The organism is Prosthecodimorpha staleyi (assembly GCF_018729455.1).
GTDB classification, from domain to species: Bacteria; Pseudomonadota; Alphaproteobacteria; order Rhizobiales; family Ancalomicrobiaceae; genus Prosthecodimorpha; species Prosthecodimorpha staleyi.
This window is the reverse complement of sequence record NZ_JAHHZF010000013.1, coordinates 112005-168271: the sequence shown is the minus strand read 5'-3', so window position 1 is coordinate 168271 and position 56267 is coordinate 112005. Positions and strand designations below refer to the sequence as shown.

49 protein-coding genes and 1 pseudogene (1 of these 50 only partly in view) are annotated in these 56267 nt (G+C 69.4%); 27 read left to right on the top strand and 23 right to left on the bottom strand.

Annotated features, from left to right (window positions below):
* The 10 genes and pseudogenes from KL771_RS23690 to KL771_RS23645 form a co-directional block, all read left to right on the top strand.
* Window positions 1-815: the 3' portion of an ABC transporter permease gene (locus KL771_RS23690; RefSeq protein WP_261970978.1), read on the top strand. The gene continues 163 nt to the left of window position 1, outside the view; the window shows 815 of its 978 coding nt (coding positions 164-978); the start codon falls outside the window, past its left edge; its stop codon occupies window positions 813-815.
* Window positions 812-1804 carry an ABC transporter permease gene (locus KL771_RS23685; RefSeq protein ID WP_261970977.1) on the top strand — a complete coding sequence of 331 codons (993 nt, stop codon included), beginning with the start codon at window positions 812-814 and terminating at the stop codon, window positions 1802-1804. The genes KL771_RS23690 and KL771_RS23685 overlap by 4 nt, the downstream gene beginning before the upstream one ends.
* A gap of 35 nt (window positions 1805-1839) precedes the next feature.
* Window positions 1840-2838, top strand: a complete 999-nt coding sequence (locus KL771_RS23680; protein WP_261970976.1) for an ABC transporter substrate-binding protein — start codon at window positions 1840-1842, stop codon at window positions 2836-2838.
* Between the two features lie 187 nt (window positions 2839-3025).
* Window positions 3026-3325: pseudogene (locus KL771_RS23675) on the top strand (GIY-YIG nuclease family protein).
* Window positions 3326-3527: 202 nt separating this feature from the next.
* The gene (gene hydA, locus KL771_RS23670) at window positions 3528-4982 is read left to right on the top strand and encodes a dihydropyrimidinase (protein ID WP_261970975.1); all 1455 of its coding nucleotides are present in this window, start codon (window positions 3528-3530) and stop codon (window positions 4980-4982) included.
* 80 nt (window positions 4983-5062) lie between these two features.
* Window positions 5063-5329, top strand: coding sequence for a type II toxin-antitoxin system Phd/YefM family antitoxin (locus KL771_RS23665; protein WP_261970974.1), 267 nt, complete (start codon window positions 5063-5065; stop codon window positions 5327-5329).
* A gap of 16 nt (window positions 5330-5345) precedes the next feature.
* Entirely contained in the window at window positions 5346-5795 is a 450-nt protein-coding gene (locus tag KL771_RS23660) for a PIN domain-containing protein (RefSeq protein WP_261970973.1), read from the top strand.
* A gap of 32 nt (window positions 5796-5827) precedes the next feature.
* Window positions 5828-7066, top strand: a complete 1239-nt coding sequence (locus KL771_RS23655) for a M20 family metallo-hydrolase (protein WP_261970972.1) — start codon at window positions 5828-5830, stop codon at window positions 7064-7066.
* A 13-nt stretch (window positions 7067-7079) separates the two neighbouring features.
* Window positions 7080-8183: an S-methyl-5-thioribose-1-phosphate isomerase gene (gene mtnA / locus KL771_RS23650; RefSeq protein WP_261970971.1), complete on the top strand. Its 1104-nt coding sequence runs from the start codon at window positions 7080-7082 to the stop codon at window positions 8181-8183.
* A gap of 156 nt (window positions 8184-8339) precedes the next feature.
* Window positions 8340-10811 carry a putative bifunctional diguanylate cyclase/phosphodiesterase gene (locus KL771_RS23645; protein WP_261970970.1) on the top strand — a complete coding sequence of 824 codons (2472 nt, stop codon included), beginning with the start codon at window positions 8340-8342 and terminating at the stop codon, window positions 10809-10811.
* Window positions 10812-10857: 46 nt separating this feature from the next.
* On the opposite strand, the gene KL771_RS23640 is transcribed toward KL771_RS23645, so the two are convergent.
* From KL771_RS23640 to kynU, 4 genes are all read right to left on the bottom strand, one after another.
* Window positions 10858-11685, bottom strand: a complete 828-nt coding sequence (locus tag KL771_RS23640) for an alpha/beta hydrolase (RefSeq protein ID WP_261970969.1) — start codon at window positions 11683-11685, stop codon at window positions 10858-10860.
* Window positions 11686-11734: 49 nt separating this feature from the next.
* The gene (locus KL771_RS23635) at window positions 11735-12268 is read right to left on the bottom strand and encodes an Lrp/AsnC family transcriptional regulator (RefSeq protein WP_083463565.1); all 534 of its coding nucleotides are present in this window, start codon (window positions 12266-12268) and stop codon (window positions 11735-11737) included.
* A 123-nt stretch (window positions 12269-12391) separates the two neighbouring features.
* Complete coding sequence (gene kynA, locus KL771_RS23630; RefSeq protein ID WP_261970968.1) at window positions 12392-13237, bottom strand: tryptophan 2,3-dioxygenase; 846 nt, start codon at window positions 13235-13237, stop codon at window positions 12392-12394.
* A gap of 58 nt (window positions 13238-13295) precedes the next feature.
* Window positions 13296-14528, bottom strand: a complete 1233-nt coding sequence (gene kynU, locus KL771_RS23625) for a kynureninase (protein WP_261970967.1) — start codon at window positions 14526-14528, stop codon at window positions 13296-13298.
* A 396-nt stretch (window positions 14529-14924) separates the two neighbouring features.
* Here kynU and rpmI point away from each other — a divergent pair, with 396 nt between their 5' ends.
* The 6 genes from rpmI to pheT all read left to right on the top strand — a co-directional run bounded on the left by rpmI (window position 14925) and on the right by pheT (window position 19998).
* Entirely contained in the window at window positions 14925-15122 is a 198-nt protein-coding gene (gene rpmI, locus KL771_RS23620) for a 50S ribosomal protein L35 (RefSeq protein ID WP_054359024.1), read from the top strand.
* Between the two features lie 36 nt (window positions 15123-15158).
* Window positions 15159-15524, top strand: coding sequence for a 50S ribosomal protein L20 (rplT, locus tag KL771_RS23615; RefSeq protein ID WP_261970966.1), 366 nt, complete (start codon window positions 15159-15161; stop codon window positions 15522-15524).
* Between the two features lie 145 nt (window positions 15525-15669).
* Window positions 15670-16770, top strand: a complete 1101-nt coding sequence (pheS, locus tag KL771_RS23610; RefSeq protein WP_261970965.1) for a phenylalanine--tRNA ligase subunit alpha — start codon at window positions 15670-15672, stop codon at window positions 16768-16770.
* 34 nt (window positions 16771-16804) lie between these two features.
* Window positions 16805-17095, top strand: a complete 291-nt coding sequence (locus KL771_RS23605; protein WP_261970964.1) for a hypothetical protein — start codon at window positions 16805-16807, stop codon at window positions 17093-17095.
* Complete coding sequence (locus KL771_RS23600) at window positions 17092-17553, top strand: hypothetical protein (protein WP_261970963.1); 462 nt, start codon at window positions 17092-17094, stop codon at window positions 17551-17553. Before KL771_RS23605 ends, KL771_RS23600 begins: the two co-directional genes overlap by 4 nt.
* A 24-nt stretch (window positions 17554-17577) precedes the next feature.
* Entirely contained in the window at window positions 17578-19998 is a 2421-nt protein-coding gene (pheT, locus tag KL771_RS23595) for a phenylalanine--tRNA ligase subunit beta (RefSeq protein WP_261970962.1), read from the top strand.
* 82 nt (window positions 19999-20080) lie between these two features.
* Here the strand turns inward: pheT and KL771_RS23590 are convergent, their stop codons facing one another.
* The 11 genes from KL771_RS23590 to KL771_RS23540 all read right to left on the bottom strand — a co-directional run bounded on the left by KL771_RS23590 (window position 20081) and on the right by KL771_RS23540 (window position 37512).
* Window positions 20081-20692 carry a LysE family translocator gene (locus tag KL771_RS23590; protein WP_261970961.1) on the bottom strand — a complete coding sequence of 204 codons (612 nt, stop codon included), beginning with the start codon at window positions 20690-20692 and terminating at the stop codon, window positions 20081-20083.
* 42 nt (window positions 20693-20734) lie between these two features.
* Window positions 20735-21619 carry a DUF817 domain-containing protein gene (locus KL771_RS23585; protein WP_261970960.1) on the bottom strand — a complete coding sequence of 295 codons (885 nt, stop codon included), beginning with the start codon at window positions 21617-21619 and terminating at the stop codon, window positions 20735-20737.
* Between the two features lie 30 nt (window positions 21620-21649).
* Entirely contained in the window at window positions 21650-22810 is a 1161-nt protein-coding gene (gene recF, locus KL771_RS23580) for a DNA replication/repair protein RecF (RefSeq protein WP_261971027.1), read from the bottom strand.
* Window positions 22811-23046: 236 nt separating this feature from the next.
* The gene (locus KL771_RS23575) at window positions 23047-23238 is read right to left on the bottom strand and encodes a DUF1192 domain-containing protein (protein WP_054359031.1); all 192 of its coding nucleotides are present in this window, start codon (window positions 23236-23238) and stop codon (window positions 23047-23049) included.
* 95 nt (window positions 23239-23333) lie between these two features.
* A complete protein-coding gene (glgX, locus tag KL771_RS23570) occupies window positions 23334-27599 on the bottom strand; it encodes a glycogen debranching protein GlgX (protein ID WP_261970959.1) in 4266 nt (1421 codons plus the stop codon).
* A 61-nt stretch (window positions 27600-27660) separates the two neighbouring features.
* Entirely contained in the window at window positions 27661-29289 is a 1629-nt protein-coding gene (locus KL771_RS23565; RefSeq protein ID WP_261970958.1) for an alpha-D-glucose phosphate-specific phosphoglucomutase, read from the bottom strand.
* A 58-nt stretch (window positions 29290-29347) separates the two neighbouring features.
* Window positions 29348-30808 carry a glycogen synthase GlgA gene (gene glgA / locus KL771_RS23560; RefSeq protein WP_261970957.1) on the bottom strand — a complete coding sequence of 487 codons (1461 nt, stop codon included), beginning with the start codon at window positions 30806-30808 and terminating at the stop codon, window positions 29348-29350.
* Window positions 30805-32073 (bottom strand): glucose-1-phosphate adenylyltransferase, encoded by a 1269-nt coding sequence (gene glgC, locus KL771_RS23555; protein ID WP_261970956.1) that lies wholly within the window; start codon window positions 32071-32073, stop codon window positions 30805-30807. Before glgC ends, glgA begins: the two co-directional genes overlap by 4 nt.
* A 57-nt stretch (window positions 32074-32130) precedes the next feature.
* Window positions 32131-34329 (bottom strand): 1,4-alpha-glucan branching protein GlgB, encoded by a 2199-nt coding sequence (glgB, locus tag KL771_RS23550; protein ID WP_261970955.1) that lies wholly within the window; start codon window positions 34327-34329, stop codon window positions 32131-32133.
* 136 nt (window positions 34330-34465) lie between these two features.
* Window positions 34466-36967 (bottom strand): glycogen/starch/alpha-glucan phosphorylase, encoded by a 2502-nt coding sequence (locus KL771_RS23545; protein WP_261971026.1) that lies wholly within the window; start codon window positions 36965-36967, stop codon window positions 34466-34468.
* Window positions 36968-37209: 242 nt separating this feature from the next.
* Window positions 37210-37512, bottom strand: a complete 303-nt coding sequence (locus KL771_RS23540; RefSeq protein WP_261970954.1) for a hypothetical protein — start codon at window positions 37510-37512, stop codon at window positions 37210-37212.
* Window positions 37513-37830: 318 nt separating this feature from the next.
* On the opposite strand from KL771_RS23540, the gene KL771_RS23535 reads away from it, so the two are divergent.
* Entirely contained in the window at window positions 37831-38127 is a 297-nt protein-coding gene (locus KL771_RS23535; protein ID WP_261970953.1) for a hypothetical protein, read from the top strand.
* A gap of 332 nt (window positions 38128-38459) precedes the next feature.
* Window positions 38460-39437 (top strand): diacylglycerol/lipid kinase family protein, encoded by a 978-nt coding sequence (locus tag KL771_RS23530; RefSeq protein ID WP_261970952.1) that lies wholly within the window; start codon window positions 38460-38462, stop codon window positions 39435-39437.
* Window positions 39438-39441: 4 nt separating this feature from the next.
* Here KL771_RS23530 and KL771_RS23525 read toward each other — a convergent pair whose 3' ends face one another.
* The 4 genes from KL771_RS23525 to paaG form a co-directional block, all read right to left on the bottom strand.
* Window positions 39442-40038 (bottom strand): TetR/AcrR family transcriptional regulator, encoded by a 597-nt coding sequence (locus tag KL771_RS23525; RefSeq protein ID WP_261970951.1) that lies wholly within the window; start codon window positions 40036-40038, stop codon window positions 39442-39444.
* A 7-nt stretch (window positions 40039-40045) separates the two neighbouring features.
* The gene (gene paaK / locus KL771_RS23520; protein WP_261970950.1) at window positions 40046-41359 is read right to left on the bottom strand and encodes a phenylacetate--CoA ligase PaaK; all 1314 of its coding nucleotides are present in this window, start codon (window positions 41357-41359) and stop codon (window positions 40046-40048) included.
* 122 nt (window positions 41360-41481) lie between these two features.
* The gene (gene paaI / locus KL771_RS23515; protein ID WP_261970949.1) at window positions 41482-41943 is read right to left on the bottom strand and encodes a hydroxyphenylacetyl-CoA thioesterase PaaI; all 462 of its coding nucleotides are present in this window, start codon (window positions 41941-41943) and stop codon (window positions 41482-41484) included.
* A gap of 3 nt (window positions 41944-41946) precedes the next feature.
* Window positions 41947-42753, bottom strand: a complete 807-nt coding sequence (gene paaG, locus KL771_RS23510) for a 2-(1,2-epoxy-1,2-dihydrophenyl)acetyl-CoA isomerase PaaG (RefSeq protein ID WP_261970948.1) — start codon at window positions 42751-42753, stop codon at window positions 41947-41949.
* Window positions 42754-42931: 178 nt separating this feature from the next.
* On the opposite strand from paaG, the gene paaN reads away from it, so the two are divergent.
* From paaN to KL771_RS23470, 8 genes are all read left to right on the top strand, one after another.
* On the top strand, window positions 42932-44593 hold the full coding sequence (gene paaN, locus KL771_RS23505; RefSeq protein WP_261970947.1) for a phenylacetic acid degradation protein PaaN: 1662 nt from the start codon (window positions 42932-42934) through the stop codon (window positions 44591-44593).
* A 149-nt stretch (window positions 44594-44742) separates the two neighbouring features.
* The gene (locus KL771_RS23500) at window positions 44743-45897 is read left to right on the top strand and encodes an ABC transporter substrate-binding protein (RefSeq protein ID WP_261970946.1); all 1155 of its coding nucleotides are present in this window, start codon (window positions 44743-44745) and stop codon (window positions 45895-45897) included.
* A 227-nt stretch (window positions 45898-46124) separates the two neighbouring features.
* Window positions 46125-46997 (top strand): branched-chain amino acid ABC transporter permease, encoded by an 873-nt coding sequence (locus tag KL771_RS23495; protein ID WP_261970945.1) that lies wholly within the window; start codon window positions 46125-46127, stop codon window positions 46995-46997.
* 2 nt (window positions 46998-46999) lie between these two features.
* A complete protein-coding gene (locus KL771_RS23490) occupies window positions 47000-47941 on the top strand; it encodes a branched-chain amino acid ABC transporter permease (protein WP_261970944.1) in 942 nt (313 codons plus the stop codon).
* 5 nt (window positions 47942-47946) lie between these two features.
* Window positions 47947-48723: an ABC transporter ATP-binding protein gene (locus KL771_RS23485; protein WP_390867593.1), complete on the top strand. Its 777-nt coding sequence runs from the start codon at window positions 47947-47949 to the stop codon at window positions 48721-48723.
* Window positions 48716-49429, top strand: a complete 714-nt coding sequence (locus tag KL771_RS23480) for an ABC transporter ATP-binding protein (protein ID WP_261970942.1) — start codon at window positions 48716-48718, stop codon at window positions 49427-49429. The genes KL771_RS23485 and KL771_RS23480 overlap by 8 nt, the downstream gene beginning before the upstream one ends.
* Window positions 49430-49683: 254 nt before the next feature.
* Window positions 49684-49902, top strand: a complete 219-nt coding sequence (locus tag KL771_RS23475) for a cold-shock protein (RefSeq protein ID WP_054359050.1) — start codon at window positions 49684-49686, stop codon at window positions 49900-49902.
* A 559-nt stretch (window positions 49903-50461) separates the two neighbouring features.
* Window positions 50462-52033: a DEAD/DEAH box helicase gene (locus KL771_RS23470; RefSeq protein ID WP_261970941.1), complete on the top strand. Its 1572-nt coding sequence runs from the start codon at window positions 50462-50464 to the stop codon at window positions 52031-52033.
* A 299-nt stretch (window positions 52034-52332) separates the two neighbouring features.
* Here KL771_RS23470 and KL771_RS23465 read toward each other — a convergent pair whose 3' ends face one another.
* Both KL771_RS23465 and KL771_RS23460 read right to left on the bottom strand, forming a co-directional pair.
* On the bottom strand, window positions 52333-52785 hold the full coding sequence (locus KL771_RS23465) for a cyclic nucleotide-binding domain-containing protein (protein WP_261970940.1): 453 nt from the start codon (window positions 52783-52785) through the stop codon (window positions 52333-52335).
* 132 nt (window positions 52786-52917) lie between these two features.
* Window positions 52918-53601, bottom strand: a complete 684-nt coding sequence (locus KL771_RS23460; RefSeq protein ID WP_054359053.1) for a response regulator transcription factor — start codon at window positions 53599-53601, stop codon at window positions 52918-52920.
* Between the two features lie 346 nt (window positions 53602-53947).
* Between KL771_RS23460 and KL771_RS23455 the strand changes: the two genes are divergently transcribed.
* Entirely contained in the window at window positions 53948-54502 is a 555-nt protein-coding gene (locus KL771_RS23455) for a L,D-transpeptidase family protein (protein ID WP_261970939.1), read from the top strand.
* 32 nt (window positions 54503-54534) lie between these two features.
* On the opposite strand, the gene KL771_RS23450 is transcribed toward KL771_RS23455, so the two are convergent.
* Window positions 54535-55071: an RNA 2'-phosphotransferase gene (locus KL771_RS23450; RefSeq protein ID WP_261970938.1), complete on the bottom strand. Its 537-nt coding sequence runs from the start codon at window positions 55069-55071 to the stop codon at window positions 54535-54537.
* Between the two features lie 99 nt (window positions 55072-55170).
* Window positions 55171-55980 carry an exodeoxyribonuclease III gene (locus tag KL771_RS23445; protein WP_261970937.1) on the bottom strand — a complete coding sequence of 270 codons (810 nt, stop codon included), beginning with the start codon at window positions 55978-55980 and terminating at the stop codon, window positions 55171-55173.
* Window positions 55981-56267: the final 287 nt, after the last annotated feature.

Here is a 56267-nt window from a genome sequence, read left to right as displayed (position 1 = left end):
CAGGCCTGCCGTCGATGCCGGCGGAGGGTGATCTCGCCGCCCGCTATCAGGCGGCCTGGTCACTGGAGCGTCCGGTGCTGCCCTCGCCGCATCAGATCGTGATGGAACTGCGCGTCTCGACCTGCGGCCGCCTGCCGTCGGACCAGCCGTTCTGGTCGGCCTTCTTCAGCTGCGAAATCCGCTGGACGCCGCGCAATCTCCTGTTCCACGCCTGGACCACGCTCTCCTCGACGCTCGTCGGCTTCCTGATGGGCGGCCTGCTCGGCGTCGTGCTGGCGGTGCTGATCGTCCACATCAAGACGCTCGAGAAGAGCCTGCTGCCCTGGATCATCGCCTCGCAGACGGTGCCGATCCTGGCGGTGGCGCCGATCGTGATCGTGGTGCTCGGCTCGCTCGGCATCACCGGGCTCATACCGAAATCGATCATCTCGGCCTATCTGTGCTTCTTCCCCGTCACGATCGGCATGGTCAAGGGCCTCACCTCGCCGCATCCGATCGATCTCGACCTGATGCGCACCTACGACGCCTCGGCCTGGGCGACCTTCTGGAAGCTGCGCTGGCCGGCCGCCCTGCCCTTCCTGTTCGCCAGCCTGAAGGTCGCCATCGCGATCAGCTTGGTTGGCGCGATCGTCGGCGAGTTGCCGACCGGCGCGCAGGCCGGGCTCGGCGCGCGGCTTCTGACCGGCTCCTATTACGGCCAGACCGTGCAGATCTGGGCCGCCCTGATCGCCGCCGCCGCGCTCGCCGCCCTGGCGGTTGCCGCCGTCGGGCTCGCCGAGCGGATCACCGTCGCGGCACTGGGAGGCCGCCGATGAGCGCCCCCGCGCAGACCCGCAACCGGACGGACGGCATTCCGGCCGCGTTGGTCGGGCTGGTGGCGGTCGCCGCCGGCTGCCTGTGGGCGCTCGACGCCGTGCACAGGCCCGACTTGGCCGGCCAGGCGCCGGCCTGGTTCTGGGGCGCGATCGTCGCGATCTGGCTCGCCGCCTGGTGGGCGACCGACCGGCTGGCGCGGGCCGTCCCGCCGGCACCGGCGGCACGGCGCATGCTGGATCTTCTCGTCCCGATCCTGTTCGGCGCCTTCCTGCTCTTTCTCTGGGAGATCGTCACGGTCGGCGCCGGCGTGCCGCTGGTGCTGATGCCGCCGCCCTCCGCGATCGGCGCCCGGCTCGTCCAGTCGCTGCCGATCCTCGCGGAGGATTTCGTGCAGACCGTGCTGCGCGCCGTGATCCCCGGCTGGGCGCTCGGCTCCGGGCTCGGCATCGCCATCGCGGTCCTCTGCGACCGCCTGCCGTTCCTGCGCCGCGGCCTGATGCCGATCGGCAATTTCGTCTCGGCCCTGCCGATGATCGGCATCGCCCCGATCATGGTCATGTGGTTCGGCTTCGACTGGCAGTCTAAGGTCGCCGTCGTCGTCGTGATGACCTTCTTCCCGGCGCTGGTCAACACGGTGGCGGGCCTGTCGGCCTCCGGCGCCCTGGAACGCGACCTGATGCGCTCCTATGCGGCCGACTGGGCGACGACGCTCCTGAAGCTGCGCCTGCCCGCCGCCATGCCGTTCGTCTTCAATGCGCTGAAGATCAACTCGACGCTGGCGCTGATCGGGGCCATCGTGGCCGAGTTCTTCGGCACGCCGATCCTCGGCATGGGGTTCCGCATCTCGACCGAGGTCGGGCGCATGAGCCTCGACATGGTCTGGGCCGAGATCGCCGTCGCGGCGGTGACCGGTTCGGTCTTCTACGGCCTTCTGGCGCTCGCCGAGCGCCGTATAACCTTTTGGCATCCGTCCTACCGCCGTCGCTGACCGCGGTCCGGACCTTTGGGAGAGGAGTGCGTCGCATGAACAGGACGTTGCTTGCGGTCGGAATCGCCGCCTTCGGGCTCACCGCCGCCACCGCGGCCGGCGCGCAGGAGAAGGTCACGCTGCAGCTGAAATGGGTCACCCAGGCCCAGTTCGCCGGCTACTACGTCGCCAAGGACAAGGGCTTCTACAAGGAGGCCGGCCTCGACGTGACCGTCAAGCCGGGCGGCCCGGACATCGCCCCGCCGCAGGTTCTGGCCGGCGGCGGCGCCGACGTGATCGTGGAATGGATGCCGGCCGCGCTCGCCGCGCGCGAGAAGGGCGTGCCGCTGGTCAACATCGCCCAGCCGTTCAAGCGCTCCGGCATGATGCTGACCTGCCGCAAGGATTCCGGCATCAAGTCGTCGGCCGACTTCAAGGGCAAGACGCTCGGCGTCTGGTTCTTCGGCAACGAATATCCGTTCATGGCCTGGATGTCCCGCCTCGGCATCAAGACCGACGGCTCGGCCGGCGGCGTCAAGGTGATCAAGCAGGGCTTCAACGTCGATCCGATCCTGCAGAAGCAGGCGGAATGCATCTCGACCATGACCTACAACGAATACTGGCAGGTCATCGACGCCGGCATCAAGGCGGACGATCTCGTCACCTTCAAATATGCCGACCAGGGCGTCGCCACCATGGAGGACGGCCTCTATGCGTCGGAGGAGAAGCTGAAGGACCCGAAATTCGTCGAGCGCATGGGCAAGTTCGTCAAGGCCTCGATGAAGGGCTGGGACTGGGCGCGCGCCAACCCGACCGAAGCCGCCAAGATCGTGCTCGACAACGATACGACCGGCGCCCAGACCGAGAAGCATCAGGTCCGCATGATGGGCGAGATCAACAAGCTGACCGATGGTTCGACCGGCAAGCTCGCCGAGGCCGACTACGCCCAGACGGTCAAGACCCTGCTGACCGCCGGCGGCGAGGCCCCGGTCATCACCAAGGAGCCGAAGGGCGCCTGGACCGCCGCCGTCACCGACGCGGCGGGGATCAAGTAGGCCCGGCAAGGGCGTCCGGGGCCTCGCCCGGTCGGCGCGGAGCGACCCGCCGAACCGGAAGAGCTCCGGAGCCGACCGGCCGGCCCTTCGTGGCGTCAGCCCTATCGGTCTGTCATGGCCGGGCTTGTCCCGGCCATCCAACGCGACGGCGTCGGTTCAGCGACGCGAAGCGGGACCCGATGCTCGGATGCAAAGGCGACAGCACGAATACTGGGTCTACATCCTGGCCAGCCGTCGCAATGGAACACTCTACACGGGCGTGACGAACGACCTTGTTCGTCGCGTCTGGGAACACCGCGAAGGATAGGTTCCCGGCTTCACCTCTCGGTATGGGGTCAAAACCCTCGTCTGGTGCGAGGACTATCGATACATCAACGACGCCGTAGCGAGAGAGAAAGCCATCAAGTCCTGGCCGCGGCAGTGGAAAATCAACCTCATCGAGAAGGACAATCCCAACTGGGACGATCTTTTCGAACGCATCCTCTGACGGAACCTCGGCGGCCGCTGGATGCCCGGGACAAGCCCGGGCACGACAGAGCGGTGGAGGGCACCGTGTTCCAGAGCCGGTGGGTCGCGGATCCAAGATCACGCAGACAGCACAGGCTCAGGCGGTCGAACTTGGCGAACGAGCTTCGCGGGGGCGCCAACGTGCGATCGGGATCTATACCGTCAACGATCGGAGCATTGTCATGACCCTTCTCATTCGCGGCGGAACCGTCGTGAACCACGATCACACCCGGCGCGCCGACGTTCTGATCGAGGACGGCACGATCGTGGCCGTCGGGGCGAAACTCGAGGCGCCGGTGGGTGCTGAGGTGATCGACGCCGGTGGCGCCTTTGTGCTGCCGGGCGGCATCGATCCGCACACTCATCTGGACATGCCCTTCATGGGCACCTATTCGGCCGACGACTTCGAGTCCGGCACCACCGCGGCTGTGGCCGGCGGCACCACCATGGTGGTCGACTTCTGCCTACCCGGTCCCGGCCAGTCGCTGCTCGCCGCCTACCAGGAATGGCGCCACAAGGGCGAGAAGGCGGTCGCCGACTACAGCCTGCACATGGCCATCACCTGGTGGGACAAACAGGTCTTCGACGAGATGGAAACCGTCGTGAAGACCTACGGCATCAACACCTTCAAGCACTTCCTCGCCTACAAGGGCGCCTTGATGGTGAATGACGACGAGCTGTTCCACTCCTTCTCGCGCTGCGCCGGGCTCGGCGCCCTGCCGCTGGTCCATGCAGAGAACGGCGACATCGTCTTCCGCCTGCAGCAACACTATTTCGATCTCGGCGTGACTGGACCGGAGGGGCATTCCTATTCGCGCCCGCCGGAAGTCGAGGGCGAGGCGACCAACCGCGCCATCATGATCGCCGACATGGCCGGCAGCCCGCTCTATGTCGTGCACACCTCCTGCCGCGAGAGCCACGAGGCGATCGCGCGCGCCCGCGCCGCCGGCAAGCGCGTCTTCGGCGAGCCGCTGATCCAGCATCTCGTCCTCGACGACCGCGAATACCAGTCGAAGGACTGGGACTATGCCGCCCGCCGGGTGATGAGCCCGCCCTTCCGCGACCGCTCGCACCAGGCGAGCCTGTGGGCCGGCCTGCAGTCCGGCTCGCTGCAGGTGGTGGCGACCGACCATTGCGCCTTCACGACCGACCAGAAGCGCTTCGGCCTCGGCGACTTCCGCAAGATTCCGAACGGCACCGGCGGCCTGGAGGATCGTATGCCGGTGCTCTGGGATGCCGGCGTCAACACCGGCCGGCTGACGCCGGAGGAATTCGTCGCCGTCACCTCGACCAACATCGCCCGCATCCTCAACATCTATCCGCGCAAGGGCGCCGTCGCGGTCGGCTCGGATGCCGATCTCGTCGTCTGGGATCCGGAGGCGACCAAAACCGTCTCGGCCAAGACCCAGAAGAGCCGCATCGACTACAACGTCTTCGAGGGCTACCGCTGCCGCGGCCTGCCGGCCGTCACCATTTCGCGCGGCCGCGTCGTCTATCGCGACGGCGCCGTCTCGGCGAAGCCCGGCGACGGCCAGTATGTCGAGCGCCCGGCCTTCCCGGCCGTCCACGTCGCCAACGCGACCTGGAAGGACCTGACCCGTCCGCGCGGCGTGGAGCGGCTCGAAGTCACGCCGTGAAGGACGGATGGAAAGGCCGGCATCTTCCGGCCGACGGCCGGCCGTGCTAAAGTAGTGCAATTCACTACATTAGGTGTCTCATGAAGACGATCTCGGCGGCCGACGCCAATCGGCACTTCTCCAAGCTGATCCGCGACGTCGCCGAGGGCGACGCGGTGATCGTCACATCGCATGGGCGGCCGGTCGCCAAGATCGTTCCGCTCTCGGAGGAGGACCGGGAGCGGGACGATCAGGTGGCTGCGGGCCTCCGGCTGCTCGAACGCCTGGAAGCCCGGCCCGTATTGGGGCCGCTGACCTGGACGCGCGGCGAACTCTACGACGACGAGCCGTACCCGGAGTCATTCTGATGCCGGAGTCCTTCCGATGAAGGTGGGGTTCGATACGAATATTCTGATTTATGCCGAAGGCTACGGAGATGCCCGGCGCATCGCGCTCGCCAAGCAGGCTATCGCCGGCCTGCTCGGCCGGATCGTTCTGCCAGGCCAGGTGCTCGGCGAATTCTACAATGTTTTGGCCCGCAAGAGCGGCCTCGACCGCTTCGAGATCATGCGCCGGATCGAGGCCTGGCGTCCGATCGGGACCGTCGTCGGCACGACGCCGTCGAGCATGCTGCGCGCCCTGCAATTGGCGACCGATCACCGACTGCAGGTTTGGGACGCAGTCGTCATGGTCGCCGCGGTCGAAGCCGGCTGCGCGATGCTCCTCTCTGAAGACATGCAAGACGGCTTCCTTTGGAATGGACTGACCATCGTCAATCCCTTCGCGACCCCGACCCATCCCTTTCTTTCCGCGGCTCTCGCGGCCCGCCCTTGAAACGACCTCCTACGAGACGCCAGGAGCCCTCGATGCAGAACCTCAAGATCAACCCGCAGCGGCTGTGGGACAGCCTGATGGAAACCGCCCAGATCGGCGGCACGCCGAAGGGCGGCATCAAGCGGCTGACGCTGACCGACGAGGACCGGCGCGTGCGCGACTGGTTCAAGGCTGAGTGCGAGGCGCTCGGCTGCACGGTCACGGTCGACGAGGTCGGCAACATGTTCGCGGTCCGGCCGGGCCGGCGGGCGGATCTCGCCCCGATCGCCATGGGGTCGCATCTCGACACCCAGCCGACCGGCGGCAAGTTCGACGGCGTGCTCGGCGTGCTCGGCGCGCTCGAGGCCATGCGCACGATGCACGACATGGGCTACGAGACCAACGCCCCGGTCGAGATCGTCAACTGGGCCAACGAGGAGGGCTCGCGCTTCGCCCCGGCGATGCTCGCCTCCGGCGTCTATGCCGGCGTGTTCACGCCCGAATACGCCTATTCCCGCGAGGACCGGCAGGGCCTGAAATATGGCGACGAACTGGAGCGCATCGGCTATCGCGGCCCCGAGAAGGCGGGCGCGCACAAATTCGGCGCGATGTTCGAACTGCATATCGAACAGGGGCCGATCCTGGAGAACGAGGGCCGGATGATCGGCGTCGTCCAGGGCGTGCAGGGCATGCGCTGGTACGAGGTGACGGTCGCCGGCCAGGACGCCCATACCGGCGCCACGCCGATGTATCTGCGCCGCAACGCCCTGCTCGGCGCCGCCCGCGTCATCGACCGGATCGACGCCATCGCCCACGAGCATGCCCCGAACGCGGTCGGCACCGTCGGCCTGATCGAGAACCGCCCGAACAGCCGCAACGTCATCCCGGGCGAGGTCTTCTTCTGCGTCGACCTGCGTCATCCGGACGATGCCGTGCTCGACGTGATGGAGGGCAAGCTGCGCCGGGCGCTCGACGAAATCCTGACGCCGCTGAAGCTCACCTTCGAGGAGAAGCGCATCTGGCACTCGCCGGCCGTCCGCTTCGCCCCCGACCTGATCGACTGCGTCCGCATCGGCACCGAGCGGGCCGGCTTCGAGAGCCGCGACATGGTCTCGGGCGCCGGCCACGATGCCGCCTATGTGGCCCGCGTCGCGCCGACCACCATGATCTTCGTGCCCTGCGCCGGCGGCATCAGCCACAACGAGGCCGAATCGACCACCTTCGAGGAATGCGCCGCCGGCGCGCAGGTTCTCCTGGAGGCCGTGCTGGAATACGATCGCCGTCTCGGCTGAGCGGGAGCGGACCATGAATGTCGACGGCCAGCACTACCGGACCCTCTGGACCGAGGCTCATGCCGGCGATGTGACGGCGATCGACCAGACCCGGCTGCCGCATCGCTTCGAGACGGTGACGCTACGCACGCTGGAGGATGCCGCGCAGGCCATCGAGACCATGGTGGTGCGCGGCGCCCCGCTGATCGGCGCGACCGCCGCCTACGGCATGGCGCTGGCCATGCGCGACCAAGCCGACGACGCGGCCCTGCGCACCGCCTATGACCGCCTGATCCGGACCCGCCCGACCGCCGTCAACCTGCGCTGGGCGCTCGACGAGGTCCGCGGCATCCTCGCCGACCTGCCGCCCTCGGCACGCTGCGATGCGGCCTATGCGGCGGCGGCCGAGATCGCCGACGAGGATGTCGCCATCAATGCCGCGATCGGCCGCCACGGCCTCGCCGTCCTGGAGGACCTGCTCCGCGCCAAGCCGGGCGGCGGGCCGCTCAACATCCTGACCCACTGCAATGCGGGCTGGCTGGCCACCGTCGACTGGGGCACCGCCACGGCGCCGATCTACATGGCGCACGATGCCGGCCTGCCGGTCCATGTCTGGGTCGACGAGACCCGGCCGCGCAATCAGGGCGCCTTCCTGACCGCCTGGGAACTCGGCCATCACGGCGTGCCGCACACGGTCGTGCCGGACAATACCGGCGGCCATCTGATGCAGCACGGACAGGTCGACGCCGTGATCGTCGGAACCGACCGGACCACCGCCACGGGCGATGTCGCCAACAAGATCGGCACCTACCTGAAGGCGCTGGCCGCGCGGGACAACGGCGTTCCATTCTATGTCGCCCTGCCTTCCCCAACCATCGACTTCTCGGTCGGCGACGGTCTCAGGGAAATCCCGATCGAGCAGCGCCATGGTTTCGAGGTTACGCATATATCCGGCCGCGCCGAAGACGGGCGCATCGAGACGGTAAGGATCGTTCCGGACGGTACGCCCGTTGCAAACTATGCATTCGATGTCACACCGGCCCGCCTTGTTACCGGACTGATCACGGAGCGGGGTCTGGTACCTGCCAAACGGGACAGTCTCGCAGCGCTCTTCCCGGATCGACTGGAGAAAAACTGAAGAATATTGCCCTCGCATACTGCAATCCATGGCGGGATAGCCTTGCCGCCACCCTTTTACCAAATCGTCAGGGCTTTCCATCTAGGATCGATCTTCAGGCGGCGGCAGGAGCGGGCAGAGGGCATGTTGGGAAGCGATACCAGGCGAAACCGACTGTTGAAGTCGGCCCTCGCGCTGTCCCTCGGCGGACTGCTGGTCGCTGCCATCACGCTGGCGCTGACGATCAGCCAGTATCGCGACACCAATCGCGATCGAAACGACTTCGCGACGGTCGGCACACTGTCCGAAGCCATGGTCGAAATGTTCAGGTTCCAGCAGGCTCTGGCGAGCCTGCGCCTGGGCGAGGGTTCGGCCCTGGAGGTCGATGTCCGCAACGCCTATCGGTCCGTCAAGCGCGCGTTCGACCGTCTGGCGCACGGCCCGGCGCGCGCCATCTTCGACGACGACTTCGGTCCGATCGGGACGGTCGAGGAACTGGCCGACACGATCGGCCGCCTCGAGCCGCTCTTGGAGCATCTCGACGATCCGGCCGCCATCGCCGCCGCCGGACAGCGCTTCGACGCCCTCACCCCCAGCATCTTCAGTATCGTCGGAACCACCAACCGCCGCGCCGCAACGCTGAACGCGCAATATGCCGACAACCTCAAGCTTCTGCAGCGCAGCTTCGTGGGCGTCGTCGTCTGCATCATGGTGTTGGCCGGATACATGATCGCCCTCCTGTGGCGGCAGAACACTCTCCTGGGCGGGGCCCATGTGGCGCTGAGTCGGCTCGCCGGCAATCTGGCCGAGACCACGACCCAGCTAGAGGAGGCCCATGCGGCGCTAGAGGGCGCCAATGCCGAGTTGACCGACCAGAACCGCCTTTTGCAGCACCGGGAATCCGATGCCCGCATTCAGAGCGCCCGCTTCGCGGCCGCGCTGGAGAACATGCGTGAAGGCCTGACCCTGTTCGACAGCGACGGCCGCCTCGTGGTCTGCAACCGACGCTTCGCGGCCATGTACGGCTTCACCGATCCCGACCCCGTCCCCGGGACGGACGTGAAGGCGATGATCGAACACTATGTCGCGAACGGCATCTGCGACGCCGAGGCCGGGCTGCATCTCAGCGAATTCAGGTTGAAGGGCGGGGCCGAGACCGTCTATCTCCGGCTCGCCGACGGCCGCTTCTTCGAGGTCCACCGGCAGCCCCTGCCGGAGGGCGGCTGGGTTTCGACCCACGAAGACATCACCGAACGCCGCCGGACGCAGGCCCAGCTTGAGTTTCTGGCCCGCCATGACGGATTGACCGGATTGCCCAACCGGTCGAGCCTGACGAGCTATCTGGCCACCGGCCTGGAGACCATCCGGTCGACCGGCGGATGTCTCGGCGTCATCAGTTTCGACCTCGACCGCTTCAAGCAGGTGAACGACCTGCACGGCCACGCCGCCGGTGACGAACTGCTGCGCGAAGTCGCTCGGCGGGCCTTGCGGGTCTGCGGCCCGCGCGGGCTCGCGGCACGTTTCGGCGGCGACGAATTCGCCATCGCAGTCTACCCAGTCGAGGACGAATCGGCGCTGCGCGCCATGGCAACCCAGTTGATCGCCGAACTGAGCGAGCCCTATCGGGTGTCCGGAACGATGGTCGAGATCGGCACCAGCGTGGGCATCGCGATGGCGCCGGATCACGGCCTGGAGCCGCAGACCCTGATCCGGCGTGCTGACACGGCGCTCTACGAGGCCAAGGCGGCCGGCCGCCGGCTCTACAGCGTGTTCGACTTCGGCATGGACCAGCGCCTTCTGGAGCGGCGCGCGCTGGAGGCCGACCTGAAGAAGGCGTTGGCCCAGGACAAGCTCGAACTGCGCTATCAGCCGATCGTGGACATCGAGACGCAGCGCATCGTCGCCGCCGAGGCCCTGCTGCGCTGGAACCACCCGGATTTCGGCTGGGTCTCGCCCGAGACCTTCGTGCCGATCGCGGAGGAAAGCGGCCTGATCGTGCCGCTCGGCGAGTGGGTGCTGCGCGCAGCCTGCCGCGAGGCGGCGACCTGGCCGACCGAGATCTCCCTGTCTGTCAACCTGTCCGCGGCCCAGTTGAAGAGCCAGGGCCTGGTACCGACCATCGTGAGGGCTCTCGCCTCGACCGGTCTGGCGGCCCGCCGGCTGGAATTGGAGATGACCGAGACGGTGCTGTTCGAGGAGAACGTGGCTCTCGACGTGATGAACACGCTGCGCACGCTCGGTGTGCGCTTCTCGCTCGACGACTTCGGTACCGGCTATTCCTCGCTGAGCTACCTGCGCCGGTTCCGCTTCGACCAGATCAAGATCGACAAGTCGTTCCTGCGCGACGGCTCCGATCGCCCCGACGGCGAGGCGATCCTGCATGCGATCGGCGGCCTCGGCCGCACTCTCGGCATCGAGACCGTCGCCGAGGGGATCGAGACCCCGGCCGAACTGGCGGTGGTGCGGGCGGCCGGCTGCGTCTACGGCCAGGGCTACCTGTTCGGCAAGCCGATGCCGCCGCAGGATCTGGCGGCCCGTCTCCTCGATCAGGGAACGAGCGAGTTGTCGACCGGACCGGACGGCGAGATCGACGCTCACGGCGATCTCGTCATGCGTCCGGTCCGCGAAGCGATCGCCCGCGCCAGCTGAGACGCGGTCCGGCCGGCCGGAGCGGGCGGCTCCGATCGACCCTTGTCTAGTCCAGCGTTTCCAGGATGGCCCGATGCAGGGGACTGCCCGGCATGCGCAGGTCGTCCAGGATCGTGAAATGGTTGCGGTCGGCGAGGTCGAGGAGCTTCGGCCCGAGACCGCTCCAGGCCAGGGCGAGCGCCTCGCTCTGGCGATGGAACTCCACCGATTCCAGCCCGCCGACCGCCAGCGTCAATTTGGCGCGGCTCTTCGGCGGCGTCCCGGACAGGCTGAGGGCCAGCGCTTCCGCCTCGTCGAGGCCGATGGCCGCATTCATGGTGGTGTGGATCAGCGGCGCCAGTTCGAACACGCCGGAGATCGGCACGGCACCGCGGAACGGGTCGCGCGGCAGCCCCATCGCCGTCCAGTCGGTGGCCAGCGCCAGCGCCGTCAGATATCCGCCGGCCGAATGGCCCGTGACGACGATCCGGTCGCGCTCGGCCGTGCCCAGTTCTTCGCCGATCAGCACCTTGAGGCCGCGTCGGGTGGAATCGACGATCTCGCGCAGCGTCGCCTGCGGACAGAGCGGATAGTTGAGGATGACGGTGGTGTAGCCGAGATCGACGAAGCCCTCGGCGACCCAGGAGAAATCGTCCTTGGAGAAGGCGCGCCAGTAGCCGCCGTGGATGAACACGACGGTGCCCTTCGGCTCGGCCGCCGGGAAGATGTCCATCAGATCGCGCGGGTGCGGACCATAGGAGATATTGGCCCGGTGCGGGCGCGCCGCGCGCGTGGCGGCCGCCCATTTCGGCCATTCGCCATAGGTCTCGACGGCATTCGGAACGGCGACGCGAGGGTTGAGTTCCCGTTCCCAGAATTCGGGATCGTCGGTCATGGCAGTCTCCTGGTCGGGGGTCTGAGGGGGTGCCGGGGAGGCCGGAGGATCAGGGCGCGACCGGTACCGCCAGCGAAGCCTTGACGGTCTTCATGGCGAACATGGTCTGGGTGCGCTTGACCAGGGGCAAGCGGCGGATGCGGTTGAAAACGCTCTCGTAGAAGTCGTCGAGATCGCGCGCGATGACATGCAGGATGTAGTCGTCCGAACCGGAGACGCCGTAGCAGAACAGCACCTCCGGCATCGCCCGGACGGCCTCCTCGAAGGTGTTGGTGTCGGCTTCGTGGGTGCTCTCGGTGCCGACCAGCACATAGGCGGCGACGCCGTAGCCGAGCTTCTTGGCATCGACCACCGCGTGATAGCCGGTGATGTAGCCGTCCTCCTCGAGCCGCTTGACGCGACGCCAGCAGGGCGACGTGGACATCACGATCCGCTCGGCCAGTTCCGCCGTCGTCAGCCGGGCATCCTCCTGCAGGGATTGCAGGATGATCCGGTCGGCCTTGCTCAGGTCGCCCGCCGCTTCGGCGGCGGGCCGGTCGGTCCCGCCGGGACGCGGGCGGGCCTTCGCGATTCGGTCGGACATCGGACCTCGCCGGGTGCAGCAGCCGTCGGCGCAGATTCCGGTCTGGCGAAACCGCCAAGGTGGAAAGAATTTGCCCGACGGCCGCCATCCTAAGGCACAAACCGCTGCCCGGGAAACCACCTCTCAGAGTTCGGTCCTGAGCCGCCAGAGCTCCGGGAACAGGACCACATCCAGCATCTTGCGCAGATAGCCGGTCCCGACGGTGCCGCCCGTGCCGCGCTTCAGGCCGATGATCCGTTCGACGGTGGTCAGGTGGCGGAAGCGCCAGAGCCGGAAGGCGTCCTCCAGGTCGACCAGTTCCTCGGCCAGTTCGTAGAGGTCGAAATGGCGCTCCGGATCGCGGTAGATCGCCGTCCACGCGGCCGCCACGCCGTCGTCGTCGGGCTTCGGCTGGCGCCAGTCGCGCTCCAGCAGCGCCGGGTCGATCGCGAAACCGCGCCGGGCGAGCAGGCGGACGGCCTCATCATAAAGAGACGGCTCGGCAAACGCCGCCTCGACCATGGCCAGCCGGTCGGGGCGGTGCCGGTGCGGGGACAGCATGGCGGCATTCTTGTTGCCGAGCCGGAACTCAATGGTGCGGTACTGGAAGGACTGGAAGCCGGAACTGGCTGCCAGATAGGGCCGGATGGCGCTGTATTCCGAGGGCGTCATGGTCGCCAGCACGTCCCAGGCGGAGACGAGCTGCGCCATGATGCGCGAGACGCGGGCCAGCATCTTGAAGGCCGGCGGCAGCTTGTCGTCGCGGACCATCGCCATCGCGCCGTCGAGTTCGTGCAGCATCAGCCGCATCCAGAGCTCGGAGGTCTGGTGCTGGATGATGAACAGCAGTTCGTTGCGGTCCGGCGAGAGCGGATGCTGGGCGGCGAGAATGCGGTCGAGATCGAGATAGTCCGCATAGGACATGTCCCGGGTGAAATCGAGCTTGGCATCGTGCCAGCGCCCGGCGGCGGTCTCGGTGGCTTCGGTCATGGGGGCTCGGCTCGGTCTCGGCGGGAGAGGATCGGCATCGGGAGAGGCGATCGGCGGATCAGGTGACGGCGCCCGTCGCGACGGGTGCATCGCGCCAGTCGTCCGCAGCCAGGATGGCTTCGAGCGCCTCGGCCGCGTCGTAGATGTCGACGAAGCGCAGGTAGAGCGGCGCAAAGCCGAAGCGCAGGATGTCGGGCGCGCGGAAGTCGCCGATGATGCCGCGCTCGATCAGCCGCGCCATGACCGGGAAGCCGCCGTCGAGGGCGATCGAAACATGGCTGCCGCGCCGCGCCGTCTCGCGCGGGCTCGCCACCGCGCTGCCGAAGCGGGCGAGACGCTCGTCGTGGAAGCGGATCAGGAGATCGCCGAGCGCCCGGCCCTTGGCTTCGAGCGCGCCCATGTCGACGCCCGCGAAGGCGTCGAGCGCGGCTTCCAGCGCGATCAGCGAGAGCATCTGCGGGGTCGAGCAGAGCGCGGCCCGGATGCCGTCGGCGCGCGCGAAGCCGGGGTCGAAGCGGAACGGCGCCGCATGGGCGAACCAGCCGGTCAGCGGCTGGTCGAAGGCCGCCTGGTGGCGTTCGGCGACGAAGATATGGCTCGGCGCGCCGGGACCGCCGTTGAGATACTTGTAGCCGCAGCCGACCGCGAAGTCGGCGCCGGTGCCGTCGAGGTCGAGCCGGACCGCCCCGGAGGAATGGGCGAGGTCCCAGACCGCCAGCGCGCCGGCCCGGTGGATCGCCTCGGTGACCGCGCCCATGTCCTGCATCAACGCGCTGCGGTAGTTGACGTGGCTGAGGGTCGCGACCGCCACCGTGCCGTCGACCGCCGCCGCGATCTCGCCTGCAGGCACAGCCACGACCTCCAGGCCGAACTGGCGGGCGACCGAATCCACGATATGGTTGTCGGACGGGAAGTTGCCGGCCTCGCACAGGATGCGCGAGCGCCCCGGCCGCATCCGCACCGCGGCGACGAGCAGCTTGTAGAGATTGACCGAGATGGTGTCGGTGATGGTCACCTCGTTCGGCCGGGCGCCGAGGAGCGGAGCGAGCTTGGCGCCGACCCGGCCGGGCGCGCCGTACCAGTCGGCCGTGTTCCAGGAGCGGATCAGGTCGCGCCCCCATTCCAAGCGCACGACCTGCTCGACCCGCTCCGCCACCCCCTTCGGCAGGGCGCCGAGCGAATTGCCGTCGAGATAGATCACGCCCTCCGGCAGATCGAAGCGATCGCGCAGGCTGGCGAGCGGATCGGCGGCATCGAGGGCGAGGCAATCCTGTCGGGTCAGGGCGGTCACGCGGGGTCTCCTGATGGGTTGAGGCAAGACTGACCCGGATCGGCGGAAATTTCTTGCCCTTCTTGCCGCCCATCGGGCACTCGGGCGGCAATGCCTTGCCGATCCGACGACGTTTGAAGATTGAAATATCCCGATCGTGCCGCGTCCGTACCGACCGGTCGCGGCCACGCGTCGCCGCGACACGGCCCGTTGCATTTTTCCGTCTCTGCCCCTATAACCCGCCCCGTCTCTCGAACAGGCCGGCGTAAGGGCATGCCGTGTCGGTTCATGAAGGCTCGAACCCAGATCAACTCAGGATGACGGGGGTTCACGCGCGGTGTGCCGACAGGCGCCGGCCGCGCGCTCCGGCGAAGCGTCGCTTCGCCACGACCGTCTTCCGCAACATGCGAGAGCCAAATGCCCAAGATGAAGACCAAGAGCGGCGCCAAGAAGCGCTTCAAGCTCACCGCCAACCGTCACGTCAAGGTCCAGCAGGCCGGCAAGCGTCACGGCATGATCAAGCGCACTGCGAAGTTCGTGCGCAACGCCCGCGGCACCACGGTGCTCTGCGAGAGCGATGCGAAGATCATCCGCAAGTTCATGCCCTACGCGTGAACGGACACCGACCTCTTCCGATAAAGGATTGACGACATGGCTCGTGTTAAGCGCGGTGTCACCGCTCACGCCAAGCATAAGAAGGTTCTGAAGGCCGCCAAGGGCTACTATGGCCGCCGCAAGAATACCATCCGCACCGCCAAGGCGGCCGTCGACAAGGGCATGCAGTATGCCTATCGCGACCGCCGCAACAAGAAGCGCAATTTCCGGGCTCTCTGGATCCAGCGCATCAACGCCGCGGTTCGGGCGATCGACTGGAACATGAACTACAGCCGATTTATCGACGGCCTGAACAAGGCCGGCGTCGAGGTCGATCGCAAGGTCCTGTCGGACCTCGCCATCCACGAGCCGGACGCGTTCCAGGCCCTGGTTGCCAAGGCGCAGGCCGCCCTCGCGGCCTGATCGCGGGACGCGTCGAAGCCGGATCGGACCTCCTCTCGATCCCGGGTCTCTTGAGACCCGTCGAAGCCCCGCCCAACGGCGGGGCTTTTCGTTTGCGCCACCCTTCCACTTCCGCCGGCAGGCCCGGCCACACGGGAAACGCGCCATGAGCGTCACCGAAGACATCGATCTCGCCAAGGTCGAGGAAGCCATCCTGACGGATATCGGGGCGGCCGCCGACGAGGCCGCGCTGGAAGCCGTCCGCGTCGCCGCGCTCGGCAAGAAGGGCTCCATCTCCGAGCGGATGAAGACGCTGGGTGCGCTGGCGCCGGACGAACGCAAGGCCGCCGGCGCCGCCATCAACGCCGTCAAGGACCGCGTCAGCGAAGCGCTCGCCACCCGCCGCGTCGTCTTGAAGGACGCCGCGCTGGCCGAGCGACTGGCCCGCGAGACCGTCGACGTGACCCTGCCGGCGCGCCCGAACCCGGCCGGCGAGGGCCGCATCCACCCGATCAGCCAGGTGGTCGACGAACTCACCGCCATCTTCGCCGACATGGGCTTCCGCGTCGCCGAGGGTCCGGACGTGGAGACCGACTACTACAACTTCACCGCGCTGAACTTCCCCGTCGGCCATCCGGCGCGGGAGATGCACGACACCTTCTTCTTCCATCCGGACGCCAACGGCGAGCGCAAGCTGCTGCGCACCCACACCTCGCCGGTGCAGATCCGCACCATGGAGACCGAGAAGCCGCCGATCCGCGTGATCATCCCGGGCCGGACCTACCGCTGCGACAGCGACCAGACCCACACGCCGATGTTCCATCAGGTCGAGGGGCTGGTCATCGACAAGACCTCGACGATCGGCACGATGAAGTGGGTGCTGCAGGAATTCTGCAGGGCCTTCTTCGAGGTCGACCATGTCGAGATGCGCTTCCGGCCGAGCTTCTTCCCGTTCACGGAGCCGTCCATGGAGGTCGACATCCGCTGCGACCGGTCCGGGCCGGAGATCAAGTTCGGCGAGGGCGACGACTGGCTGGAGATCCTCGGCTGCGGCATGATCCATCCGAACGTGCTGAAATTCGGCGGCATCGATCCCGACGAGTATCAGGGCTTCGCCTGGGGCATGGGCATCGACCGCATCGCCATGCTGAAATACGGCATGCCCGACCTGCGCGCCTTCTTCGACGCCGACGCCCGCTGGATCCGCCACTACGGCTTCCGCCCGCTCGACCTGCCGACCCTGTTCGGGGGCCTGAGCGCGCAGTAGGTTGATCCGTCACCGCCGCCTGGGGGATGAACCCATGTTGAAGGACGCAGACATCGTCAAACTGGCATCTCCCAAATTGCGGGAGATTCTGGGTCCGTTCGGTTTCGACCATATCGAGGCGGAGTCCGGGCACGACTTCGTCGGCGCCCCGGCGGTCTACGTGACCTCGCACCACAGTCTGCCGATCCGGCTCGAAGGCGACATCTTCCTGAACGCGATGGTCGCCATCAACGATGTCCTGCGCCAGAACGGCGACGATCGCGTCGCCTATCTGAGATATCGAAGCCCGGGCGAGGAGTTTGCCGTCGACGAGGACGAGGAATGAACTCGCTTCATATCCTCGAAGCGGCGCGCGACCTCGCGTTGAAGAAGGGTCCTCCGCGGCAGGCGGACCTGCGGCGCGCGGTCAGTTCGGCCTACTATGCGTTGTTCCACGCCCTGTGCCGGTCGAACGCGGACCAACTGGTGGGCAGCGGCAAGCGGCATTCGGAGGCCTGGCTGCGGGTCTATCGTGCGCTCGATCACACCAAGGCGCGGGACGAACTGCGCCGGGCTACGACGCGGGCACTCTCGCAGGAAGTCGACCAGATCAGTACGGCTTTCATCCAGCTTCAAGAGGAACGGCACGCGGCCGACTACGATCCGCGCCCGTTCCGTCTCTCCCGCAACGACGTCTTTTCGCTCGTGATGACGGCATTGCAGGCCACGATCCAGGTCAGGAACCTGGATCCGAACCTGCGCACCGAACTCGCCACGCTCCTCCTGCTCAAGTCGCGCTCCTGACGCGGCACAAAGTACGGGCCTCCCATGAAATTCACGCTTTCCTGGCTCAAGGACCATCTCGACACGGGCGCCTCGCTCGATCAGATCGTCGAGGCGCTGACCGCCGTCGGCCTCGAGGTCGAGGGCGTCGAGGACAAGGCCAAGCAGCTCCGGCCGTTCACGGTCGCCTATGTGGTCTCCGCCGTGCAGCACCCCAATGCCGACCGGCTGCGGGTGTGCATGGTCGATACCGGCGAGGGCGAGCCCGTCCAGGTCGTCTGCGGCGCCCCCAATGCGCGCACCGGCATGAAGTCGGTCTTCTCGCCGCCCGGCACCTACATTCCCGGCAAGGACATCACCCTCGGGGTCGGCACGATCCGCGGCGTGGAAAGCCGCGGCATGCTGTGTTCGGCCGCCGAGCTACAACTGTCCGAGGACCATGACGGCATCATCGAGCTGCCGGCCGATGCGCCGGTCGGCATGTCCTACGTCGCCTATGCGGATCTCGACGATCCGGTGATCGACGTCTCGCTGACGCCGAACCGGGCCGACTGCACGGGCGTGCGCGGCATCGCGCGCGATCTGGCCGCCGCCGATCTCGGCACGCTGAAGCCGGAGCCGAGCCGGCCGATCAAGGGCCTGTTCGTCTCGCCGCAGGCGGTCGCGCTCGAATTTCCGGCCGAGGGACCGGTGGTCTGCCCGGCCTTCTACGGCCGCACGGTGCGCGGCGTGAAGAACGGGCCGAGCCCGGACTGGATGCAGAAGCGCCTGCGCGCGGTCGGGCTCCGGCCGATCAACGCGCTGGTCGACATCACCAACTACATCTCGCTCGACCAGGGCCGCCCGCTGCACGTCTATGACGCCGACAAGCTGACCGGCACGATCCGGGCCCGCCTCGGCCGCGACGGCGAAAGCTTCCTGGCGCTCGACGGCAAGACCTATGCGGTCGACCCGCGCATGTGCGTGATCGCGGACGACCGGGCCGTGCTCGGCTTCGGCGGCATCATGGGCGGCGAGGACACCGGCTGCAGCGAGGAGACCCGCAACGTCTTCATCGAATGCGCCTATTTCGACCCGCTGAAGACCGCCGAGACCGGCCGGCGCACCGGCATCGTGTCGGACGCGCGCTACCGCTTCGAGCGCGGCGTCGATCCGGCCTATCTCGGCCCCGGCATCGAGCTGGCCACCCGCATGGTCATGGACCTGTGCGGCGGCGAGCCGTCCGAGGTGGTCAGGGTCGGCACTCCGCCGGAGACCGACCGCGTCATCCGCTTCCCGCTCGCCGAGGTCAAGCGGCTCTCCGGGCTCGACCTGCACTGGATCGAGGTCAAGCACATCCTGGAACGGCTCGGCTTCCTGGTCGTCTCGGTCAGCGACGAGTTCCGCGTCTCGCCGCCGTCCTGGCGCAACGACATCCACGGCAAGGCCGACCTGGTCGAGGAGATCGTCCGCATCCACGGCCTCGACAAGGTGCCGCTGAAGCCGCTCGACCGGGCCGGCTCGGTCGGCGCGCGCGTGCTGACGACGGCGCAGATCCGCCGGTCGAAGGCGCGCCGCACGCTCGCCGCGCGCGGCATGCTGGAGGCCGTCACCTGGTCCTTCGTGTCGAAGGCGCAGGCCGAGCTGTTCGGCGGCGGCAAGCCGGAACTGGCGCTCGCCAACCCGATCGCGTCCGATCTCTCCGACATGCGGCCGAGCCTGCTCGCCGGGCTGATCACCGCCGCGCAGCGCAATGCCGACCGGGGCATCGGCGATGTCGCGCTGTTCGAGGTCGGCCAGGCCTTCCGCGGCGACCGGCCGAAGGACCAGCGCATGCTGATCTCCGGCATCCGGCGCGGCAATGCGGTCATGACCGGCGCCGGCCGGCACTGGACCGGTGCCGCCCCGGATGCCTCGTGGCTCGACGCCAAGGCGGATGCCGTCGCGGTGCTGGAGGCGCTCGGCGCGCCGGTCGAGCGCATGCAGCTCGCCCGGACCGCACCCGGCTGGTTCCATCCCGGCCGCTCGGCCGTGCTCCAGCTCGGCCCGCAGAATGTGATCGCCGCCTTCGGCGAACTGCATCCGCGCACGCTGGAAGCGCTCGACGTGTCCGGCCCGCTGGTCGCCTTCGAGATCGATCTCGATGCCATCCCGGAGCCGAAGGCGCGGCCGACCCGCTCCAAGGGTGCGCTGGCGGTGGCCGATCTCCTGCCGGTCCGGCGCGACTTCGCCTTCGTGGTCGAGGAGGCCGTCGAGGCCGACCGGATCGTCAAGGCGACCCGCAATGTCGACAAGGCCCTGGTCGCCGACGTGGCGGTGTTCGACGTGTTCCGCGGTGCCGCCCTCGGCGAGAACCGCAAGTCGGTCGCCGTCGAGGTCACCCTGCAGCCGCAGGGCAAGACCATGACCGACGCGGAGATCGACGCGGTCGCCAAGAAGATCGTCGCCGCCGTCGCCAAGGCGACCGGCGCGGCCTTGCGCGCCTGATCCGCACCCGGCCGGTCGCCCCCAGGGCACCGGCCGGATCACGGCCGCACTGTTTCGCGGCCGCGCCGTTCGGGGGCGCCGTCTACTTCGCCACCACCGCGACGGCGGCGCCGGCCATCATGGTTCCGGCGCCGCGATTCATCAGCTTCATGGCGCGCGGGCTGCGGAACAGGTCGCGCGCCCGCGCGGCGGCGGCCGCATAGCCGCCGACGACGACCAGCAGCACGACGATGACCACCGCGATCAGTTCGGCGAAGCCGAGCGCGGTCAGGCGTTCGAGATCGATCAGGCTCGGCAGCAGCGCCAGATAGAAGACCATCACCTTCGGATTGCCGAGCGTCACCGACAATCCGGCCAGGAAGGTCCGCCAGGGCCGCCCGGTCGCCACCGCACCGACCGCCTGCGCGCTCGGCTCGGCCCGCCACAGCCGGACGGCCAGCCAGATCAGATAGGCCGCGCCGGCATATTTCACCGCCAGGAAGACGGTTCCGAACGAGGCCGCCAGGGCGGCCAGCCCGAAGGCGGCGAAGCTCAAGTAGACCAGATCGCCGAACACCAGACCCAGCACCATCGGCACCGCGCCGCGGAAGCCGACGCCGAGTGCGCGGGCAACCACCGCCGCGATGCCGGGGCCGGGCGAGGCGGCGGCCAGCGTCAGGGCCAGCGCGAAGGCGGCGAGCGCGGTCGGTTCCATGGCGTTCCCTCTCCGGTGCGATCCTGTCCGGTCTCGGCCCGGTCACACCTCACGGGTGTCGTCGGGCGGCATGGGCCGGTTGACCAGCGTGACCAGCACGAAACTGATCACGAGAAGCAGATACCACGATCCGAGCTTGGAGAAGGAGACCGGTTTCCAGGCGCCGTGCTGGCCCGGATAGAGCCAGGTGCCGGTGATCGTCCCGACATTCTCCGCCACCCAGAGGAAGCAGGCGGTCAGGAAGGCGGCGATCAGCAGCGGCATCCAGAGCGGGCGCCGGTCGGTGGTGAAATAGATGCGCACCCGCCAGAACAGCAGGAAGGTCCAGGCGAACAGGGCCCAGCGCAGGTCGACGAAGACGTGGTGGGTGAAGAAGTTGGCGTAGATCGCGGCGGCCAGCAGCGCGGTCGCCCAGAGCGGCGGATAGTGGGTGAAGCGCATGTCGAAGATGCGGATCGCGCGCGCCATGTAGCTGCCGACGCAGCCATACATGAAGCCGGTGAACAGCGGCACGCCCTCGATCCGGATCCACGCCGCCTCCGGATAGGACCACGACCCCATGTGGGTCTTGAAGATCTCCATGATCGTGCCGACGACGTGATAGACGAGGATCACCTTCAACTCGTCGAAGCTCTCCATCCGGAAGGCCAGCATGGCGACCTGGACCAGGAGCGCGGCGACGAACAGCGCGTCGTAGCGGTGGATCGGCCAGGCCGGATCCCAGATCAGCTTGGTCCCGATCAGGAGCGCCAGCATGATCGCGGCGAACAGGCAGGCCCAGGCCTGCTTCAGACCGAACAGGATGAATTCGGCGAGCGGCGCCGGCAGCCGCGCGAGGCCGCCGCGGATCGCCCGCCGCATCGGCTCCAGATAGCGGCCGACCGCATGCTCGGGCGACGCTCCGCCCGGTCCGGCCGGCCCCGTCATCGCTTCGGCCCCGTCATCGCGCCGGCCCCTTCATCGCGTCGACCCCGCGCCCGGTAGCACGCGGCCGGCGGCGACTTCGAACACCTGCGCGCGGGCCCCGAGCGGCGCGAAGACGGCCGCATCGGTGCCGGTCAGCCAGCACTGGCCGCCGAGACTGTCGAGCACGTCGAACAGCGCCGCCCGGCGCCGGCCGTCGAGATGGGCCGCGACCTCGTCGAGCAGCAGCAGCGGCGCGCGGCCGACGGTGGCGCCGACGAGGCGCGCATGGGCGAGCACGAGGCCGAGCAGCAGCGCCTTCTGCTCGCCGGTCGAGGACAGCTCGGCCGGCATCTGCTTCGGCCCGTGCAGGACCCTGAGATCGGCCCGGTGCGGCCCGTCGAGCGTCCGGCCGGCCGCCCGGTCGCGCTCGCGCGCACCGGCCAGGATGGCGCGGTAGCGGTCCTCGACCACGCCGGCCGGCCCGGAGGCCGCGGCCAGCGCCTCGATCTCGCCTTCGAGCGCCAGTTCGGCATGCGGGAAGGCGCCGTGATCCTCGCGCGTCGCCGCGATCAGCCCGGCGAGGCACGCGACCGCCTCGACCCGCGCCGCCGCGATGGCCGAGCCGAGTTCGGCCATCTGCGCCTCGATCGCGTCGAGCCAGCCGGGATCGCGCATGCCCTCCTCGATGAGCCGGTTGCGCCCGCGCATGGCCCGCTCGAAGGCGGCCACGCGGGTGCCGTGGGCCGGATCGAGCGCCAGCACGAGCCGGTCGAGAAAGCGGCGGCGCTCCGAGGCCGGGCCGGTGAACAGCCCGTCGGAGGCCGGTGTCAGCCAGAGCACGCGGATATGATCGAGCATGGCCTCGGCGCTCTTCTGCGCCGTGCCGTCGATGCGCACGCGCCGGCTGCGCTCGCCCGCCGCCGCATCCGGCTCGGTCACGCCGGTGCCGATCCGGACCGCCCCGTCCGGTCCGTCCAGAACGGCAGCGACCGCGAAGGTGCCGCCGGCACCGGTGCGGGCCATCTCGTCGAGTGTCGCCCGCCTGAGGCCGCGCCCCGGCGAGAGCAGCGACACCGCCTCGATCAGGTTGGTCTTGCCGGCACCGTTATCGCCGGCCAGCACGACATGGCGTTCGTCGAGGTCGAGCGACAGCGCCGCGTAGTTGCGGAAATCGGCCAGCTTCAGCCCGGTCACGGCGACCCGCGCCGGCACGCCGGGCGCGCGGGAGGCTTCCACTCCGCCGCCTTCGCGCGGGGCCGCTTCCGGGCCGAGTTCCCCCGAAGCCTCGAGGGCGGGCTCCGGCGACTTCGCCGCGATGGCGGGCTCGCGCAAAGACTCTTCCATGGCGCGGTCCCGCGAAGTCTCTGCCATGGCGCGGTCCCGCGAAGTCTCTGCCATGGCGCGGTCCCGCGAAGTCTCTGCCATGGCGCGGTCCCGCGCCGGGTGCGTCATATCTTGAAGACCGAATCGGCCGCCGAACGGGTCCGGTGACGGGCCTTGACGGCCTCCTCCAGGCGCAGGATCTCGGCCTGCAGCAGCGCGATACGCTCCTCCAGGTCGCCGACCGAGAGCAGCGACAGATCCTGCCCGATCTCGTGGCTGAGCTTCTTCTTGGGGCGATCGTCCTCGACGAAGGCCATGGCGGCGACTCCTGCGGCATAAGGCCGGCGAACTATATCGCCCCGGCCCGACCGCCACAAATGGCGCCGGCCCGGCGCGCCGCAAGCCCAATAGGTCAGGCCCGGCGATCCGCCATGCGGTCGAGGATCGCCCGGGCCAGCTCCGATTCGAACAGATGCTCGACCGGCAGCGCCAGGCGGCGGCGCCAGTTGGGGCGCTCGCGATCGGTTCCCGGCAGGTTGACGGCCGCGGTCTCGCCGGCGAGATCGTCGGCCTGGACGAGGGCCAGAACCGACGGCGTCGCCGCCACATAGCCGTGCACGGCCGCCGCGATTGCGGGGCCGAACGGCCCCTCCGGGTCGACCGGCGCGGCCAGATGCCTGCTCGCCGCCAGCATCGCGACCAGGCGCTGCCGATCCGCCGCGCGCCGTGCCCGCGCCGCGGATTCGGCGTCAGCGGCGAGCCGGCCGAGCGCCAGGTCCTCGTCGATATCGGCGCCGGACCACCAGCCGGCCAGCGTCGGCAGGTCGTGGGTCGAGACGCAGGCGGCCGCGCGTGCCGGATAGTGCTCCGGCGGCACGAAGCCGTCGCCCGCACGCTCGAACCACAACACTCGATAGGACAGCAGGCCGGCATGGTCGAGCTGCTCGCGGAAGCCTTCGGGCACGGTGCCGAGATCCTCGCCGACCACCAGCGTGCCGGCGCGCCGGCTCTCCAGCGCCAGATGGCCGAGGAGATCGTCGGCCGGCTGCGCCAGATAGGCGCCCTCCCGCCCGGTCGCGCCGTCGGGCACCAGGAACAGGCGCCTCAGGCCAAGCACATGGTCGATCCGGAGCGCCCCGGCATGGGCCATGTTGGCGGCGATCAGCTGGCCGAAGCCGCGATAGCCGTCGCGCGCCAAGCCGAGCGGGTCGGGCGCGGGCAGGCACCAGACCTGGCCGGCGGCCGAGAAGGGATCGGGCGGCGCGCCGATCGAGACGCCGGTCATCAGCCGGTCCTGCTCCGACCAGGCCTCGGCGCCGTCGGGCGCGCAGCCGACCGCCAGGTCGCGATAGAAGCCGAGCGCCAGCCCGGCCGCACGCGCGCGCCGGTCGGCCTCGGCGAGCTGCCGGTCGGCCAGGAATTGCTGGAACGCGACGAAGCGCAGCCGGCCTTTATGGCGGGCGGAGAAATCCGCCGTGCCGGCGGCATCCGGCCGGGTGAGGCCGGCCGGCCAGGCGTGCCAGTCGTCGATGCCGGTCGCCGCGACGATCGCCTGATGCAGCGCGAAATGCTGCAGCGCCGGTCCCTGGGCGCGGACGAAATCCTCGAAGGCCGCAGCCAGCGGCCCGCCGCCGCCGGTAGCCGCGGCAATCTCGAAAGCCTGGTGAGCCAATGCCAGCACCCGGACCTTGGCCGCGCGCAGCCCGGCATAGTCGACCGCGCTGCGCGCCGAAGCCGCGGCGAGGAGCCCCGCCTCGGCGTCGAGCGCGGCGCGGACGGACGGCGTCAGCAGGGCCTCCGGCAGGGCGGCGAGGTCGATGTAGAGCGGATCGAGGAAGCGCCGGTCGGTCGGGCTGTAGGGGCTGGCGCGCTCCGGCTCGGTCTCGAACAGGGCATGCAGCGGGTTGAGGCCGATCGTCGCCGCGCCATAGTGGGCGGCCCGTTCGGCCAGCCTCGCCAGCGTGGTGAAATCGCCGATGCCGGCGTCGCCGGCCCGGCGCAGCGTGTAGAGATGGGCGGCGATGCCGAAGCGGCGCGCGCCGCCGGTCAGCGCTTCCGGCTGGTGGCAGCGCGCCGGTACGACCGCCCAGTGGGCGGCCATCTCGGGCCGGTCGGCGAGCCGGATGCGATGGCGGCCGAGCGGCAGCGCCGGCAGCGTCACCAGCCGCGTCGCGATCTGCCGTCCGTCGGCCGCCGTGATGGTCTCCCGTACGCCGTCGCCCGGCGCGATCGCGATCGTCTCGATCGCGCCCGCCTCGGTCTCCACCACCAGATCGAGCCTCCGGAAGCTCTCGGCGAGCCCCGGTCCGAGCCGCAGCCGCGCGGGCTCGCCCTCCCGGACCGTGACGGCGAGCGGCAGGTCGCGCGCGCTGGTCTCCGCGACCAGGCGGGCGAGGCTGTCGCGCGCCTCTCCGGTCGTGCCCGCGGGCAGGCGCATCGCGGCGAGCAGGGCGCGGCGGGTGTCGTCGGGAACACGGTGATTGCGGCCGTCGATGTCCCACCAGTCCGGCGCGATGCCGGCAGCGGCGGCCAGCCGGTCGAGCGCGGCGCCGTCGGCGGGCCGGCGCATGCCCGCCCCTCCGCCCGCCTCCGCCACGGTCTCGACCGCGAGCACGACCGAGCGCGGCGCGACGGCGAGACCGGAGCCGGCCGAAGCCGGCGCAGCGGCCGGGTCGGCCGTGTCGAGTGCGCGGGTCCAGGCGAAGCCCTCGCGCGGCTCGGGCAGGGTCAGCACGAACGGATCCGGCCCGGCATGCAGCACGACCACGGCCCGGCTTGCCGGACGGCCGTCTTCCGCCGGCGCATAGAGCGCAGCGACCAGGGCGCGGGTGGCCGGCGCCTGCCATTCCCAGTCGGCCAGCGCGCCGCCGTCGGGCCGCAGCCAGACCACATCGGGAATTCCGGTCTCGTCGACCGGCCCGCCGGTCAGCGGCGCCTCGCGGGTCAGCACCGGATGGGCCTTGCGCAGCGCGATCAGGTGGCCCGCGAAGGCGGCCAGGTCCCGGTCGGCGGCCCCCCAATCGACCCAGGACAGCGCATTGTCCTGCGCATAGGCATTGTTGTTGCCGGCCTGGCTGCGGCCGAGTTCGTCGCCCATGGCGAGCATCGGCGTGCCGCGCGACAGGATCAGAGTGGCGAGCAGAGCCCGCACGTCGCCCCGGCGCGCGGCCTGGATCGCGGGATCGCCGGTCGCCCCCTCGACGCCGTGGTTCCAGGACGAATTGTCGTTGGTGCCGTCGCGATTGTCTTCGCCATTGGCGCCGTTGTGCTTGCCGGCATGGGCGACGAGATCGGCGAGCGTGAAGCCGTCATGGGCGGTGACGAAGTTGAGGCTGCGCGAGAGCGGCCGGAAACGGCCGGCGAAGATGTCGGCGGAGCCGGCGAAGCGGGTCGCCAGCGCACCGACCATCCCGCCGTCGCCGCGCCAGAGGCGGCGCACCGTGTCGCGGTAGCGGTCGTTCCACTCGCCCCAGGCGTCGGGGAAGCGGCCGAGCTGGTGCCCGCCCGGGCCGATGTCCCAGGGCTCGGCGATGTGGACGCAGTCGCGCAGCAGCGGATCCTGCGCGATCGCGGCGAGGAGCGGCGCGTCCGGGTCGAAGCCGTCCGGGCGCCGGGCGAGGGTGGTGGCGAGATCGTAGCGGAAGCCGTCGAAGCCGCCGCGCGCGACCCAGAGCCGCAGCGAATCGAGCGCCAGCCGGAGCGGGATCGACCGGTCCAGCGCCAGCATGTTGCCGCAGCCGGTGTCGTTCAGATAGTCGGCCGGCGCGCCGGGCACGAGCCGGTACCAGGTGGCGTTGTCGAGCCCGCGCAGCGAGACGGTCGGCCCGAGGCGGTCGCTCTCGCCCGTGTGGTTCAGGACCACGTCCAGGATCGCCGCGATGCCGGCCGCGTGCAGCGCGTCGGTCGCGGCACGGATCTCGGCCCAGCCGGTCGGCGCCAGGCGCGGATCGGGTGCGCACAGCGCGATCGGGTTGTAGCCCCAGTAGTTGGTCAGCCCGAGCGGGGCCAGGTGGCGTTCGTCGAGCCAGGCCGCGGCCGGCATGATCTCGACCGCCGTGATCCCGAGCCGGACCAGATGGGCGATCGCGGCCGGATGGGCGAGGCCCGCGAAGGTGCCGCGGATCGCCTCCGGCACGTCCGGATGGGCCCGCGTGAAGCCGCGCACATGCAGTTCGTAGACCACCGCGTCGCGCCAGCGGAAGGCAGGACGCGGCAGCGCCGGCGGCGGCACCGCCGATGGCGGCACGAAGGCCGGCTCGACCACCGCCTTGGCGACCATCGGCCCGCTGTCGGCGTCGTCATGGGGGGCGCCCGCCGCGCGCCGGTCGAACATTTCCGGGGCGAGCGGGGCAACCCGGTCGAGCCGGGTCGCCCAGGGATCGAGCAGCAGCTTGGCCGGATTGAAGCGATGGCCGGTGGCCGGGTCCCAGGGCCCATGCGCGCGCAGGCCGTAGCGCAGGCCGGGTTCCAGCCCGGCCACGAAGCCGTGATGGACGGCCCCGGTGCGCCCCTCCAGCCGGACCCGGCCGAGTTCGCGGTCGGGCACGGCCGGATCGAACGGCGGATAGACACAGACATCGATCGCCGTCGCATGGACCGACGGCACGGCGACATGCGCCCCGCCGGCCGCCACCGTGACGCCGAGCGGTTCGGGGCGGCTCGGCGGACGGTCGGTCATGCGCGGCAATCCTCGCTGGGGTGGGGCCTCGTGGGGGCGAACGATCCCGCTGGTCAGCCGGTCAGGTGATCACCGAGGGGTCGCGCCGGCCGGTGAAATGCTCGATTCGTGCCAGGGCGTGGCCGAGGGCGATCAGGTCGGCCAGCGCCGCCTGGGTCTCCAGCCCGTGGGCGGCGGCATCGGGCTCGAACCGCTCGATATAGACGCGCAGCGTCGCCCCGGACGTGCCCGTGCCGGACAGCCGGTAGACGATGCGCGAGCCGTCCTCGAACAGCACGCGGATGCCCTGATTGGCCGAATCCGAACCGTCGATCGGGTCGTGATAGGCGAAATCGTCGGCCCCGGCGATCTCCAGGGCGCCGAAGCGCTTGCCCTTCAGGCCGACGAGGCCGTCGCGCAGATGCGCCATCAGCGCGTTGGCGCCGTCGGTCTCGACCTCCTCGAAATCGTGCCGGGAATAGTAGTTGCGCCCGTAGGCCGCCCAGTGCTCGCGCTGGATCGCCGCGACGCTCTGCCGGCGTGCGGCGACGATGTCGAGCCACAGCAGCACGGCCCACAGCCCGTCCTTCTCGCGGACATGGTCGGAGCCGGTGCCGGCGCTCTCCTCGCCGCAGATGGTGACGAGGCCGGCATCGAGCAGGTTGCCGAAGAACTTCCAGCCGGTGGGCGTTTCGTAGAGGCTGATGCCCATCTTTTCGGCGACCCGGTCGGCCGCCCGGCTGGTCGGCATGGAGCGGGCGATGCCGGCGATGCCCTTGGCGTAGCCGGGCGCCAGATGGGCGTTGGCGGCCAGCATCGCCAGGCTGTCCGACGGCGTGACGAAGGCGTGGTTGCCGATGATCAGGTTGCGGTCGCCGTCGCCGTCGGACGCCGCGCAGAAGTCCGGCCCGTCGATCGACATGGCGAGATCGTAAAGATGGCGCGCGTGAACGAGGTTCGGGTCCGGATGGTGGCCGCCGAAATCGGGCTCCGGCGTGAAGTTCATGACCGTGCCGTGCGGCGCGCCGAGCATGCGTTCCAGGATCTGGCGGGCATAGGGACCGGTGACGGCCGACATGGCGTCGAACTTCATCCGGAAGCCGGAGGCGAACAGGCCGCGGATGCGGTCGAAATCGAACAGCCGCTGCATCAGCGCGGCATAGTCGTCGACCGGGTCGATCACCTCGACGATCGCGTCCCCGACGCCGATCTCGCCGGGCCGGTCGAGATCGACATCCGCGCTGTCGAGCGTGCGGTATTCCGTGATCGCCTTGGTGCGCGCGAACACCGCCTCGGTCACCTTCTCGGGCGCCGGGCCGCCGTTGCCGACATTGTACTTGATGCCGAAATCGCCGTCGGGGCCGCCGGGATTGTGGCTCGCCGACAGGATGATGCCGCCATAGGCCTTGCGCACGCGGATCACGTTCGAGGCCGCCGGCGTCGACAGGATGCCGCCGCGCCCGACCAGGATGCGGCCGAAGCCGTTGGCGGCGGCGAGCCGGATCACCGTCTGGATCGCCTCGCGGTTGAAGTAGCGTCCGTCGCCGCCGACCACCAGCGTCGTCCCGGCGAAGCCCTCCAGGCAGTCGAAGATCGACTGCACGAAATTCTCGACATAGTGGCGCTGCTGGAAGACCGGGACGCGCTTGCGCAGGCCCGAGGTGCCGGGCTTCTGGCCCTCGAAGGGCGTGGTGGCGATGGTCAGGATCATGAACACTCCGGCGTTCCGGGCGGGATGCGGGCGGGTCGTCGCGTCGGCCTCGATCCGGTCAGCCGCCGCCGCGGGCGGCGACCAGGTCGCGATAGAGGCCGGCATAGCGGGCGGCGGGCCGCCGCCACGAGACGTCGGTCTTCATGGCATTGCGCTGGATGCGCGTCCAGGCATCGCGGTCGCGCCACAGATCCGCGGTGCGGATCAGGGCGCCGGCCAGCATCTCTGCCGTGACCGGCGAGAACTGGATGCCGGTCCCGGCGCCGGCGGCGCGCGCCATCTCATTGGCATCGACGATGGTATCGGCGAGACCGCCGACGCGGGCGACCACCGGCACGGCGCCGTAGCGCAGGGCGCAGAGCTGGGTCAGGCCGCAGGGCTCGAAGCGCGACGGCACGATCAGCGCATCCGATCCGGCCTGGACCAGATGGGCGAGCGGCTCGTCATAGCCGATGCGGCAGGCGATCCGGCCCGGATGGGCGGCGGCGGCCTCAAGGAAGCCGCGCTCCAGTGCCGTCTCGCCGGAGCCGAGCAGCACCAGCTGGGCGCCGGTCGCCGCCAGCGTGCCGATCTCGCCGAGCAGGAGGTCGAGCCCCTTCTGCCAGGACAGCCGGCTGATCACGCCATAGAGCAGGGCCTCCGGATCGACGGCGAGGCCGAAGCGCTCCTGCAGCGCGGCCTTGTCGTGGCCCCGGCGCTTCAGGGTCTTCACGTCGAAGGGCGCCGGGATCAGCGGATCGCCGGCCGGGTCCCAGACCGTGTCGTCGATTCCGTTGAGGATGCCGACCACATCGGCGCCGCGCGCGCGGATCAGGCCGTCGAGGCCCATGCCGCCGGCCGGCGTGCGGATTTCGGCTGCATAGCTCGGCGAGACCGTGGTGATCCGGTCGGAGAATTGGAGGCCGGCCTTCAGGAAGCCGATCTGCCCGTAATATTCGACGCCGGCCACCGACCAGGACTGCGGCGGCAGGCCGAGCGGGCCGAGCAGTTCGGGCCCGAACTGGCCCTGGAAAGCGAGATTGTGCACGGTGATCACCGTGCCGGGGCGCGGCCGGTCGGCATAGGCGAGATAGGCGGCGACAAGACCGGTCTGCCAGTCATGGGCATGGATCACGTCCGGCCGCCAGCCCGGCAGGTCGCCGAGCCCGATCATGGCGGCGACCCGGGCAAGTGCTGCGAAGCGGAACGGATTGTCGGGCCAGTCGCGGCCGTCGGGGCCGAGATAGGGATTGCCGGGCCGGTCGAAGAGATGCGGCGCATCGACGACGAGCAGGGCCAGCCCGTCGGCGGTGCCCGACAGGACCCGGGCCGGGCCGCCAAACAGATCAGCGACCGCCAGCACGCTGCCGCCATGTTCGAGCGCCCGCATCACCGCCGGATAGCCGGGCACCAGCGTGGTCATGTCGACACCCTCGGGCGCCAGCGCGCGCGGCAGGGCGCCGGCCACGTCGGCGAGGCCGCCGGTCTTGACCAGCGGGAACATCTCGGAGGCGACGGAGAGGACGGTGAGGCGGCTCATGCCTGCAGACGGTCGATCATCGGTTGGGTAATCAAACATATGCCCTTCTCGGTCCGGCGGAAACGCTGGGCGTCGAGCACCGGATCCTCGCCGACGACGAGGCCTTCGGGAATGACGACGCCGCGATCGACCACAACATTGCGCAGGGTCGATGAACGGCCGACATCGACATAGGGCAGGATGACCGCATTCTCGATATGCGAGTAGGAATTGACCCGCACGCCGGTGAACAGCAGCGACCGGCGCAGATTGGCGCCCGACACGATACAGCCGCCGGAGACCAGCGAGGAGACCGCCTGCCCGCGCCGGCCCTCCTCGTCATGGACGAACTTGGCCGGCGGCGTGATCTCGCCATAGGTCCAGATCGGCCATTCCCGGTCGTAGAGGTCGAGATCCGGCACCACGTCGGTCAGGTCGATATTGGCCTCCCAATAGGCGTCGACGGTGCCGACATCGCGCCAATAGGGCGCGGCCTCCTTGGAGGAGCGGACGCAGGAGCGGGAGAAGTGGTGCGCGACCGCCTTCCCGTGCTTGACGATGTAGGGGATGATGTCCTTGCCGAAATCGCGGCTCGACCCGGGCGTCGCGGCATCGCGTTCCAACTGGTCGAACAGGAACTTGGTGTCGAAGACATAGATGCCCATCGAGGCCAGCGCCATGTCGGGCCGGCCCGGCATGGCGGGCGGATCCTTCGGCTTCTCGACGAAATCGATGATCCGGTCCTCGGCGTCGACATGCATCACGCCGAAGCCGGTCGCATCCTTGCGCGGCACTTCGAGGCAGCCGACCGTCACGTCGGCGCTCTGCTCGCAGTGCTGCTGCAGCATCAGTTCGTAGTCCTGCTTGTAGATGTGATCGCCGGCCAGGATGACGATGTGGCGCGGCTCGTAGTCCCGGATGATGTCGATGTTCTGGTAGACCGCGTCGGCGGTGCCTTCGTACCAGTGATCTTCCGAGACGCGCTGGCTTGCCGGCAGGATGTCGAAGCTCTCGTTGCGCTCCGGGCGGAAGAAGTTCCAGCCGCGCTGGAGATGCCGGATCAGACTGTGCGCCTTGTACTGGGTGGCGACGCCGATGCGGCGGATGCCGGAATTGAGCGCGTTCGACAGGGCGAAGTCGATGATGCGCGACTTGCCGCCGAAATAGACCGCCGGCTTGGCGCGCCGGTCGGTCAGTTCGATCAGGCGGCTGCCGCGACCGCCGGCCAGCACATAGGCCATCGCGGTCCTGGAGAGGGGGCCGCTTGGACCCGAACGTTCCGCCATCTGCCTTGCCTCCCGCTTGCTTGTTCGAGCCGGCCGCGTTGCGGCGGCGCCTCCGATTCAGTCCGGATCGTACAGAAAATACACGGTCGCCAAAGGCGGTATCAGGATCTCCGCGGAGGCCGGCAGGCCGTGCGACGGCGCCGCCGCCGCCATCACCGCGCCCTGGTTGCCGAGCCCGGAGCCGCCATAGAGATCGGCATCGGTGTTGAGCACCTCCCGCCAGCGCCCGGCGAAGGGCAGCCCGACCCGGTAGCCCGGTCGCGGCACCGGTGTGAAGTTGGAGACCGCCAGCACTGGCGGATCGTGCCGGTCGCCGAGGCGCAGCCAGGCATAGACCGACTGGTCGCGATCATCGGCGACGACCCAGCGGAAGCCCGAGGCCTCGCAGTCGCGCGCGTGCAGCGCCGGCAGGGTGCGGTAGACCCGGTTCAGGTCGCCGACCAGCGCCTTCAGGCCGCGATGGGGGCCATGATCGAGCAGCCACCATTCCAGCGCGGCGTCGAAGTTCCATTCGCGCGTCTGGCCGAATTCCTGGCCCATGAACAGGAGCTTCTTGCCCGGATGGGCCCACATGAAGCCGTAATAGGCACGCGCATTGGCGAAGCGCTGCCATTCGTCGCCGGGCATGCGGGCTAGGATCGAGCCCTTGCCGTGCACCACCTCGTCGTGGCTGAGCGGCAGCACGAAATTCTCCGAGAAGGCATAGAGCAGGCCGAAGGTCAGCTTGTCGTGATGCCAGCGGCGATGCACCGGGTCCTTCGACATGTAGTCGAGGCTGTCGTGCATCCAGCCCATGTTCCACTTGAAGCCGAAGCCGAGCCCGCCCGCATAGGCCGGCGCCGAGACGCCCGACCAGGCGGTCGATTCCTCCGCGATCGTCACCGTGCCCGGATGGGTGCCGTAGACCAACTCGTTGAAGCGGCGCAGGAACGCGACCGCGTCGCGATTGTCGTTCGATCCGTCCGGGTTCGGCAGCCATTCGCCGGCGCGGCGCGAATAGTCGAGATAGAGCATGGAGGCGACCGCATCGACGCGCAGGCCGTCGATATGGAAGCGGTCGAGCCAGTAGAGCGCGTTGGCGGCCAGCATGTTGGCGACCTCGCGCCGGCCGAAGTCGTAGATCGCGGTGTTCCAGTCGGGATGGAAGCCGCGGCGCGGATCGGCATGCTCGTAGAGCGGGCCGCCGTCGAAGGCGGCGAGGCCGTGCGGGTCGGTCGGGAAATGCGCCGGCACCCAGTCGAGGATCACGCCCAGCCCGGCCGCATGGGCGCGGTCGACAAAGCGGGCGAAGCCGGCCGGGTCGCCGAAGCGCGCCGTCGGGGCGTAGAGCCCGATCGGCTGGTAGCCCCAGGAGGCGTCGAGCGGATGCTCGGAGACCGGCAGCAGTTCGAGATGGGTGAAGCCGAGTTCCGCCACATAGGGGATCAGCGTCTCCGCCAGTTCGTCGTAGCTCAGGAACCGGCCGCCCTCGCCACGCTGCCAGGAACCGAGATGGACCTCGTAGGCGGCCATCGGCTTGCGGCGCGGATCGCCCTCGGCGCGGGCGGCGAGATGGGCGGCGTCCGTCCAAACGAAGCCTGAAGTGTCGGCGACCACGGAGGCAGTCGAGGGCCGCATCTCGCCGGCGAAGCCGAACGGATCGGCCTTGAACGGCAGCAGATCGCCATGGCGGCCGACGATCTCATACTTGTAGTTGGTGCCGAGCCCGACATCGGGGACGAAGATCTCCCACAGCCCGCTGTCGATGCGCTTGCGCATCTGGTGCAGGCGCCCGTCCCAGCGGTTGAAATCTCCGATCACCGAGACGCGTTGCGCATTGGGGGCCCAGACGGCGAAATGCACGCCGTCGATGCCCTCATGCGTCATCGGATGCGCACCGAGCCGTTCGTAGAGCTGCCGGTGGGTGCCCTCGACCAGGAGATGGTCGTCGACCGGCCCGAGGACGGGGCCGAACGCATAGGCGTCGCGGACCATCCAGGTGCCGCCGGCATTGCCGGCCCGCAGGCGGTAGCCGAAGCGGCCGGCGGCCGGCACGAGGCCCTCGAAGAAGCCCGCCGGATCGCGAAGGCCGAGCGGGACGGGTGCGGCGCCATCGTCCGGGACGGCTTCGAGGGTCGCAGCCCCGGGCACGAAGGCGCGCAGGACCACGCCGGCCGCGGTCTCGTGCAACCCGAGCAGCCCGAACGGGTCGCCGTGGCGCGCACCGACCAGGGCGGCGATCTCGCTGCCGTCGGCTTCCCAATCGCTCGCTTCCATCCCCGGCTCTGTTGTCATTGGCCCTTGTCAGGCTTGGGTCCGACGCTCTCGACAGAACGCCAGTCTTGCATATTCGTGCCATCGGAAGCGTGAATTCGGCATCAAAGGTCCAATGGCCGACGATCGGACGTCCGCCTCACCCGATCGGCTGCAGCGGCACCCGCCAGATCTCCTGCGCATATTCGGTGATCGCCCGGTCCGACGAGAACCAGCCCATCCGCGCGGTGTTGAGCAGGCTCGCCTTCCACCACGCCTCCTTGTCGCGCCACAGCCGGTAGATGTCGCGCTGCCGGGCATAGTAGCTGTCGAAATCGGCGGTCACCATGAAGTAGTCGTGGAAGCGCAGGCTGTCGACGAGCCCGCGATAGCGGCCCGGCTCGTCGGGCGAGAACACCCCGGAGGCCATGGCGTCCAGGATCTCCGGCAGGCGCGGCGATGCCGCGATCACCGTCGTCGCATCGATGCCGCGGCGCCGGCGGGCCTCGACCTCCTCCGCGGTCAGGCCGAAGATGAAGATGTTCTCCGGCCCGACATGCTCGCGGATCTCGACATTGGCACCGTCGAGCGTGCCGATGGTCAGCGCGCCGTTGAGGGCGAACTTCATGTTGCCGGTGCCCGACGCCTCCATGCCGGCGGTCGAGATCTGTTCGGACACGTCGGCGGCCGGGATGATCGCCTCGGCGAGGCTGACATTGTAGTTCGGCAGGAAGGCGACCTTGAGCAGGCCGCGCACGGTCGGGTCGGAATTGACCACCTTGGCCACGTCGTTGGCGAGCTTGATGATCAGCTTGGCCTGATGGTAGCTCGCCGCCGCCTTGCCGGCGAAGATCTTGACCCGCGGGATCCAGTCGCGCGTCGGCTGCGAGCGGATTTCCTCGTAGACCGCAATGGTCTCCAGGATGTTGAGCAGCTGGCGCTTGTATTCGTGGATGCGCTTGATCTGCACGTCGAACAGCGCGTCCGGATCGACCTTGACGCCGAGCTGTTCGGCGATGATCCGGCCGAGATGGATCTTGTTGGCCCGGCGCACCGCGGCGACCCGGCGCTGGAAGGCACGGTCGTCGGCGACCTTCTCGAGTGCCTTCAGGTCCGCCGTCCGGTCGACCACGTCGGCCCCGCAGGCCTCCTGGATCAGCCGGGTCAGCCCCGGATTGGCCTGGTAGAGCCAGCGGCGGAAGGTGATGCCGTTGGTCTTGTTGACGATCCGGCCCGGATAGGCGCCGTTGAGGTCGCGGAACACGGTGACCCGCATCAGGTCGGTGTGCAACGCCGAGACGCCGTTGATCTTGTGCGAGCCGACGAAGGCGAGATGGCCCATGCGCACGCGCCGGCCGCTATGCTCGTCGATCAGCGACAGGGCGCGGACCATCTCGTCGGTCACCTCGCCGGACTTGCGCAGCCGGTCGAGATGCAGCGCGTTGATCATGTAGATGATCTGCATGTGGCGCGGCAGCATCCGCTCCATCAGCGGCACCGCCCAGGTCTCCAGCGCCTCGGGCAGCAGGGTGTGGTTGGTGTAGGAGAAGACGCCGGTGGTGATCGTCCAGGCCGCCTCCCACTCGATATGGTGGATGTCGACCAGGAGCCGCATCATCTCGGCGATGGCGATCGCCGGATGGGTGTCGTTGAGCTGGATCGCGACCCGCTCGGGCAGGGTCTCGATGGCGTCGTGCTGGCGCAGGTGCCGGTCGATCAGATCCTGCATCGAGGCCGAGACGAAGAAATATTCCTGGCGCAGGCGCAGTTCCTGGCCGGCCGGCGTGGCGTCGCTCGGATAGAGGATCTTCGAGATCGCCTCGGCGCGCACCTGCGCGGTCAGGGCGCCGACATGGTCGCCGCGGTTGAAGGCGTCGAGCCGCAGCGGATCGGGCGCGCGCGCCGACCAGAGCCTGAGCGTGTTGACGTGCCGGCCGCGCCAGCCGGGCACCGGCGTGTCGTAGGCGACCGCCTCGATGGTCTCGCCCGGGTGCCAGACGTGACGGAAGGTGCCGTCGGGGCGCGCCATCGCCTCGACATGGCCGCCGAAGCCGATCGAATAGTCGATCTCGGGCCGCGGAAATTCCCACGGATTGCCGAAGGACAGCCAGTCCTCGGGATATTCGAGCTGCCAGCCGTCCTTGATGCGCTGCCGGAACAGGCCGTGGTCGTAGCGGATGCCGTAGCCATGGGCGGCGATCGACAGGGTCGCCATCGAATCCATGAAGCAGGCCGCGAGCCGGCCGAGGCCGCCATTGCCGAGCGCGGCGTCGGGTTCCACCTCGCGCAGCCGGTCGAGATCGACGCCGAGTTCGGACAGCGCGACCCGGACCGGGTCGGTCAGCTGCAGATTGTTGAGCGCGTCGAACAGCAGGCGCCCGATCAGGAATTCCAGGCTCAGATAGTAGACGCGCTTGGTGTGCTTGGCCCAGATCAGGTCGCGGGTTTCGGTCCAGCGGTCGACGATGCGGTCGCGCACCGCCAGCGCGGTGGCGACGAACCAGTCGCGGTCGCTGGCATTCTCGGCATGCTTGCCGATGAAGTAGGTCAGCTTGTCGAGGATCGCTGCCCTGAGTTCGGCCACCTCGCTCGCCGCACCGCTGCCGTCCTGGTAGGTCCCTGCCTGTACCGCCGCCCCGGAGCCAACGCCCGCTTCCTGCATCTCGACCACGCGCGTCTCCTGCCTCGTCCGTCCGGAACCGATCGCCCCGCCCCCGGGGCCGATCACCCTCGCCCATTGAAGACCCGGGCGCGTGACGGTTCAAGCGCACCGCTGACGCAATTGCGGGCGGCGGCGGTCATGGCGCGGGCAAAGCAAGCGGAACCGACGGCAAGCAAAACGGCACGGCAGCGCGCGGGCTGCCGTGCCGTTCCCGATCAACGATCCGGAATCGTGTGCCGCAATCAGCGGATCCGCTCGACGCAGGTCGTCGCGCCATAGGCATCCTGCACGCATTCCCGCTCGATCACCTTGGGGGCTTCGGGCTGCACGACCACGGTTCCCGAGCCGGTCGCACCGGCGGCGCCGCCGATCGTCGCACCCGCCACGCCGCCGACCACGGCGCCGACCGGCCCGCCGATCACCGCACCGGTCGCCGCACCCGCAGCCGCACCGGTCACCGCCCCGACAGCCTCATCGGCGGAGGCGAGCGACGGAACGGCCAGCAGAGTGGCGACGGCAGCCATGGTCAAGAAAGTCTTGCGCATGTTCTGTCCTCCATTGCGTTGCACTGGCCTGACAACGCCGGCGGATACGATCGGTTCCCGATGAATACCCCGATCGACCGATACACATCGCTGCAATGTAACATTCTCTGTAGAACGCTCTCGCCTATCCTATACGGCTGGAACCCGGAGGCCGCATTCCGATTGTCTTGATGCGTGCGACAGAGAATTCACATCGCGAGCGGGCATTCCGGTCCTGTCGGGAGCGGCCGCAGGAAAATTCGTTCGGCGGCCGGAACCAATCGGAAGCTAGGGCGTTGTCGAGAATAGGGTGGCTGCCCTCAAAAGGAGCAAACAGACATGCGCAATCTGATTCTCGCCGCGGCCGCGTTCGGCGGCCTTCTCGCCGCGACGCCGGCCTCCGCCTTGCCGATGGTCAATCCGCTCGGTTCGGATGCCGGCGCCAGCCGGGCCGAAACCGTGGCGCTCTACTGCAACCGGCGCGGCCACTGCGTGCGCGTGAAGAAACACGGCTACTATTTCCGCGGCCCGGTCGTGCGCAGCTGCGGCCCCAACTGGCGCTGGAACGGCTACAACTGCGTGCGCAACAAGGTCATCATCCGCGGCGGCGGCGTGAAGGTGAAGATCAAGCCCTGACGGCTCACTGCGAACCTGCAGGCAAGGCGCCCCTCCGCGGGCGCCTTGCCTTTGCCCGGGCTCCGGATGTCCGACCCCGTCCCGCCGTCGCATGAGCGACCGACCGGACGGTGACGACCTCAGATCCAATTCGGACGTACCCTCCCGACGGACCGACCGCACCCCCATATCATGACCAGCCCGCCGCCGATGCGACGGCCGGGCGGGCGTCTGGTCGGACGGCGCGACATCTGCCGATCGGATCCGCACGAAGCCGTTCAGCCGTCGCATCGGCGGGCACTTCTGACGATGCGCAAGGTCTGCAGGACCGGACACTCGAACGGAGCGAACCGATGAATGCGATGCCCGCCGCCGATGCCCTGCCGGATCCCGGCGAAAGCGCGCCGGTCCGGGCGGACACCGGCGCGCGCCGGATCGCCATGATCGTCAATCGCCAGGCCGGTACGGTGCGGAGCTGGGACGAGGCGGCTCTGACGGCGCGGCTGCGCGCTGCGGCGGATCGGCTCGGACACCTCGCCGAACTCGTGCTGGCCGATGCCGCGGACCTGCATGATCATATGGAGCGAACCTTTGCGGATCCGGCGATCGACCTCGTCGTGGTCGGCGGCGGCGATGGCACCGCCTCGTCGGCGGCCGCGGCGGCGATCCGGCACGGCAAGCCGATCTGCGTGCTGCCGCTCGGCACCTTCAACCTGTTCGCCCGGCTGAGCGGGTTTCCACCCGATCTCGACGCGGCGCTGGCGCGCCTGGGCGACGGCGAACTGGTGAACATCGACGCCGGTCGGATCGGCGAGCGCTGGTTCGTGCATCATGTCTCGATCGGCGCCCATCCGCGCGTCATCCGCCTGCGCGAGGAGGCCGGCTACACGGACCGGCGCGGCAAAATGCTCGCCGGCATCCGGGCCTGGGCGCATGCCATCCTGGATCCGCCGAGGCTGCGCCTGTCGATCGGTGCGGACGAGATCACCCTGCGCGGCGCCTTCGCGAGCGTGCTGGTCACGGTCAACGAACTGGCCGAGCAGCCCGCCGTGGCCCCCTTGCCGCTCGATCCGCGCGGCGGCCGTCTCGCCGTCTATGCGACCCGCGCCATGTCGCCGGGCCGGCTGATCCTGTTCACCCTGATGGCGCTGGCCGGACGCTGGCGGTCCAATCCCTTCGCAGCCTTCGCCAAGGCCCGGCGCGTCGCGATTCGGTCGACCCGCCCGTCATTGCATCTGGCCATGGACGGCGAACAGGTCGAGATGACCGTGCCGTTCCACGTCGAACTGGTGCCCGGCGCCTTGACCGTCCTGCGCCTGCCGACAGCCTGACCGGTCAGGGCCGCAGCCCGCCGGCGCCGTCCACCGCGAGCGTCACGGCGAGACGGGCATAGTCCTCCCGGCTGACCGGGCCACCCGGGCGAAACCAGAGATAATGCCAGTTGAGCATGCCGAACAGGCTCATGGTCACCGGCTTCAGAAGCGCGCCGCCTTCGAGCGCCGGCACCGCCGCCGCGATCGCCGCCGCAAAGTATCCGACCAGCCGGCGCTCCAGATCGCGCAGTTCGTCCTGCTGCTCGGGCGGCAGCTTCTTCAGCTCGTTGATCTGGATCTTGTGTTCCGCGTCGGCGTCCCGGTAGGCGTCGAGCAGCGCCGAGGCGAGCCGGACCAGGCGCTCGCGCGGCGCCTCGTCATGGCCGTTGGCGCCCTCGACGGCCGCAACCAGTTCGTCGAGATGCAGGCGGATGATGTCGTAGAGCAGCACGTCCTTGGAGACGTAGTAGTGATAGACCAGCGCCTTGGAGACGCCGCAGGCCTTGGCGACCTCGGCCATCGACGAGCGGTCGTAGCCGCCGTCGGCGAAGAGCCGTGCCGCAGCCTTCAGGATGGCGCGGCGTTTGTCGTCGTGGTCGACCGCCCTGGGTCTTGCCATGGAACCGCTATTCCTTCGGGCGGCGATCGACGACCCGCCGCGCCTTGCCGGCCGAACGCTCCACCGTACCGGGCGAGCCGACCAGGATCTTGGCGCTGACGCCGATCACACTCTTGATGTGATGCCTGAGTTCCGAGGCCGACGCGGCCCGTTCCGCCTCTTCGGCATGGTCCGGCGCGGCCTCGCAATGGACCGTCATCTCGTCCATCCGGCCCTCCCGCGTCAACTCCACGAAATAGTGCGCCGAGAGGCCGGCGCATTTCAGGATCTGCTCCTCGATCTGCGTCGGGAAGACGTTGACCCCGCGCACGATCATCATGTCGTCGGAGCGGCCGGTGACCTTCTCCATGCGGCGCATCGAGCGCGCCGTGCCGGGCAGCAGCCGGGTCAGGTCGCGCGTGCGGTAGCGGATGACCGGCATGGCCTCCTTGGTCAGCGAGGTGAAGACCAGTTCGCCGCTGGCCCCGTCCCCGACCGGCAGGCCGGTCGCCGGATCGACGATCTCGGGGAAGAAGTGATCCTCCCAGATATGCAGGCCGTCCTTGGTCTCGACGCATTCGTTGGCGACGCCCGGACCCATCACCTCGGACAGGCCGTAGATGTCGACCGCGTGCATGTCGAAGGCCTGCTCGATCTCCTCGCGCATGGCATTCGTCCACGGCTCGGCGCCGAAGATGCCGACCTTCAGCGAGGAGGCGCGCGGGTCGAGCCCCTTGGCGCGGTATTCGTCGAGGATCGCCAGCATGTAGCTGGGCGTGACCATGATGATGTCCGGCTCGAAATCCTGGATCAGCTGGACCTGGCGCTCGGTCATGCCACCGGAGACCGGGATCACCGTGCAGCCGAGCTTTTCGGCGCCGTAATGGGCGCCGAGGCCACCGGTGAACAGGCCGTAGCCGTAGGAGACATGCACCTTCATGCCGGCCCGGCCGCCGGAGGCGCGGATCGAGCGGGCGACCACCTGCGACCAGGTGTCGATGTCGCGCGCCGTGTAGCCGACCACGGTCGGCTTGCCGGTCGTGCCCGACGAGGCATGGACACGGGCGACCTTCTCACGCGGGACCGCGAACATGCCGAAGGGATAGTTCTCGCGCAGATCCGCCTTGGTGGTGAACGGGAATTTGGCGATGTCCTCGAGCCGGCGGAAGTCGTTCGGATGTACCCCATGGGCATCGAACTTGCGCCGGTAGTGCGCCACGTTCTCGTAGGCGTGGCGCAGCGTCCAGGCCATGCGCTCGGTCTGCAGCGCGATGATCTCGTCGCGCGAGGCGACCTCGATCGGATCGAGGATGTCGCGGTGCGGCACGATGTCCGTATACATGGGTCCCCTCCCTGGCCGGGCGCCGCAGTCCGGCGCCTCGTTGTCGTTTCGTGTCGTGATGCGGCCGACGCGCCGGTTGCATGCCCCGGGCGGCAAGCCCGGGGCGGGGCGGTCCGGACCGGTCAGGCTCGGGCGGTGCCGTCGACCTGGTCGGGCAGGAACACGCCCTTGATGGTGCGTGAATTGCCGCGGAATTCGGCCAGCACGGTGCCGTCCTGGCGGCTGACCGTCACGTCGTAGATGCCGGACCGGCCGGACCGGCTGCGTTCCACCGCGCGCGCCGTCAGCCGGTCGCCGAGCCGGCCGGGCGCCACATAGGCGATCTGGCAGCCGGCCGCGACGGTGTTGGCGTTGTAGGTGTTGCACGCGAAGGCGAAGGCGGAATCGGCCAGCGTGAAGATGTAGCCGCCGTGGCAGAGGCCGTGACCGTTGACCATCGCCTCGGTGACGGTCATCGACAGGACCGAACGGCCGGGACCGACCTCTTCGATCGCCATGCCGAGGCCGCGGCTGGCCTTGTCCTCGGCCCACATCAGGTCGGCGCAGGCCCGGGCCAGCGCCTCCGGCGAAAGCTTCTCAGCCATGGCTCAGCTCCGCTCGGCGAAGCGGGCCGGACGCTTTTCCATGAAGGCGGCGACGCCCTCCTGGTAGTCGTCGGAGCGGCCGAGCGCGGCCTGCGCGTCGCGCTCCCAGTCGAGCTGGGCGGAGAGCGTGCCGGTCTCGGCCAGATCGAGGCCCTCGCGCAGGCGGACCAGGGCGCCGGTCGGCATGGCGGCGAGACGGGCCGCGAGCGCCTCGGCCTCGCCCGCCAGCGCCGCGTCGTCGACCGCCTTCCAGATCATCCCCCAGGATTCGGCCGTCTCCGCCGTGACCGGTTCGGCGAGCGCCGCCAGCGCATAGGCGCGAGCCCGGCCGACCAGGCGCGGCAGGGTCCAGGTGCCGCCCGAATCCGGGATCAGCCCGATCTTCGAGAAGGCCTGGATGAAGCGCGCGGATTTCGCGGCCAGCACCAGGTCGCAGGCGAAGGCGATGTTGGCGCCGGCGCCGGCGGCGACGCCGTTGACGGCCGCGATCACCGGCACCGGCATGGTGCGCAGGCGGCGGATCAGCGGGTTGTAGAAGCGTTCGATGGTCTCGGAGAGGTCCGGCGGCGGCGCGCCGGGCGCGCGGTTGCGGTCCGACAGGTCCTGGCCGGCCGAGAAGCCGCGGCCCGCCCCGGTCAGGATGACGGCGCGGACGCTGCGATCCTCGGCGGCCGCGTCGAGCGCCGCCTTCAGGGCGACATGCTGGTCGGCGTTGAAGCTGTTCAGCTTGTCGGGGCGGTTGAGGGTCAGGCGGCGCCAGCCGGCACCGTCCTCGATCCGCACCACCGCGTCGGCGGGCGTGTCCGTCATGGCATCTCCTCGTGTCCGGCTCTTTTCGATCAGATTTCACTTGACTGACTGGCCGGTCGGTTAATTAATAGGCGCAAGGTTGACCGGCTGTCAACGACAGGATCGAGAACCGGACGGCACCGTTTCGCACGATTGTTGCGACATCGGTGACCGGAACCGGTTTCGGCGGGAGGATACCATGAGCGCATTCTTCGCGGCCCATCGGGGCCTGCTCGAGGCTGCCGTGCAGGCGGCGCGCACGCGCGGCTACTGGAGTGCCTATCCGGAAGCGCCGTCGGGCAAGATTTACGGCGAGACCGCCAAGGCGGACGGCGAGGCCGCCTTCAAGGCCCTGCTCGGCCAGCCCTTCCCGCTCGACCAGCAGGCCACGACCCGCGTCGGCCGCGAGACCTCGCCCTACGGTTTCGATCTCGCCATCACCTACCCGTCCGCGCCGGTTGCGAGCCTGGTCGCCGCCGCCGAGACCGCCGGGGCCGCCTGGGCGCGCGCCAGCGTCGAGGACCGCGTCGGCGTGGCGCTCGAAATCCTCGCCCGGCTCAACCGGGAGAGCTTCCTGATCGCCAACATGGTGCAGCACACCTCCGGTCAGGCCTTCATGATGGCCTTCCAGGCCGGCGGCCCGCATGCGCAGGATCGCGGCCTGGAGGCGGTCGCCTACGCCTATGACGAGATGGCCAAGATCCCCGGCGCGGTGACCTGGACCAAGCCGGCCGGCAAGGTCAACCTGGTGCTCGACAAGCAGTTCCGCATCGTGCCGCGCGGCGTCGCGCTGGTCGTCGGCTGCGCCACCTTCCCGACCTGGAACAGCTATCCGGGCCTGTTCGCCTCGCTGGTCACCGGCAACCCGGTCATCGTCAAGCCGCATCCGGGCGCCATCCTGCCGCTCGCCGAGACCGTCCGCGTCGCCCGTGCGGTGCTGGCCGAGGCCGGCTTCCCGGCCGACGTGGTCCAGCTCGCCGCCGACGAGGCCGACGCCCCGATCACCAAGGACCTGGTGCTGCATCCGGCCGTGAAGATCATCGACTTCACCGGCTCGCCGGCCTTCGGCGCCTGGGTGCGCGCCCATGCCGAGGGCAGGCAGGTCTATACCGAGGAGGCCGGCGTCAACTCGATCGTCATCGACGGCACCGACGACTTCCGCGGCATGACCGGCAACATCGCCTTCTCGCTGTCGCTCTATACCGGGCAGATGTGCACCGCCCCGCAGAACATCTTCGTGCCGCGCGCCGGCATCGAGACGCCGGACGGCCACAAGAGCTTCGAGGCGGTCGCCGACGGCATCAAGGTCGCGGTCGACCGGCTGCTCGGCGATCCCGAACGCGCCGCCGCCGTGCTCGGCGCCGTACAGTCCGAGGCGACGCTCGCCCGCGTCGACGCGGCCGCCGCGAAAGGCCGGGTCATCCGGGCCGCCGAGCGGATCGCCCTGCCGGGCTATGACGGCGCGCGTGCGATCACGCCGCTGATCCTGGCCGCCGATGCCGCCGACACGGCGGACTACACGGTCGAGTGCTTCGGCCCGGTCGCCTATGTGATCGCCACCGATTCGACCGCGGATTCGCTCGCCCGCGCCGCCGGAACCGCGCGCGAGAAGGGCGCCATCACGGCCAGCCTCTATGCGACCGACCCGGCCGTGATCGATGCCGCCGCCGATGCCTTCGCGGCCGCCGGCGTGGCGCTGTCGGTCAACCTGACCGGCCAGGTCTTCGTCAACCAGTCGGCCGCCTTCTCCGACTACCACGTCTCCGGCGCCAATCCGGCCGGCAATGCCAGCCTGACCGACACCGCCTTCGTGGCCGGCCGCTTCCGCGTTGCGACCGTGCGCCGGCAGTCGGCGGCCTGACCGTCCGGCATCCCGGCCCGACACCGGGATGCGGAGATTTTGACAGGCTCGACGGTCGCGCCGGGAGGGCGGGGCTGGACCGGGCCGACCGGCCGGCACACAGTGTCGAAAAGCCGGAATGGCGAAAAACAGAAACTGGGAGGAAAACCATGACCTGTCACAGTGCTCTGAAATCCCTTCTCGGCGGCGCGACGCTGGCGCTCGCGCTGGCCGCGCCTGCCGTCGCGCAGGAGACGATCAAGATCGGCGCCGTGCTGTCGGCGACCGGCCCGGCCTCCTTCCTGGGCGACCCGGAAGAGAAGACGCTGAAGCTCTATGTCGACCGCATCAACGCGGCCGGCGGCGTCGGCGGCCGCAAGATTCAGCTCGTCACCTATGACGACGGCGGCGACGCCAACAAGGCCAAGACCTTCGCCCAGCGCCTGGTCGAAGAGGACAAGATCGTCGCCATGGTGGGCGGCTCGACCACCGGCACCACGATGGCGATGATCCCGGTCTTCGAGGATGCCGAAGTGCCGTTCATCTCGCTCGCCGGCGCGATCGAGATCGTCGAGCCGGTGCGCAAGTTCGTCTTCAAGACGCCGCATACCGACAAGATGGCCTGCGAAAAGATCTTCGACGACCTGAAGAAGCGCAGCCTCGCCAAGATCGGCCTCGTCTCCGGCACCGGCGGCTTCGGCGCCTCGATGCGCAAGCAGTGCCTGGCGGTCGCGGCGAAATACGGCGTCGAGATCGTCGCCGACGAGACCTACGGTCCGAAGGACACCGACGTCACCCCGCAGCTGACCAAGATCAAGGGGACGGCCGGCGTGCAGGCGGTGGTCAATGCCGATTTCGGCCAGGGCCCGGCCATCGTGACGCGCAACTACCGCCAGCTCGGCATCACCCTGCCCTTCTACCAGAGCCACGGCGTCGCCTCGAAGCAGTTCATCGATCTGGCCGGCGAGGCCGCCAACGGCGTCCGCCTGCCCGCCTCAGCCCTGCTGGTCGCCGACAAGCTGCCCGACAGCGATCCGCAGAAGAAGACCGTGGTCGGCTACAAGACCACCTTCGAGGAAGTCGCCAAGCAGCCGGTCTCGACTTTCGGCGGGCATGCCTATGACGGCCTGATGATGGTGGTCGATGCGGTCAAGCGGGCGAATTCGACCGAGCCGAAGAAGCTGCGCGACGCCATCGAGGCGACCAAGGGCCTGATGGGCACGGCCGGCGCGATCACCATGACGCCGACCGACCATATGGGCCTCGATCTGACCGCCTTCCGCATGCTGGAAATCAAGAACGGCGACTGGACGCTCGCCAACTGAGCACCCGGCCGGGGCGGCCCCGCCCGTCCCGGCCCACTCTTCGGCCCGAGACCACGCGGCCGGTGCCCGCCCGCCGATCCGCGTGTTCCGCACCGTCGCCGGTCGGCCGCGCCCAACGCATGGCCGGCTGAACGCACGCCCCGCCCGGGACCGCGCTCACGCCCGTGCCGACCGTCGCGCCGAACCGGCGCGCAGGACCATCCCCGAAGACCGCCCCCGGGACCGCCATGGCCGAACTGCTGCAGTTCATCTTCTCCGGCCTGACCGTCGGCGCCGTCTATGCGCTGGTCGCGCTCGGCTTCACGATCATCTACAACGCCTCCGACGTGGTGAATTTCGCCCAGGGCGAATTCGTCATGCTCGGCGGCATGGCGACCGTGTTCCTGGCCGCCGCCGGCCTGCCGCTGCCGCTCGCGGCGATCGCGGCGGTCGTCGTCACGGTTGCGGTCGGCCTCGGGCTCTATCTCTTCGCCATCAAGCCGGCGCGCGGCGCCTCGGCGGTGACGCTGATCATCATCACCATCGGCGCCTCGATCGCGCTGCGCGGCGCCGCCCAGATCGTCTTCGACAAGCAGTTCCACCGCCTGCCCTCCTTCTCGGGCGACGACCCGATCCACATCCTCGGCGCCACCATCCTGCCGCAGAGCCTGTGGGTGATCGGCGGGGCCGGCGTCATCCTGGCCGCGCTGTGGTGGTTCTTCCGTGTCACCCTGACCGGCAAGGCCGTGCTCGCCACCGCCGCCAACCGGCTGGCCGCGAGCCTGGTCGGCATCGACACCCGCTTCGTGGTCGGCCTGTCCTTCGCGCTCTCCGCCGCGATCGGGGCGATCGCCGGCATCCTGGTCGCGCCGATCACCCTGACCTCCTACGAGGTCGGCACCATGCTGGCGCTGAAGGGTTTCGCCGCCGCCATGCTGGGCGGCATGGGCAACCCGATCGGCGCGGTCGCCGGCGGGCTGCTGATCGGCCTCCTGGAGGCCTTCGGCGCCGGCTACCTGTCCTCGACTTACAAGGATGCCTTCGCCTTCGTGGTCATCCTCCTGGTGCTGTTCGTCATGCCCGGCGGCCTGTTCGGCGCCCGATCGGTGGAGCGCGTCTGACCATGCCGGCCCTCCTCCGCCGCTTCCTGCCCGTGCTGATCCTGCTGGCGCTCGTCGTCGCGCTGCCGTTCCTGCTGAAATCGGCCTATCAGCTGCGCGTCGCCACGCTGGTCTTCACCGCCGGCCTGACCGCGATCGGGCTCAACATCCTGATGGGCCATGCCGGCCAGGTCAGCCTCGGCCACGCCGGCTTCGGCGGCATCGGCGCCTACGCGGTGGCGATCCTGCCGACCCATTACGGCATCCATCCGCTGGCCGCCTTCGGGCTCGGCGTCTGCGCGGCGGGCCTGCTCGCCTATGCGGTCGGGCGGCCGATCCTGCGCCTGCGTGGCCACTATCTGGCGGTGGCGACCCTCGGCATGGGCATGCTGATCGCCATGGTGATCCAGAACCAGCAGGGGCTGACCGGCGGGCCGGACGGCATGCAGGTGCCGCGCATGGAACTGTTCGGCTGGCGCGTGCGCGGCGCAGAGACCTGGTACTGGATCTGCGGCGGCTTCCTGATCCTCGGCGCCGTGCTGGCCGTCAACCTGATCGACAGCCCGACCGGGCGGGCGCTCCGGGCCGTGCACGATTCGGAAGTCGCCGCGCGCGTACTCGGCATCGACGTGGCGCGCGCCAAGCTGACCGCCTTCACCATCTCGGCCGTCTATGCGGCGACCGGCGGCGCGCTGCTTGCCTTCGTCAACGCCTTCGTGACCCCGGACATCGCCGGCTTCCTGCATTCGGTCGAGCTGGTCACCATGGTGGTACTGGGCGGCCTCGGTTCGGTCGTCGGCGCGGTCGTCGGGGCCACCATCCTGGTCGTGCTGCCGCAGGTGCTGACCGTGTTCCACGAATACGAGCATCTCGCCATCGGCCTGATCATGATCGGCGTCATGATCTTCATGCGCGCCGGCGTGGTGCCGACCCTGATCGGGCTTGTCCGCGGGAGGTCCGCATGAACGCCGTGCCGATTCTCGAACTCGACGGCATCTCGATCGCCTTCGGCGGCCTGAAGGCGCTGTCGAATGTCTGCTTCCGGGTCGAGAAGGGCGAGATCTTCTCGGTCATCGGCCCGAACGGCGCCGGCAAGACCACGCTTTTCAACATCGTCTCGGGCGTCTACCGGCCGCAGTCCGGCACCGTGAAACTCTCCGGCACGCCCGTCACCGGCGAGCCGCCGAACCGGCTCGCCGCCCGCGGCCTGTCGCGCAGCTTCCAGAACCTGCAGATCTTCGCCCGCATGAGCGCGGCCGAGAATGTCATGGTCGGGCGGCACCTCAAGGAAAGCCGCAACGTGGCGGCGCATCTTCTCGGCCTCGGCGGGCGCGACAACCGGGCGAGCCGGGCGCGCGCGATGGACCTCCTCGCCCTGATCGGCCTCGCCGGCGACGCCGATACGCCGGCCGGCGCGCTGCCCTACGGGGCCGCCAAGCGCCTGGAGATCGCCCGCGCGCTCGCCACCGAACCCGCTCTGCTCCTGCTCGACGAGCCGGCCGCCGGCTGCAATCCGGTCGAGACCGGCGAGATCGAAGAGGTCATCCGCAGGATCGCCGCCATGGGCATCACCGTCGTCCTGGTCGAGCACGACATGAAGCTGGTCATGCGCATCTCCGACCGCATCCATGTGCTGAACTACGGCGAGACGCTCGCGGAAGGCCGGCCGCAGGACATCCGCACCCATCCCAAGGTGGTCGAGGCCTATCTCGGCCGCCACGGCAGCCGGGAGGCGGCCCATGCCTGAGACACTTCTGGAGGTCGACGGCCTGGTCTCCGCCTATGGCCGCGTCAAGGCACTGAAGGGCGTGTCGGTGACGGTCCGGGCCGGCGAGATCGTCAGCCTGGTCGGCGGCAACGGGGCCGGCAAGACGACGCTGCTGCGCGCCATTTCGGGCGTCCAGCCGGTCATCGGCGGCAGCGTGCGCTTCCTCGGCGAGGATGTCACCAGGCTCGTCCCGCATGCCCGCGTGGCGCGCGGCATCGCGCAGGTGCCGGAGGGCCGCCAGATCTTCGCGCCGCTGTCGATCGAGGACAATTTGCGCCTCGGCGCCTACCGGCGCCGCGACGGTGCGATCGCCGCCGACATGGACGCCGTCTACGAACTCTTCCCCGTGCTCAAGGCGCGCCGCGCGACGCCGGCCGGCGGCCTCTCCGGCGGTCAGCAGCAGATGCTGGCCATGGGCCGCGCCCTGATGAGCCGGCCGAAGCTCCTGCTGCTCGACGAACCGTCGATGGGGCTGGCGCCGATCCTGGTCGATCAGATCTTCGAGATCATCGCCTCGCTCAAGCAGCGCGGCGTCACTGTATTTCTGGTCGAACAGAATGCCGCCGCCGCCTTGTCGATCGCCGACCGAGGTTACGTGATCGAAACCGGTAAAATTGCACATGAAGGCGAGGCCGCAAGTCTGCTGGCCGACGACCGGGTGCGGGCCGCCTACCTGGGAATATAGCCGCCATCCGGCGATGCTTTGCCCGATCGGATTCGTCAGTGAGACTGACGTTTCGCAGAATGCCGGCGGATAAATCTTGACTTCGCTTTCGTTCGGGCCTATCTGTCGAGTGCAATCAGATTGCGGCCCGGTATTGGCCCTCGACGCGTTGAGCGTCTCGGACGTCACGCCTTCCAAAAATCTCGGTTGTTGCGCACCGCGCGGGCACGAGCGTCCGTGTGGGCGTCGATCTTATGTCTAGAAGGAATGGTCCAATGGCGACCGGAAAAGTGAAGTGGTTCAACGCGCAGAAGGGCTATGGATTCATCCAGCCCGACGACGGCGGCAAGGACGTTTTCGTCCATATCAGCGCTGTCGAGCGCGCCGGCATCTATGAGCTCGCGGAAGGTCAGCCGATCTCCTACGAGGTGCTCACCGATCGCCGCACCGGCAAGTCCTCTGCCGGCAATCTGGTCGTCAAGCAGTCGGCCTGACAAGAGCCACTCAAAGCCGGTTTTCGGTGCCAGGATTCGGACGGATGACATCATCCGCGCCAGCCTGACCGCCGCTCTCCGGTGAGACGGTTCGGCGCGCGGGCCTCTCGCGCGCCGCTTGGTTCGGTGCAGCATATCCCCGAAACGGGGACGGACCCCACGGGGACTGGCTGCCACCGGGCCGCGACGGCCGATCCTCCTTCAGGATACGGCGCACGGGTCGCCTCCTCCGCGTGCAGGCCTGAGCCGGGTGCATTTGCCCCCAAGCCACGCCGCCCTGCACCATCCGGATCGGAGGCGCTGCCTCAGCAAGTGGACTTTGCCGGCCGGTTCGGCCGCCCTGCCCCGCTTGCGGCAAACTTGCCGTCGCGTTTTTTTCATCGCTCCATTCATGTGAAGAACACGAAAGACGTTCACGTGGATGGAAGGGTGCCGCCCCCGGGACATTCCCGCCGGCGCCCGGTCCCCGGGGCTCCCGACTCGTGCGGAGCCGACCGACGCGGACCCGTCCCCGTCACCCGTCCGGCTTGAAGCTGGACCCCAAGAAAGTCATGTCCGCTTGACCCAATTCTCTGCTCTCGGCCTGGCCGCGCCGCTTCTCAAGGCGCTCGCCGCCGAAGGCTATGACACCCCGACTCCGATCCAGGCCCAGGCCATCCCGCGCGTGCTCGAAGGCCGCGACGTTGTCGGCGCCGCCCAGACCGGCACCGGCAAGACGGCCGCCTTCTCGCTGCCGATCCTGCAGCGGCTCGCCGCCACCCCCAAGGCACCGGTTCCGCGCACCATCCGGGTGCTCATCCTGGCGCCGACGCGCGAACTCGCCTCGCAGATCGAGGAGAGCATCCGGGCCTATGGCCGCTTCCTCAAGATCACCTCGGCGACCGCCTTCGGCGGCGTGCCGATCGGCCGCCAGCGCCGGGCCCTGTCCGGCGGCCTCGACATCCTGGTCGCCACCCCGGGCCGCCTGCTCGACCTCGTCGACGGCGGTGACCTGAAGCTCGGCACGGTCGAGGTTCTGGTCCTCGACGAAGCCGACCGGATGCTCGATCTCGGCTTCATCCACGCCCTGCGCCGGATCGCCTCGCTGGTCCCGGCCAAGCGCCAGAGCCTGTTCTTCTCGGCCACCATGCCGAAGCCGATCCGCGAACTGGCGGCCCGCTTCCTGCACGATCCGGTCGAAGTCGCCGTCGCCCCGGTCGCCACGGCGGCCGAGACAGTCGACCAGGCGGTGATCATGACGCGCGGCGAGCGCAAGCCGGCGCTGCTCGCGCATGTGCTGAGCAATCTCAACGACCGCGCGATCGTCTTCACCCGCACCAAGCACGGCGCCGACAAGGTCGTCCGACTGCTGGAGCGGGCCGGCATCGCGTCGGCGGCGATCCACGGCAACAAGAGCCAGCCGCAGCGCGAGCGGGCGCTCGCCGCCTTCCGCGACGGCTCCACGCCGGTGCTGATCGCGACCGACATCGCCGCCCGCGGCATCGACGTGGACGGCGTCGGGCTGGTCGTCAACTACGACCTGCCGAACATCGCCGAAAGCTACGTGCACCGCATCGGCCGCACCGGCCGGGCCGGCGCCACGGGCCGGGCGATCGCCTTCTGCACGTCGGAGGAGACCGAATTCCTCGCCGACATCGAGAAGCTGATGCGCCGCAAGGTGCCGCGGCGCGACGAACCGGACGAGATCGTCTATGCGGCCCCCGCCGCGCCGCTTCCGCCGGTGCAGCGGACCGAACCGCAGGGCGACGCCCGCCGCAACGGCGGACGCGGCCGCCAGGGTCCCGGTCGCGGCGAACCGTCGCGCGGCGGCCACGGCCGTGGCGAGGGACGCCGGGACGAGCAGGCGCCCGTTCGCACGGACAAACCGCGGACCCGCTCCGCAGCCGCCGGCGAGATGACGCGCGATGCGCGTCCGGCGCGTGACGCCCGTCCGCCCCGGGCCGAGGCCGATCGCCGGTCCGGCGAACCCGTGCGTCACGGCGAAGGCCGCGACGCGCGCAAGCCGGCCGGTCCTGCGCCGCGCAGCGAGAACCGCCCGCGCACCGAGTCCCGGCCGCGCCCCGAGGGCCGTCAGGGCCGCGGCGGCAGCTTCGGCGACCTCGTCCGCAGCATCGGCACCGACGGCCGCTGACGGTCCGAAGCCGGCATCTGCATCCTGTAGAGGCCGGCCCGAACCGACGGATCGCGATCCGCTCAAGCCATCGACGACCAGAGCCGGTGTTCCCATCAGGGTTCACCGGCTTTGTTTTTGCAGCGCGCGCCCGGCCTGGTCGCCGCCGGCCGGACGGCATCGGACCGTAGCTTTTCCAGAACGACGGCAACGATGAACGATCGCCGGCATGCGATCCGCGAATGTCTCAAGCCGGCGTCGCAGGCGCGACAGTCGCGCGGCTTTCACGGGTCCCGATGCGGCAACCCGGGCGGTCGGGATCAGCCGTCGCGGCGACCGCGCGCATCGGCAGCGGCGGCGAGATCCGGGCCGAGCGCGGCCAGCCGGGCCGCAAGACGATGCTGCAGGGCGCGCACGACCTCCGGATACTCTTCGAGCACGCGGCGAAAGGTCTGACGGCGGATCTCGATGACCGTGCTCGGCCCCGCGGCGATCGCGCTGGCCGGCCGCTCCGCCTCGATCACCAGGGCGACCTCGCCGATCAGGGCGCCGGGCGGTGCCGAGGCGACCAGCCGGGTGCCGCGCTTGAGGTCGATCCGTCCGGACACCACGACGAAGCTGCTGTCGGCGCGGTCGCCTTGCAGAAACAGGGTGGTGCGGTCGCCGAGATAGCGGGCCTCGGCGCTGAAGGCGAGCAACTTCAAGGGCTCCGACGGGAGGTCGGCGAACAGGGGCACGCGCCGCAGGACTTCGATGTCTCGCTCGAGTGTCATTCCGTGCGGCTTCTCACCCCGTCACACGTCCGTCCGGCCCGGTCGCGCCGAATCATGGCGCCATGCGCCGCCGAAGCCTCCCGGCGGGGCCGTGTGGGTATAATCGAAAAAGCGCCCGGGCGGGGGCGAAATTCACGGGACGAGCTTGTAACCCCCGGATTCCGTCACCAGCAGTTCGGCATTGGACGGATCGCGCTCGATCTTCTGGCGCAGCCGGTAGATGTGGGTTTCCAGCGTGTGGGTGGTGACGCCGGAATTGTAGCCCCAGACCTCGTGCAGCAGCACGTCGCGCGACACCGAACGTTCGCCGGTGCGATAGAGATATTTGAGGATCGCGGTCTCCTTCTCGGTCAACCGGACCTTGGACCCGCGTTCGTCGAGCAGCAGCTTGGCGGCGGGGCGGAAGGTATAGCGGCCGATCGTGAAGGTCGCGTCCTCGGTCTGCTCGTGCTGGCGCATATGGGCGCGCAGGCGCGCGAGCAGCACGGCGAACTTGAACGGCTTGGCGACATAGTCGTTGGCGCCGGCCTCCAGGCCGAGCACCGTGTCCGAATCGGTGTCGTGCCCGGTCAGCATGATGATCGGCGCCTTGAAGCCGTTCTTGCGCAGAAGCCGGACGGCCTCGCGCCCGTCCATGTCCGGCAGGCCGACATCCATGATCAAGAGATCGACATGTTCGGTGCGCGCCAGCTGCACGCCCTTGGCGGCCGTATCGGCTTGCTGCGTCTCGAATTCCTCGTAGAGAGACAACTGCTCGACGAGACCTTCGCGAAGATCGGTATCGTCGTCGCAGATGAGAATCTTGCGCGCCGCCATGGACAGCTATCCTCGTACGCGGAATCGACAGAGGGTCCGGCGCGAAGAATTCGGCCAGACGGTGGGGGTGACAAAAAACCATCGTTCGGTGTCGAGTTCAAGGCACGCCGTTCCGCCATGATTCCGACCGCGCTCACGCCTGCGCGAGACCGGCGTGAGGTGAATGGCCGCCGGATCGCCGGGCCTTGCCGGGGCGCGGACGGCCCGTCATTCTCAGGCTTCGTTCATCCTGGCGCCTCGTCCGTCGGGGCGGATCGCCGCGCCGTCGCGGGCCGGCCGCCCCAGCCCGTCGCCGCAGGCCCGGGCCGTTCGCCCCCTCGCCTTTCGAACCCGGTCCCCTCCGTCCATGCCGCAGCGCCGCCGCTCCGCCGATCCCTCGTCTCCCGCCCGCCTCATCGTCCAGGTCCGGCCCGGCTGCCCGACCGAGGGCCTGATCCGGCTCGGCGCGCTCGCCGTGCCGTGCCGGCTCGGACGCACCGGCATCACCCGCTTCAAGCGCGAGGGCGACGGCGCCACCCCGGTCGCCGCCATGCGGGTGCTCGCCGTGCTGTACCGCGCCGACCGCATCGCGCGCCCGGCGACGCGCCTGCCGGTCCGCGCACTGCGCCGCGACGACGGCTGGTGCGACGCGCCCGGCGACGGCCGCTACAACCGCCCGGTCCGGCTGCCCTTCGCCCCGTCGCACGAGGCGCTGTGGCGCGACGATCATGTCTATGACGTTGTCGTGGTGCTCGATTGGAACGTGACCCGCCGCAGCCAGATGCGCGGCAGCGCGATCTTCTTCCACCTGACCCGCCCGGACCCCGCCCCGACGGCCGGCTGCGTCGCCGTTGCCCTGCCGGCCATGCGCCGCCTGCTCGCCCGCTTGGCCCCCGGCGCCGTGCTGGCGGTCAGGGGATGACGCGCTTGGCGGTGATGCCGCGCGGGCGGTGATCAGGCGATGAATTGCGGCGGGACGTGGTCGGCGAGCCAGACCTTGTCGTGGCCGGCATAGAAGGGATGGCCGGCGGCCGCGGCCTCGCCGGCGGCGACGGTCAGGATCACGGGCGCGTCGGCCTTGCGCCGGCCGACCTCGACGGCGGTCGCCCGGTCGGTCGAGAGATGGACATACTGGCGGCCCATCGGCCGGAGACCGTCGGCGCGGATCGCCGCCGCCGCCTCGGGCGAGGTGCCGTGGAACAGGATCGCCGGCGGCGCCAGGGCGACCCGCTCCAGCCGCTGCGGCAGCGAATGGCCGTAGATGGCGCGGATGCGTCCGTGCTCGATCGCGAAGCGGGTCTTGGACGCCGTCGCCAGCATGGTGTCGAGATCGCCGGGGCCGAGATCGCGCCAGTCCGGCCGCTCGCGCTTCAGGGCCGCGATCAGGTCCGCAACCGCGACCGCGCCGGCCGCGTCCAGTTCCAGCTCGTAGAGCCAGGGCTCGTGGCGCAGCGCGTGGGCGACGCTCCGGCTGAGGGCCTTGTAGTCCATCGACGATCCTCCCGCGATGGAGCCTTCACCATCGCGCCCCCGTGGCGTCTCATACCATTCCTCGATTGACAGAAAATCGACGCCGCGCGACCGGCGCCCTCACCGTTCGATGCGGGCGATCACCGGGACATGGTCGGACGGACGATCCCAGCCGCGCGCCGCGCGCAAGACCTCGATCGCGGCGACGCGCGGGGCGACGGCCGGGCAGGCCCAGACATGGTCCAGGCGGCGGCCCTTGTCGGCGGCGGACCAGTCGGCCGAGCGGTAGCTCCACCACGTGTAGAGCTTCTGCGGCACGGGGATGTGGCTGCGCATGGCGTCGACCCAGCCGCCGCCGGTGCGGATCGCCTCCAGGGCGGCGGTCTCGACCGGGGTGTGGCTGACCACGCCGAGAAGCTGCTTGTGCGACCAGACATCGTGCTCGAGCGGCGCGATGTTGAGATCGCCGACCACGATCGAGGCGCGACCGGCCGGCGCCTTGCCGATCCATGCGGCCATCTCGTCGAGGAACTGGAGCTTGTGGGCGAACTTCTCGTTGAGGGTCGCGTCCGGTTCGTCGCCGCCGGCCGGGACATAGAGATTGTGGATCTCGACCCCGTCGCCGCCGTCGTCGACGGTCACCGCGATGTGGCGCGCGTCGCCCTTGTCGCAGAAGCCGCGCCGGTCGATCGCCGCGAAGGGCAGCCGCGAGAGCACGGCGACGCCGTGATAGCCCTTCTGGCCGTTGATCGCCTGATGGACATAGCCGAGCTTGCGGAAGACCGATGACGGGAAATTCGCCTCCGGGCACTTGATCTCCTGCAGGCAGAGCACGTCCGGCGCACGCTCCGCCGCCAGCCTTTCGACCAGGTCGGTGCGGATGCGGACGGAATTGATGTTCCAGGTGGCGAGTGTGAAGGAACGGGCCATGCAGGATCTCGGATCGGCGCCACGGGGCTGACGGCCGCAGGCGGCCGCAAGCATCAGGATTTGCCCGGACCCTAAACCATCCCGCAGCCTGAGGGAATCGCCGGCCGAGCGGGAAGCCGCGCGCATGCACCGGTATCTCGCCGACCGGACCCGGTGCCGGATCCCCGTCCGCCGGCCGCCCCGCGGCCACCGCCCCCGGCCCCGCCGCAGAGCCCCTTCGGCGGATAAGGAAAGCGCTCCGTCCCGGGGGGAGACGGAGCGCTCGCGCGGCCTTGCGGACGCGCCGA

What these genes read in the sequence shown, in the direction of transcription:
- KL771_RS23685 (WP_261970977.1), top strand. Translation starts at nt 812, where the DNA reads ATGAGCGCCCCCGCGCAGACCCGCAACCGGACGGACGGCATTCCGGCC.
- KL771_RS23680 (WP_261970976.1), top strand. Translation starts at nt 1,840, where the DNA reads ATGAACAGGACGTTGCTTGCGGTCGGAATCGCCGCCTTCGGGCTCACC.
- hydA (WP_261970975.1), top strand. Translation starts at nt 3,528, where the DNA reads ATGACCCTTCTCATTCGCGGCGGAACCGTCGTGAACCACGATCACACC.
- KL771_RS23665 (WP_261970974.1), top strand. Translation starts at nt 5,063, where the DNA reads ATGAAGACGATCTCGGCGGCCGACGCCAATCGGCACTTCTCCAAGCTG.
- KL771_RS23660 (WP_261970973.1), top strand. Translation starts at nt 5,346, where the DNA reads ATGAAGGTGGGGTTCGATACGAATATTCTGATTTATGCCGAAGGCTAC.
- KL771_RS23655 (WP_261970972.1), top strand. Translation starts at nt 5,828, where the DNA reads ATGCAGAACCTCAAGATCAACCCGCAGCGGCTGTGGGACAGCCTGATG.
- mtnA (WP_261970971.1), top strand. Translation starts at nt 7,080, where the DNA reads ATGAATGTCGACGGCCAGCACTACCGGACCCTCTGGACCGAGGCTCAT.
- KL771_RS23640 (WP_261970969.1), bottom strand. Translation starts at nt 11,685, where the DNA reads ATGACCGACGATCCCGAATTCTGGGAACGGGAACTCAACCCTCGCGTC.
- KL771_RS23635 (WP_083463565.1), bottom strand. Translation starts at nt 12,268, where the DNA reads ATGTCCGACCGAATCGCGAAGGCCCGCCCGCGTCCCGGCGGGACCGAC.
- kynA (WP_261970968.1), bottom strand. Translation starts at nt 13,237, where the DNA reads ATGACCGAAGCCACCGAGACCGCCGCCGGGCGCTGGCACGATGCCAAG.
- rpmI (WP_054359024.1), top strand. Translation starts at nt 14,925, where the DNA reads ATGCCCAAGATGAAGACCAAGAGCGGCGCCAAGAAGCGCTTCAAGCTC.
- rplT (WP_261970966.1), top strand. Translation starts at nt 15,159, where the DNA reads ATGGCTCGTGTTAAGCGCGGTGTCACCGCTCACGCCAAGCATAAGAAG.
- pheS (WP_261970965.1), top strand. Translation starts at nt 15,670, where the DNA reads ATGAGCGTCACCGAAGACATCGATCTCGCCAAGGTCGAGGAAGCCATC.
- KL771_RS23605 (WP_261970964.1), top strand. Translation starts at nt 16,805, where the DNA reads ATGTTGAAGGACGCAGACATCGTCAAACTGGCATCTCCCAAATTGCGG.
- KL771_RS23600 (WP_261970963.1), top strand. Translation starts at nt 17,092, where the DNA reads ATGAACTCGCTTCATATCCTCGAAGCGGCGCGCGACCTCGCGTTGAAG.
- pheT (WP_261970962.1), top strand. Translation starts at nt 17,578, where the DNA reads ATGAAATTCACGCTTTCCTGGCTCAAGGACCATCTCGACACGGGCGCC.
- KL771_RS23590 (WP_261970961.1), bottom strand. Translation starts at nt 20,692, where the DNA reads ATGGAACCGACCGCGCTCGCCGCCTTCGCGCTGGCCCTGACGCTGGCC.
- KL771_RS23585 (WP_261970960.1), bottom strand. Translation starts at nt 21,619, where the DNA reads ATGACGGGGCCGGCCGGACCGGGCGGAGCGTCGCCCGAGCATGCGGTC.
- KL771_RS23575 (WP_054359031.1), bottom strand. Translation starts at nt 23,238, where the DNA reads ATGGCCTTCGTCGAGGACGATCGCCCCAAGAAGAAGCTCAGCCACGAG.
- glgX (WP_261970959.1), bottom strand. Translation starts at nt 27,599, where the DNA reads ATGACCGACCGTCCGCCGAGCCGCCCCGAACCGCTCGGCGTCACGGTG.
- KL771_RS23565 (WP_261970958.1), bottom strand. Translation starts at nt 29,289, where the DNA reads ATGATCCTGACCATCGCCACCACGCCCTTCGAGGGCCAGAAGCCCGGC.
- glgA (WP_261970957.1), bottom strand. Translation starts at nt 30,808, where the DNA reads ATGAGCCGCCTCACCGTCCTCTCCGTCGCCTCCGAGATGTTCCCGCTG.
- glgC (WP_261970956.1), bottom strand. Translation starts at nt 32,073, where the DNA reads ATGGCGGAACGTTCGGGTCCAAGCGGCCCCCTCTCCAGGACCGCGATG.
- glgB (WP_261970955.1), bottom strand. Translation starts at nt 34,329, where the DNA reads ATGGAAGCGAGCGATTGGGAAGCCGACGGCAGCGAGATCGCCGCCCTG.
- KL771_RS23545 (WP_261971026.1), bottom strand. Translation starts at nt 36,967, where the DNA reads ATGCAGGAAGCGGGCGTTGGCTCCGGGGCGGCGGTACAGGCAGGGACC.
- KL771_RS23540 (WP_261970954.1), bottom strand. Translation starts at nt 37,512, where the DNA reads ATGCGCAAGACTTTCTTGACCATGGCTGCCGTCGCCACTCTGCTGGCC.
- KL771_RS23535 (WP_261970953.1), top strand. Translation starts at nt 37,831, where the DNA reads ATGCGCAATCTGATTCTCGCCGCGGCCGCGTTCGGCGGCCTTCTCGCC.
- KL771_RS23530 (WP_261970952.1), top strand. Translation starts at nt 38,460, where the DNA reads ATGAATGCGATGCCCGCCGCCGATGCCCTGCCGGATCCCGGCGAAAGC.
- KL771_RS23525 (WP_261970951.1), bottom strand. Translation starts at nt 40,038, where the DNA reads ATGGCAAGACCCAGGGCGGTCGACCACGACGACAAACGCCGCGCCATC.
- paaK (WP_261970950.1), bottom strand. Translation starts at nt 41,359, where the DNA reads ATGTATACGGACATCGTGCCGCACCGCGACATCCTCGATCCGATCGAG.
- paaI (WP_261970949.1), bottom strand. Translation starts at nt 41,943, where the DNA reads ATGGCTGAGAAGCTTTCGCCGGAGGCGCTGGCCCGGGCCTGCGCCGAC.
- paaG (WP_261970948.1), bottom strand. Translation starts at nt 42,753, where the DNA reads ATGACGGACACGCCCGCCGACGCGGTGGTGCGGATCGAGGACGGTGCC.
- paaN (WP_261970947.1), top strand. Translation starts at nt 42,932, where the DNA reads ATGAGCGCATTCTTCGCGGCCCATCGGGGCCTGCTCGAGGCTGCCGTG.
- KL771_RS23500 (WP_261970946.1), top strand. Translation starts at nt 44,743, where the DNA reads ATGACCTGTCACAGTGCTCTGAAATCCCTTCTCGGCGGCGCGACGCTG.
- KL771_RS23495 (WP_261970945.1), top strand. Translation starts at nt 46,125, where the DNA reads ATGGCCGAACTGCTGCAGTTCATCTTCTCCGGCCTGACCGTCGGCGCC.
- KL771_RS23490 (WP_261970944.1), top strand. Translation starts at nt 47,000, where the DNA reads ATGCCGGCCCTCCTCCGCCGCTTCCTGCCCGTGCTGATCCTGCTGGCG.
- KL771_RS23480 (WP_261970942.1), top strand. Translation starts at nt 48,716, where the DNA reads ATGCCTGAGACACTTCTGGAGGTCGACGGCCTGGTCTCCGCCTATGGC.
- KL771_RS23475 (WP_054359050.1), top strand. Translation starts at nt 49,684, where the DNA reads ATGGCGACCGGAAAAGTGAAGTGGTTCAACGCGCAGAAGGGCTATGGA.
- KL771_RS23465 (WP_261970940.1), bottom strand. Translation starts at nt 52,785, where the DNA reads ATGACACTCGAGCGAGACATCGAAGTCCTGCGGCGCGTGCCCCTGTTC.
- KL771_RS23460 (WP_054359053.1), bottom strand. Translation starts at nt 53,601, where the DNA reads ATGGCGGCGCGCAAGATTCTCATCTGCGACGACGATACCGATCTTCGC.
- KL771_RS23455 (WP_261970939.1), top strand. Translation starts at nt 53,948, where the DNA reads ATGCCGCAGCGCCGCCGCTCCGCCGATCCCTCGTCTCCCGCCCGCCTC.
- KL771_RS23450 (WP_261970938.1), bottom strand. Translation starts at nt 55,071, where the DNA reads ATGGACTACAAGGCCCTCAGCCGGAGCGTCGCCCACGCGCTGCGCCAC.
- KL771_RS23445 (WP_261970937.1), bottom strand. Translation starts at nt 55,980, where the DNA reads ATGGCCCGTTCCTTCACACTCGCCACCTGGAACATCAATTCCGTCCGC.